We start from the raw sequence: 57,671 nt of genomic DNA on the forward strand, positions 1-57,671 counted from the left end.
GACGATGGCCCGACGGCGGGCTTGACCGAGAACGCGGCCAAGGTACTGCATGACGAGACGGCCGGCGTCGATGCCAGTTCCAATGACCAGGCCGGCGCCTTGCCCGCCGCCTTCGCGGCGCTCGGCACAGCGCTCGGCTGGGCGGCCAGCGCCTCGGCGGTGGTCACACCCAATTCGAGCTTCGGCACCGACGGCGGCACCCAGACGCTTTCGCTGGGCGTCAGCGGCGCGAATGTCGATTCCGGCTTCGATTCCCTCGCCGGGCACAATATCCTGCTCAATGTCGAGGGCGGCCTTGTGGTCGGCCGGGTTGACGTCGGCAACGACGGCAGCACGACTGGCGATCCCGTCGCCATCGCCATCTCCATCAGCCAGGCCGGCATTCTCAGCATCGCGCAATATGTCGCGATCGCCCATCCGGATACGACCAACCCCAACGACGTGAAGACGATGCTCGACGGCGCCTTGCTGGCGATCATCACTGCCACGGACGGCGACGGCGATACCAGCAGCACCAATATCGCCATCGGCGACAAGGTGCAGATCAGGGACGATGGACCGACGGCGGCCTTGACCGAGAACGCGGCCAAGGTACTGCATGACGAGACGGCCGGCGTCGATGCCAGTTCCAATGACCAGGCCGGCGCCTTGCCCGCCGCCTTCGCGGCGCTCGGCACAGCGCTCGGCTGGGCGGCCAGCGCCTCGGCGGTGGTCACACCCAATTCGAGCTTCGGCACCGACGGCGGCACCCAGACGCTTTCGCTGGGCGTCAGCGGCGCGAATGTCGATTCCGGCTTCGATTCCCTCGCCGGGCACAATATCCTGCTCAATGTCGAGGGCGGCCTTGTGGTCGGCCGGGTTGACGTCGGCAACGACGGCAGCACGACTGGCGATCCCGTCGCCATCGCCATCTCCATCAGCCAGGCCGGCATTCTCAGCATCGCGCAATATGTCGCGATCGCCCATCCGGATACGACCAACCCCGACGATGTGAAGACGATGCTCGACGGCGCCTTGCTGGCGATCATCACTGCCACGGACGGCGACGGCGATACCAGCAGCACCAATATCGCCATCGGCGACAAGGTGCAGATCAGGGACGATGGCCCGACGATCACGGTGCCGTTTGACGGCGACCAGAACACCGGCAACGGCACCGGGACCCACGAGGCTCTGGCCAACACGCTCAACGCGTCGGCTACCGGAGCCTTCGGGTACGACATCGGCACGGACAGCCACCCGGCCTCGTTCTACGACGCCACGCACTCTGACTTCGTCGATGCCAACGGAGCCCTTGATGGTATCCAGATCGGGCTTACAGGTAACCTCACCGGCCTTGTGCCGACGCCAGGGACGACCCCGTTCCTTAGCTCGTTCGCGACGCTTCAGTCGGAAAGCGACACCTCGGCGTCGTTCAACTGGCAAATCTCGTACGATAGTGACCCGAACACGGCCGGCAACCAGACTGCCACAGCGGGTGGCACCCTTGTCTTCAACAAGGTTGCCGACACCTACACCATCACATTGAACGACACGGTCGAGGGCTTCACCAAGGACATCCTGCACACCTCTGAGCTCTTGTCCAAGGAGCCGGTGAGCAACGTCGGTCACCCAAACATCGTGGTGGAGAAGCTTTTCGACGCTAGCACCACGAGCGATCAGACCGACCGGGACTTCTTCGTGCAGTTCACCGGTAACTCGAATCCCAACGGGAACCCCTTCGGGTTCAACGCGACGGGTGACGGCAATCCGGTTGTCGGCGGTGTTAACGACACCATCTTCAATGCCGGCCAACAGATCAGCAGCAACTTCGAGGATTGGGTTTCTGCAACCCAAGCCACGAACGGGGTTGCCGGTGACACGATCCAGAAGGGTGAGTTGCTGACGTTGCGGTTCTTCGACCACAGCCCCGGCATCATCACCGACGACGGCGCCAATAGCGTCCCGAACCAGACGGCCAACGATATGGCAATCAAGTTCGACGGTATCGGCAACAGCGAGGACTTGATGCTGATCCTCAACCTCGTCAATTTCGGTACCGACGGGGTCGCGGGTGGCACAGGCACCGCCGCCGACACGTTTACCACGAAGGCGATGTACGTCTCAAACGCCGACATCTTCAAGACAGGGCAGGTGCCTACCGCCTACGCTGCCGACTTCCCGCTCGACAACAACGACGGTCTCGTTATCGTCGAGAGGAATGACTACAACGGTGCAGGCGAGAACTGGGTACTTCAGGGTGTCCAGATCATGCAGTCTGGTAATGGTCTCACCGGCCCCGATAGCAACCCGAACTTAGCCGGCCTTCAGGAGACACCGACGGCGATCGACCTGCAGCGGGCGACCGGCTCCGGTGGTGGTAGCACAACCTTCGCCCTACAGAACTGGGACCCCACCGACAACGATGTGCTGAAGATCACGGACATCGGCTTCACCTCGACGCAGACCACGACGCCGGATGCCCATCTCGACTTCGCCTTCCAGGTGGCGGACGCGGACTTGGACCAGACGACGCCGCAGCACATCCTTGTTGATGTCGCCTGACGCGTAACCAACGGGGGCAGCCATGGCTGCCCCCGTTGCGCCTCCCGCAATCCGTTGCACGGAGATGTCATCCCGATGATGAAAAACAGACAACAGCCCCCTGCCTTGCAGGTGGTGATGAAAGAGGCCAGACGCGCCATCCGGCCGCTTATCTGGTTCAGCGGGGGCATCAACGTACTGATGCTGACCGGGGCGCTTTATATGCTCCAGGTCTACCATCGCGTGTTGTCCAGCCACAGCTTGGAGACGCTGGTGATGCTGTCGCTGATGGCGGCAGGCGCACTCGCGACAATGGCGGGGCTGGAGGTGGTGCGCGGGCGTCTGCTGGCCACCGTCGGATCGTGGATGAACGCGCGATTGGCACCGGTTCTCCTGACCGCATCGGTGGAATATGCCGCCTCGGCGCCCGGTCATGCCAACGCACGTCCCCTGCGCGACCTGGATCAAGTGCGGAATTTCTTCACCAGCCCAAGCATCTTCCCGATCCTTGACGCGCCCTGGGCGCCGCTGTTCTTCGCCGCCATATTCGTCATGCACCCTTGGCTGGGCTGGTTGGCGCTGTGTGGCGGGATCGTCCTGTTTGCCCTGGCGGTGCTCAACGAATACCTCACACGCAAGCCCTTGACCGAGGCTGCGAACGCACAGTCGCGGGCCTATGTGCAGGCCGAGGCGGCGATCCGCAACGCCGAGGTCGTGCAGGCGATGGGCATGCTGAAGCCACTGCTGGAGGGCTGGAAGGCGCAGCAGGACGAGGCAAACAAGGGACAGGTTCTAGCCGCCAACCGTGGCGGCGTCATCGCGGCCATCGCGCGTTGCCACCGGCTGGCCCTGCAAATGGCCATACTGGGCCTTGGCGCCTATCTGGTGCTTCGCAACGAGGCTTCGCCCGGCATCATGATCTCAGCCTCGATCCTGATGGGGCGCGCGCTCTCCCCGGTCGAGCAAGCGATTGGCACATGGAAGGCGACGGTCGGAGCGCGTGCTGCTTACCGGCGTCTCACCGCGGTTGCCGGAGAGCACCGGGAAGCCACACCGGTTCTGCCGCTGCCACGTCCGAAAGGCAGGTTCGAGGCCGAGAACCTCGTGCTGGCCCGGCCGGGTGGCGAGCACATACTAAAAGGGATCAGCTTCCGGCTCAATCCGGGCGAAGCCATGGCGTTGATCGGCCCGAGCGGGGCCGGCAAAACAAGCTTGGCGCGGATACTGGCCGGCGCCTGGCGCCCATCAGGCGGTCGCGCATTGCTGGACGGCATGAGCGTCGCCGAATGGGCATCGGAGGACCGTGGTCATTATGTCGGTTACTTGCCACAGGACATCGAACTCTTCGCCGGCACTATCTCCGAAAACATCTGCCGCTTCGCGACTACCACCCCAGCGGTCTTCAACAACGTGGTCAAGGCCGCGCAGCTGGCGGGTGTCCACGAACTGATCAAAGGACTGCCGAAGGGTTACGCCACCGAGATCGGCGAAGCCGGAGCGGTGCTGTCGGGTGGCCAGCGCCAACGCATCGGGCTTGCGCGGGCGCTCTATGGCGACCCGGCACTCATCATCCTGGACGAGCCCAATTCCAACCTCGACCGCGAGGGTGAGGACGCCTTGATCGCCGCCCTCGGCGCGGTCAAGGCGGCGGGCACGACCATTATCCTGATCGCGCACCGGGCGAACATGATGGACAAGGTCGACAAGATATTGGTTCTCAACCGGGGCCAACAAGACCTCTTCGGTTCACGCGACCATGTCTTCAACGAACTCGCCGCGCGCGTCCGCCAGGTAACTCAGATACCCTCAAATCCGGCGCCGGAAATCTCCACCGCCGTAGTCGGCGTCGACAACGGGCCACGGCCCTCTTCCAAGCGTACGTCGCGTCAGAACGCAATGAGCACGGCTGTCGTGGCGAACCAGGCATGAAATGAGAACAGCTATGAACGTCGTGCCGTTACCCGTTCCGCCTCCCTCCCTGCTTGAACCGGTCCCCCTGCGTCTTACGGGCGTGACGTACACCGGCTTCGCCATCCTGTTCCTGTTCTTCGGCGTGGCCGGGGGCTGGGCGGCCCTGGCGCCGTTGGACAGCGCCGCGGTGGCCCCGGGCGTCGTGAAGGTCGCCGGCGACCGCAAGCTCATCCAGCACCTTGAGGGCGGCATCATCGCGGAGCTCGATGCCGCCAACGGTGATATCGTCAAGGCGGGCAAGGTCCTCGTCCGGCTCGACGACACCCAGGCAAAGGCACAGCTCGACCTGATCCAGAACCGGATCGCCACGCGCGAGGCGCTGGCCGCGCGCCTCAGGGCCGAGCGCGACGGCAAAGACGAGATCGCGTTTGACCCGGCGTTGCTCGCAAACCCCGCCACCGCCGCGAAGGACGCGGTTGCCGCGCAGCGTGACGTGTTCGCGGCCAAGCATCACAACTTGACGGACGAGCAGGAAATTCTCAATCAGCGCCGTCGCCAGACCGCGGAAGAGATAACAGGACTGGAGCAGCTTATCGTCACCAAGGACAGGCAGATCGACGCGATCGAGGGTGAAACCAAAGATCTCGAGACCCTGCTCGCGAAGGGGCTGACCACGCGCGAACGGAACCTTTTGCTCAGGCGGCAACAACAGGAGATCGAGGGGGATCGCGCCACCAACATCGCCGCGATCGCCCGCGCCAGAAGTGCCATGGCCGAGATCGACATGCAAATCTTGAACCTCGGCACAGTGCGGCTGAACGAGGCCGTCGACGAGTTGAGCAAGGTCGAAGCGGAATTGTTCGATCTTAGACAGGAGGAACGTTCCGCCAGGGACGTGCTTGCCCGTACCGATGTCGTCGCCCCGGTCGACGGCATCGTCATGGACCTGAAGGTCCACACGGCTGGCGGCGTCGTGAAACCCGGTGAGACGTTGATGACGATCGTACCGCTCGGACAACAACTCGTGGTCGAGGCCATGGTCAAACCGGAGGATGTCGAGACGATCGCTCCCGGACAGCCCGCGCACGTCAGCTTCCCGGCCTTCGCCCGCTACAATCTGCCGCCGCTCGACGGCGTCGTGGAGATCGTGTCGGCCGACCGCATGGTGGAGGAGCGCAGCGGCGCACCCTATTTCGCCGCGACCGTGTTGATCGACAGAAACGAACTCGCCAAGCTGGAGGGTCGCAAGCTGCTGCCCGGCATGTCGAGTGAGGCGATGATCCGGACGGGCGCCCGCACAGTGCTTTCCTACCTTGCCGAGCCGATCACGCAGAACTTCCGCCGGGCGATGCGGGAAAAATAGTCATAGGCGGCCCAAGCTGCATCGCAGGTCCTTGTCCCTACCGTGCGCTCAACGCGACCATGCGGTCGAGCGCAGCGGTCAGGCCGTGCAGCGACACCGGGAATGTCAGTGGCGTGTCCGCATCTGTCGTGACATTGAGCTTCAGCACCTCGCCTACCCTCAGCTTTCCGAGCACGGATCGGTCAATGGAAAACACCGCGATGCAGCCTGTCGGCAGGCAGGTCCTGAAGCGCTGCGGGGACAATGGCGGCTGATCGTCGATCTGCGGCGTCACACCCGGATCGAGCAGGATGCCGAAGGGCAGAAGCAGGGTGGCCGTCGTCGACCCGTCCGCGCGCCTCTGTATCTCCATGGCAAGCAGCCTTTGGCCATTCTTCTGGACCTGGTCCTGCGAAAGCGAGCAGACCCTCGCATTCTCCTGGACAGAGCAAGCCACGCTCCAGTCCTGATAGACTTCGCGCAGCGATGACGGTCCATCTGGAGCAGCCGCGGCCTTTTGTTGAGCCGACGCTGGCGACATCAACGAGAATGCGATTGCCCCGTATGCGCAGGCGGCCTTGAGGCCACGCTTCATGTGCAGACCCATTCGCGAATCTTGCATTTGGCCCCTGACGCCTCGCAGGCCTGCAAGGCAAGGTCTTCGGCCTCCCGGCGGGTCTCGGCCGAGTTCACGCCCCAGGGCGTGAAACGGTTCTCGACCTTGTCGGCCATGGCGAGCGCGCCGCAGTGCTTGTAGGGAAAGCCGGTCTCGTCGTCATCAGTCCAATGGCGATGGTTGCGGAAGACGGAGACGACGTTGCAGGCCTTGCCGCCGGCGTTCTCGCAATATTTCTGCGCGATGTCCTTCGCCTCCTGCCGCTTGTCGGCGCCCCAGAAGAAGCCGTATTTGCTGTCGGACTGCGAATAGGCGATGGCCGCCCAGATGCCTTTTTCCTCCTGCTGCGGTTCCGAAGGTGCCACCAGGTCGGCCGAGACGACGTGTCCGCTCCACAACAAGGTCAAGCCCAAAACTGCCAAAGCCCGTAATCTCATGGTCGGCACCCCTTTCCTTGATCCGGTCGAATTGCCTACTTCGCCGCCGAGGCGACGGAGATCACCACGCAGCTTTTGCCTGTCGGCAAGAGAAGGGCCTCACCCGCATTGCCGCCGAGCTCGTACACCTCGACCTGCCCGAGATGGTCGGTGATCTTGCTGCCTTGCGGAAGAATGGACGGGAGATCGGCGCACGGGCTGGCGAACGGCGCCACCCGCACCATCGTCCCTTCGCAACCCGAAGCGGTGGGCGATGCGAAAACGACGCCCGCGGCAGGTCCGCTATAGCGTTCCGTCGCATAGTCCATGCCGACGAAGGCCTGGACCGCATGCTTGTCGGCGGCCTGATCGTTCCACAAGGATTTGACGCTGTATTTGGTGCCTGTCGTCAAGATCTGCCCGAGCACCGGATAGATAGTCGAACAGGCCTGCACCCCGGCCTGCTTGACATGCTCGAGGAAAGGCGTGTCCGGAAGCGCCGGGTTGGCTGTCTCAGCCTGTGCGGCCGTCGCGCTGCCGACCAGATTGGCGATCGCGGCATAGTTCCCGGCGGCGAAGCCAAGGCCGGCCACGGCAAGCCCCAACAATGAAAATCCGATGACGCGCGGCCATCGCCGCCGCGTCGGTTCGACGAGCCGCTGCCGATCCGCCTCGACGGCCGGGCTGCTGCGTTTTGCGGACATGAACTGGTCCTGCTGGCTCATTGTGCTGCCCCGGTCATTTGAGTGGCGAAAGGGCTGCCGTCAGCCCCTTGAGAGTTGCTGCGGTCACCGTGATCGTCTTGCCGTCGACGGTCGGATAGGAAATCGCCGGCGTCGCATTCTGCGAGATCTGCTGGCGCATGACGGGGCCGACCGGCAGCATGCCGACGCAGACCACTTCATTGCAGCCGTTCAGGTGGACGTCGATCGCCTGGTCCCGCCCGTCGAACTTCAGTGAGACCAGGCCGTCGCTCCTGGCGTTCGGCGCGGTGCGAACGATCATGTAGGGCTTGCCGTCCTGCGTGGCGGCAAGCGACCAGCTGAAGGCCATCTTGCCCGAGGTATCCTCGATCACCTGCGAGACATTGCAGACCTTCTTGCGGGCTTTGAGGTTCTCGTCGCAGATCAGCGTCCAGTTTTCGAAGGGACGGATCGTCCGCTGATAGGTTCCCAGTTTCACGTCGGGCGGCAGCACCACATCCGAAGGCTTGATCCTGTAGGGCGACGCCACCTGCCCCGCGGCCGGCGCGAGGCCGCCGCAGAGCACCAGGCAAGTCAGTACGGCAAGTCCTTTCATTCCTGCCTCAGTTCAAGGTGAAGCTGATGCCGGCGCCGACGCCGACATGACCGCCGGCGGCCGTGCCCGACACGTTGCCGCGGATGCGGCCGTCCTCGCTGGTGTAGCCCGCACCGAAGGCCAGGGCGCTCGAATCCCGCCAGAAGCCGCCGCCCGCCGCGACGCTCAGCTTGCCGGGCCGGTCATCGTAGCGCAGCGAGGCCGCGGCAAGGCCGATCGCCGCCGCCTGGCGGGCTTCGTCGCGTATGCCGTCGATGTCGGTATTGAGCTGGCTGAGCTTCTGATCGGTATAGTTGTTGGCCTGCTGCAAGGTCGTGGCGGCCACCTTGTCGGTGTAGCTGTTGGACGTGTTGATGGCGTAATCGACGCGGTTGTTCATCTGGGTGACGTTGACCGCATCGGTGCCGGCAACACCGGGGCCGACATTGGAGATGACCACGGGCGCGTTGACGTCGCCACCCTGCAGCGTGATGCTGTTCTTCTTGCTGCCGTCCGGATTGGTGTCATAGGTGACGGCATTCTGGGTGAGCGATCCGAGGCCCGATTTCAAATCCTCGACCGCCGTGTTGGTGGCGTAGAGCTGCGAGCCGTTTATCGCGTCGGTGCTGCCGGCGTTGACCCGTCCGGCGGCGACATTGGTGATCGTGCGCTCGGCGCCGGCGTCGCCGACGCTGACGGTCCCGGTCGGGGTGGTGCCGGCGAAGGCGTAGGTCTTGCCGTTGATGACGGTGCTGGAAGTGCCGACGGCGGCCTGCGTCACCGAGCCCGAACCCAGCGCCACGTCATTGGCGTTGTTGGCCTTGGCGCCCTGGCCGAGCGCCACCGAGCCCTGGCCCGTGGCTGTCGAGCCATTGCCGGCGGCAAGGCTGTTGGTGCCGCTGGCCACGCTGGCCGGCCCGATCGCCACGCTGTCGGTGCCGCTGGCGGTGGAGTCGGCCAGCGTCGAATTGGCATGGAAATACTTGATGCCGCCGCCATTGCTGATGTTGGTCAGCGCGTTGTTGACGGCCGTGAACCCGTCATAGACGGTCGAATAATTGTTGCCCTGGATCGTATAGGTCGGGCCGGTGATCGAACCGTCGGGATTGACCGTGGTGCCGCCGCCGAACAGGTTGCTGATGTTTTGCGACACGCCCTTAAGCTGCGAGACGTTGACGGCATCAGTGTTGGCCGAGCCCGCCGCGACATTGGTGAGCTTGCGTTCGGCCCCGGCGCCGCCGATCGACACTTCGCCGACCGAGGTCTGCGGGGCGGTGAGCGCAAAGGCCGTGTAGCCGGTCTGGGCGCCGACCGTGGTGACGGACTGAGCGCCCAGCGCGACGCTGTTGATGAACGTGCTTTGGGCGCCGGCGCCGAGCGCCACCGACTGGATGCCGGACGCCAGCGAATTGGTGCCGAGCGCCAGCCCGTCGGCCAGCATCACATGGGCATTCTGGCCGATGGCCATTCCGCCGGGCGCGGTCTGGTCGACGATGGCGCCGTTGCCGATGCCGATGCCGTTATCGCCGTTGACGACCGTCGTCGGGCCGACCGCGACCGACTCGGCGCCGACCGCGAGCGAGTCGCCCGCCGCCGAATTGGCGTGGAAGTACTTGGTCGAGGTGACCGATACGGAAGCGATTGCGCCCTGAAGCTGGCGCACGGTGACGGCATCCTGCGCCTGCGTGCCGTCGGCGACATTGGTGATCTGGCGGTAGGACGAGGCGGTGCCGACCGACACGGCGCCGAGCAGCGTCTTGTCGGTGGTGTTGTACTGGATGAAGTTGGATGGACCGGCCGCGATCTGGCCGGTGGCGGGCGCCACGGCCCGGTCGGACACGGAACCCGAACCAAGCGCCACGCTGCCGTCGATGCTGGCCAGTGAGTCGCGGCCGAGCGCCAGCCCGCTGACGCCGGTCGCGGTCGCCTGGTAGCCGACGGCGGTGGAGCCGACCCCTTGCGCGAAGGAATCGGTTTGCGCCAGTCCGGCCTCGTTGGTGCGGGCATAGCGGATGCCTATTCCGTTGGCGTCGGTATAGGCGGTCGAGGTGTCGCCGGCGATGTTGTTGATCGTGTTGCCGAGATTGGTGACGCCACTGCCGATATTGGCGATATCGGTCGTGTTCTGCGTGACCTGCTGGTTGGTGGCGAAGAGCTGCGAGCCGTTGACCGCATCGGTCGAGCCGCCATTCAACTGTCCGGCCGCGACGTTCTGGATCTGGCGCTCGGCGCCAGCCGACCCGACCGAGAAGGCGCCCGCCGGCGTGCCGCCGGCGAAGGTGTAGTTCACGCCGCCGATCGTTGCTCCGCCGACATTGGTCGTTGCTCCTGACGTGGAATTCAGGCCGATCGCGACGTCACCAGCATTGTTGGCTACGGCGTTGGGTCCGACTGCGACGGAATTCGTTCCAATGGCCTGGGAATCCGGCAGGGCTGAATTGGCGTGGAAATACTTGATGCCGCCGCCGACATTGATGTTGTTGAGCGTCGTGCCGATGGCATCAACCGCCTGGTTGGTGGCGAAGAGCTGCGAGCCGTTGACAGCGTCGGTCGACGTCAAGCTGATCCGCCCCGCCGCCAGATTGGTGAGCGTGCGCTCCGCGCCCGGCGCGCCGATGCTGACCGTCGAGGTCGGATTGGTGCCCTGGAAGGCATAGGTGGTGCCGTTGATCACGGCATTGGGCGTGCCGACCGCTGCGACCGTCACCGAGCCGGAGCCGAGCGCCACGTCGCCGGAGCTTGCCGCCGCGGTGGCACCGTCACCCAGCGCGACATTGCCGGCGAGGCCGGCGGCACCTGCTGTCGAGCCGTTGCCCAGCGCAACGGAGCCCTGCCCGATCGCCTTGTTGTTGTTGCCGATGGCGACGGCGCCCGCCGCCATATTGGCCGCGGAGGCACTCGCCGTGCCGTCGCTGTTGGCGATGTTGTTGGCGCCGCCGGTGAAGGCGCCGGTGCCGCTGGCGTAGCTCGGATCGCCGATGGCGACCGCACCGTCGCCATAGGCTTCGTTGCCGTAACCGATGGCGACCGCCTTGCCGCCGTCAGCCACCGCGCCCGTGCCGATGGCGACGGAGTCGGCGGAGAGCGCGCTGGCGGCGGTGCCCATGGCGACCGCGTTTACGTCCTGTGCCACCGCGCCCGCTCCAACTGCTGTCGAGCCTGCCCCTGTCGAGACGGCCGACGTGCCGATGGCGATGGAATCGTCACCGCCGGCAGTGGACGAACGGCCGCCTGCGAACGCACGGGCGCCGGTGGCTTTGGAGGTGGAACCAAGCGAAGTGGAGTACGTTCCGCTTGCCGTGGCGCCCAACCCCAGCGCGCTGGCATTTGCGGCGGTCGCCGCGGCGTTGTTACCGAGCGCCGTTGTCGAGACGTCCGTGGCCTGGGCTCCAGAACCAGCCGCGACGGAGCCGACCCCGCTCGAAACGGCCGAATTGCCCAAGGCCAGCGCGAAATTGCCCGAAGCCGTGGCGACGTTGCCGAAGGCTGCCGAGTTTGATGCCGATGCATTTGCCTGGGGACCGATGGCGGCGGCATTGGTGCCGGCGGCCTGGGCCTGGAAGCCGACGGCCGCCGAACTGGCGCCGCCGGCAGAGGTGCCGATACCAAGTGCGGTACTGCCAACTCCGCTGGCGTTGGCGCTGACGCCGGCAGCAAGAGAATTGTCGCCTATCGCATTCGATCCGGTCCCGAAGGAGGAGGCGTTTATGCCGCTGGCAGCGGCCTGGCGTCCTACGGCAGTGGAATTGGCGCCGCTGGCGACGGATCCCCAGCCTGCGGCTGTCGCATAATTGTTGCTGGCCGTGGAACTGGTGCCGAGGGCAGTGGAGTTCCCACCCGAAGCAACGGAGAAGGTGCCCAAGGCGTTGGCGCCAGCCCCGAGGGCTTGGGCCTGAACACCGAGCGCGACCGAGTTGACGCCGCTTGAGATCGTGCCCTGGCCCAGCGCCATCGCGCCGCCGGTGCCCGTGGCTTTCGCGTTTAGGCCGAGAGCCACCGAATATTGTGCCGACGCAAGGGATGACCGTCCGACCGCGATGGCATCGGCCTGCGAAGCGGTGACATCCGTACCGATGCCGATAGCGCTCTGGGCGGTGACACCTGTCCCGGGGGCGGTGCGCGAGCCAAGATAAATGGAATTTATCGCGGAGGCGATCGTTCCGAAGCCAATCGCCACGGCATTCTGGCTGCCGGCGCTGGCATTGGTGCCCTCGGCTATCGAGTCGGCTCCGTTTTGCACGGCTCCGGATCCAAACGCGATACCGCGTACCCCGTTCGCCGTGCCGCCGCCGCCGAAAACCTGTGCTGATGCCGGCGTGGCGATGCTGCCCAATGCGATGGCACCCAGCGCCGCCGCCAACATCTTGCCGATGCCGAGCATGCCGAGTCCAGATCCGTTGCGCCGCATGCCGAGCACGCGGTGCGCCATGCGCAGCACCGCCATCAGGCGGCGGCGAACCGAGCGGGAGCCGTGCTCGGCCCCCGCAATCCAATGCCTGGCGAAATGCGCCGTGCGACGCTGAACAAACGAGCCACTCGAAATGTGATTGTCGGTCATGGTCCCTCTCCGTTCGCCAGCCGTCATCAAATGTCTGACAAATTCCAGCACTCGCAGAAAGCCATGATTCTGGTTTGCCGTATTTCACGAAATTGCTGTTTTGTCAGAAAAAATCGCGGCAACTTGACGGGAGTTAACGGATAGTTACTTTAGTTAGAGCTTTAATAAGGCAAAGTAAAACAATTAAGCGGTCAATATATCACCTAAGCTTCGAATTAAGCTTGCCGAAGCGAGCCTGCAAAGGCGTCAATCGCCGGTATTTCTTCATCACGGTAGTAAAATGGCTCTGACTCGAAAAGCCGCTCAAATGGGCGATATCGGTGATCGTCATGCGGCTTTCGGCAAGCAGCCTCTCAGCGAAGTCCAACCGCAGATCAAGCACATATTGATGCGGCGGCACCCCGAACGTCCGCGAGAAAGCCCGCACGAAATGATAGGATGACAGCCCGCAAACCGCTGCCATTTCGGCAAGCGCTATCTTGCGTGTAAAATTCTGATCCAGGAAATCCTGCACCTTGCGCGCGCTGTGGGCGGAAAGGCCGCCTTTCACGTTCAGCGCCGGCTGTCGCGCGGGACCGGGTCCGGATGCCGATCCCGGAGGGCCATCATCAGACCGCATCTTTCGGTCCCTTGATATTTCGCAGATGGAATTCAACCCGAGACCGCCCTCCCCGTTCCCCCCAAAAACAATTCGTGATTGATCGAGCTGTGGCCGCATTGTCGCTCCGGTTCATTCGATCAGTCCGGCCAGATGGCGAATAATGCACAGGCTGCATGCTATTTCGAATGACTCCCGTAATGCCTGCGGCATTGTGGCGACGGACGTATTTTGGAAAACTCCGGAAGCTTAGTAGAAAATTCCGGTCTTGGATTATCGGACTGCAGGTGTTGCCACTTTGCCATCCCGGGCTTTCAGTTTCTGCCCGGCGCATATCCGGTCATGGTCGGTGTTCTGCCCCTGTACTTCTTCATGGTCGCGGCCAGATGACTCTGATCCGAAAACCCTGCGAGGTAGGCGACTTCGGCGATTGCGAGCTCGCCGTCAACGAGTAACTTTTCCGCGAAGTCCAGGCGCAGGTTGATCAGGTATCGGTGCGGCGGCATGCCGAACGTGCTGGCGAACCTTGCTATGAAATGATTGGGCGAAACCCCCGCGACCGAAGCCAGCTCGGCGACCATGACCTTTCGCGCGAAATTCTCGTCGAGATATTCGCGCACGCGTCGGGCGCCGGCGGCGGAGAGCCCGCCCTTGGGCGACGCGGTCCGCCGGCTGCGGCCGGTGTAGGTGCGCAGCAGATGCACGCCGAACACGGTGAGCAGCGAGTCCAGGTAGAGCTCGTTCGGCGGCAGCGTGCCGGTCAGCTCCGCGGTGATCATCTGGGCGATGTTGAGCGCCCTCAGGTCGACCTTGCCGAACGCAGGCGGCTCGAGCTCCAAGTCGGAGCGATCGAATTCGTGCGCGGCCAGCTCCGACAGCGCTTCGGGAGAGATGGAAACGACAGCGTTTTCCCTGGTCTGCGTCCAGGCGAAGGTGCTGTCGACTCCAGCGGGATTGATGATGAGGCATCCGACCGGCGCATCGTATTCTGTAACTCTGTCGCTGCCGAGCGAGGCTCTGAATTTGCGCCCGGGCCTCAGCACGATGCCCGCGGAATGTTCCCTGGCCAGGAACGTCTGCGAGCCGGGGCCGCGGACGGAATGGATGACGCTGCCACGTGCGGTGGCTCTTCTGGGACCGGCACTTTCTGGAATGATGTCCAGGACATATCGGGCCACCCGATCGACGCCTCGGGAAACGCCGCTTTCCCGAGCTTCGTCCGCATTTTTCATTTGCGTTGCCTCAGCCGCCTGCCGCCGCCTGAAATCCCCTTGCCCCACCCCTTAACCAACGTAACGCAGGCGTCTCGGCTAGGGAAGAACTCTCATGCGCAAAGAAAAATTCTTATTCGCGAAAAGAGAGAAAAAATGACCGATCGACGAAGTTGGCGAGCATTCTATTTCAGGGCGATGGCCGATCTTCGCCATCCCTGAGATCCGTTTATCACCCGTGGGCGCGGCTTCGGCGAATCCATCTTCATTTTTTTGGCGCCGAGATCGGCGGCCAGGCACGACGGGGCGCCGAGCCGACCGGCTACGGCCGGCTGCTACAGATCACCGCGACGTTTCTCGTACAGATCCCAGGTGAGTTCGACAAAGGCCAGAAGGACATCGTCGCGGTTCCAGCCTGCCGCGACCGCCGCCTGGACGATCTCACGGAGGGGAGGCAGCAACTGGCGCTGGCATTCGGCAGACAGGTCGCCATCCCCCACGGGAGGCCCCTCGAAGTTGAATTTCGTCATTCGGCGCTCCCCCCGCCTCGGATCAAGTTTTATACCGCTAATTTCGTTCCCGCTGATATACAACAGATGTGATACCAAAGTACAGGAAGCCTTGGGCCACAAGGGCAGCACAGGACGATGCAGGACCACGCCGTCTCTTTGCTTTCCCTCGTGTCAAGTTGGTTTTCGAAGGCGGGCGTTCAGGAGGAATTAATTGGTGCAAACCCTGACTGGGACTAGATATCCTCGGCCAGGCGGCAACCGCCATCCGCCGAATGCGAGGCATGAACCGGCCGCATTGCCTTCTGCAACCGCTCGCTGGATAGTCCCGGCAATGTTCGAGACCATTGCGACTCACTGGACCCAAATCCTGGCGATCATCTCGGTGGTGATGGCGACCGTCGGCATCGCCCACGCCGTCATGACCAAGGAGGACGTGCGCGCCGCCACCGGCTGGGTCGGCGTGATGGTGCTGTCACCGATTCTTGGCGTGCTGATCTATGCCGTGGCCGGCATCAACCGCATCCGCCGCGCCACGATCACGGCGCAGCGTCCGCTCACCGGCGACGCGGTATCCGCCAAGGACGAGCGCGACATCGCCGCCGAGGAGGCCCTGATCGTCGAGCGCTACGGTCAGCGCTTCACCGGCCTGCGGACGCTGGGCGACAGGGTGGCGCGGCGCGCCCTCAACCCGGGCAATGCCATCGACGTGCTGGAGACTGGCGACGAGGCCTATGCCGCCATGTGCGCGGCGATCGCCGGCGCCGAGCGCAGCGTCCTGCTCGAGACCTATATTTTCGACAATGACGCCGTCGGCCTGCTTTTCGTGGAATCGCTGGCCGGTGCCGTCCAGCGCGGCGTCACCGTTCGCGTGCTGATCGACGCCGTCGGTGCCCGTTACTCCGTTCCCAGCATCCTCGGCCATCTGCGCCGCGCCAACATCCCCGCCGATGTCTTCAACGGCAACATCGTCATAGGCCTGCGCCTGCCCTACGCCAATCTCCGGACCCACCGGAAGATCCTTGTGGTCGACGGCATCGTTGCCTTCACCGGCGGCATGAACATCCGCAAGGGCTTTTCGGCCGAGTTCGCAGGCTCCAACAGCGCCAGGGACACGCATTTCAAGGTCACCGGACCTGTCGTCGCCGACCTCTTCTCGGTCGCTGCCGAAGACTGGCGCTTCGCCACCAACGAAGCGCTGAAGGGCGATGCCTGGCGAATTGCCCCGCTGTCGCCGGCACCCGGCCAGCCGATGCTGGTGCGGGCGGTCGCATCCGGGCCGGATGCCAGCAATGAGACCAACCACAAGCTGCTGATCGGCGCCTTCTCGGTGGCGCGCAAGTCGATCCGCCTGATGTCGCCCTATTTCCTGCCCGACCGCGAACTGATCAGCGCCTTGATCACCGCCGCCCGGCGCGGCGTTGAGATCGATGTCGTGGTGCCGGCGGTCAACAATCTCTTCCTCGTCGACCGCGCCATGACCGCGCAATTCGACCAGATCCTGAAGAATTATTGCCGCATATGGCGCACGGAGGGCCCATTCGACCATTCCAAGCTGCTGTCGATCGACGGCGTGTGGGCCTATGTCGGCTCGTCCAACCTCGACGCCCGGTCGCTGCGGTTGAACTTCGAGATCGATCTGGAAGTCCTCGATGCAGGCTTTGCCCGCGAGATCGAAGCCCGGATCGGATCGGCAATCGAAACGGCCAGTCCCGTCACGCTGGACTCCTTGCGGGCCCGCCCCTTCATCATCCGGCTGTTCGACCGCATCCTGTGGCTGGGATCGCCCTATCTCTAGATGGGTTCTCACCCTATCTCTAGATGGGTTCTCACCCTATCTCTAGATGGGTTCTCACCCTATCTCTAGATGGGTGCTCACCCTATCTCTGGATAGGCTTTAACAAAACGACGTGTTTGACGGATAGTTTGGTGTCGGCCGTGGAACATAAGCGCAAAGACTCTATTTGAGGTGCATGGTGAGACCAGCAGGCATGGCAGGCACACGGTGCGGATGAACGGACGCAGCCTCCCGGCAACCATGCTTTTGTCCATTCGCGACAGGCGGATGCGCAAGGCAAACGCGGCTGCGCACAAGGCAACCGCCACCACAGGCACCTTGGTTGCCTCCTACAACGTCCACAAATGCATCGGCGTCGACCGCAAATTCGATCCCGAGCGCACCAGCCGCGTCATCCGCGAAATCGACCCCGACGTCATCGCGCTGCAGGAAGCGGACAACCGTTTCGGCGACCGTGACGGGCTTCTCGACCTGCCCCGCCTCGAGCGGGAAACCGGCCTGGTGCCGGTGCCGATTTCAGCGACCGGCAAGGGCCATGGCTGGCACGGCAATGTCCTCCTGTTCAAGAAGGGCGTCGTCCGTGACGTGCATCAGATCAGGCTTCCGGGCCTGGAACCGCGCGGCGCGGTGGTGGCGGAGATCGACCTCGACGGAAACCGCACCTTGCGCATCATCGCCGCCCATCTCGGCCTGCTGCGCCACTCGCGCTCGCAACAGGCCCGTGTCGTGCTGGACATCATGAGCAGCGCCGATGAAAAGCCGACCTTGCTGCTCGGCGACCTCAACGAATGGCGGCTCGGCAACCGCTCGGCGCTCAACACGCTGCACGCGACGTTCGGGCCTCAGCCACCGGCGGTGCCCACCTTCCCCTCGAACCTGCCGCTTTTGGCGCTCGACCGGATCATGACCAATCGGCACGGAATGATCGCGGCGGTCGAAGCCCATGACACGCCGCTTTCGCGCGTCGCCTCCGACCATCTGCCGCTCACGGCCTTCGTTCGCCTGGACCACATGGTTTCCGCCGATAACGCCATGATGTCCCCGGCGTCGCAAAGCGTGTAGATCTACGGTGGAACGCTCCGGGTCATCCGCGAGTTTATGTGTCAAGTTTATATGTGTTGAACGCGCAGGAGGACAAAATGAAAAAGTTGATTTTAGCGTCCCTTTTGGCATTGGCTGCAACTGCATCGGTCATTGCGCCGACGCAAGCTGCAAGTGTGATTATCCAGTCCGACGATGGCAACCAATATTCACCAGACGATTCCGACAATGGCGGGATTGTTATTCGCCGGCACCATGACCGGCGCTATGACAACCAATATGAGGACGACCAGAGCGTTCAGTACGATAATTATGGCCAATATCGGCGTTACCACCGGCACCATCGCTGCCATTTGGAAACAGTCGTGCATTGGCGCCACCACCATAGGGTGGTCGAAGACGTTCGCGTTTGCGGCTAACCCACGCCTTACCCCGTTCTGACAGGACGTAGTCCTCGGCGGCGGCATGGCCACATTCCTTTCAAGGACGTGGCTATGCCGCATTGCACAATTTCGCGGCCTTCCCCACAATGCAGGCATGGTCCGATCCTCCCTAGCCGTCCTGGTGATCGATGAAAATCGCATCCGTGCCTCGATCATCGAGGCCGGCCTGCGCGAGGCCGGCCATCAGCTTGTGACAGTCATCCATGACGTGACCGGCATTGCGCGGCGGATCGCTGAGATCGAACCCGACGTCATCGTCATCGACCTCGAAAACCCTAACCGCGACATGCTCGAAAACATGTTCCAGCTGTCGCGCGCCGTGAAGCGCCCGATCGCCATGTTCGTCGACCGGTCCGACCAGGCCTCGATCGAGGCCGCGGTCGATGCCGGCGTGTCGGCCTATGTCGTCGATGGCCTGCGGCAAGAGCGTGTCAAGCCGATCCTCGACATGGCGGTGAGCCGCTTCAATGCCTTCTCGCGCATGGCGCGCGAACTGGAAGAGGCGCGCAGCGAACTCGAGAGCCGCAAGGTCATCGATCGCGCCAAGGGCATACTGATGAAGTCGCGCGGCCTCTCCGAAGAGGCCGCCTACACGCTGCTGCGCAAGACGGCGATGAACCAGAACCGCAAGATCAGCGACATCGCCCAGAGCCTGGTGACCGCTGCCGGGCTGCTGGGGCCGGCGGAGGACGAATGAGCATGAGCCATCAGATCACCGCCGGCTTCATGCCGCTTTTCGACAGCGCCGTGCTGGTGGCCGCGAGCGAGCTTGGGTTCGCCGCCCGCGAAGACATTGAGCTGACGCTGCACCGCGAGACGTCCTGGGCCAACATTCGCGACCGCATCGCTATCGGCCATTTCGATCTCGCGCATATGCTGGGGCCCATGCCGCTCGCCTGCAATCTCGGGCTGACGCCGCTCGCTTCCGAGACCATCGTGCCGTTCTCGCTCGGGCTCGGCGGCAATTGCGTCACCATCTCCAACGCTGTCTGGGCCGGCATGGCGGCGCATGGCGCCCAACCCGATCTCGATCCCGCGCGCGCCGGCGCGGCCCTGCGCGCATTCATTCGCGATCGGGCGGCCGCGCGCCGCGAACCGCTGCGCTTTGCCGTGGTGCACCCGCATTCCGGGCACAATTACGAACTGCGCTACTGGCTCGCCGCTTGCGGCATCGATCCCGACCGCGCAATCGAGATCGTCATCGTGCCGCCGCCCTTCATGGCCGACGCGCTCGCCACTGGACGCATCGACGGCTACTGCGTCGGCGAACCCTGGAACAGCGCTGCGGTCGCCGCCGGCACCGGCCATATCGTCACCGTCAAGGCGCAGATATGGCGCAACAGCCCGGAGAAGGTGATCGGCGTGCGCAAGGCCTGGGCCGACGAGAAACCGGAGGCTCTGGCGGCGCTGCTGCGCGCGCTGCATCATTCGGCGCGCTGGTGCCAGGATCCGGCCAACCACGCCGAATTGGCCGCGGTGATGGCGCAGGCCCGCTTCCTCGGCTTGCCGCCGGCCGTGCAGATGCCGATCCTGACCGGCCATCTGCGATTGGGCGGCGGAGCGGAGCTGGATGTCGACGACTTCTTCCTGCCCTTCGACAAGGCCGCGAACTTTCCGTGGAAGAGCCATGCGCTGTGGTTCTACACGCAGATGGTGCGCTGGGGGCATGTCGCGCACACGCCTGACAATCTCGCCATCGCCCGGGATTGCTACCGGCCCGACCTCTACCGCTCGGCGCTGAAGCCGCTCGGTGTCGCGCTTCCCGGGGCCAATGCGAAGGTCGAGGGCGCGCTCAAGGTCGCCACCGCGGTCGGCGCGACCGGCGCCGGCCTGGTGCTCGGCCCGGACGGTTTCTTCGACGGCCAGATCTTCGATCCCGATGAGATCGACACCTACATAGCGCGCCAGAAATCGGCCCGCACGGAAGCCTGATCATTTCCGCGCCACTATTGTGCATTGCACAAAAATTGTGCGTGCATTTGCACCCATGAACAATCTTTGGCTTGTCCACCCTGCGGGTTCTTGCGCCGATAGCTGTACTATATAGTTGATTTTATTTGTGTTTGTCATCTGCTCCGAAACTGGCACGGTTCCTGCATTGCAATAGGCAGACCCTTCTCGGGTCACGTAACAGGCGTCCAATGGCGGGCGCTACAGGCAAAGCTGCCGCTCAGGTCAACACGCGATCCCGGATGGACGGACGCGCGCGGCCTGGCCGGTGGCTTTTTTGTTTTGACCGAACACGCAATCGACGGCGCTGATCCGAGCAGTGCCCAACGGGAGATGACGATGACGAAACGCATCAAGACTGAAACCTCTCTTGAGGGCATGACCCGTCGCGGTTTTCTGATGGCAGGTGCTGCCACCGCGGCAACCCTGGCGGCCGCGCGTGCGCTGCTCCCCTCGGGCGCCTATGCCGCGACCGCCGCGCCGGAAGTCACCGGCGCCAAGCTCGGCTTCATCGCGCTGACCGATGCCGCGCCCCTGATGGTCGCCAAGGAGAAAGGTCTGTTCGCCAAATTCGGCATGCCCGATGTCGAGGTGCTGAAGCAGGCCTCCTGGGGTGCGACGCGCGACAATTTGATGCTTGGCGGTGCCGCCAACGGCATCGACGGCGCCCACATACTGACGCCGCTGCCTTACCTCATGCACACCGGCAAGGTGACGCAGAACAACCAGCCCATGCCGATGGCGATCGTGGCGCGGCTCAACTACGACTGCCAGGGCATCTCGGTCGCGCAGGAATATGCCGGCACCGGTGTCGGCCTCGACGCCTCAAAGTTGAAGGAGACCTTCGCCGCCAAGAAGGCCGCCGGCAAGGAAGTGAAGGCCGCCATGACCTTCCCGGGCGGCACGCATGACCTCTGGCTGCGCTACTGGCTGGCCGCCGGCGGCATCGATCCCGACAAGGACGTCTCGACCATCGTCGTGCCGCCGCCGCAAATGGTGGCCAACATGAAGGTCGGCAACATGGACGTCTTCTGCGTCGGCGAGCCGTGGAACGAGCAGCTCGTCCACCAGGGCGTCGGCTTCACCGCCGCCACCACGGGCGAATTGTGGAAAGGCCATCCGGAAAAGGCGCTCGGCCTGCGCGCCGAATTCATCGAGAAGAACCCGAACGCCACCAAGGCGATCCTGATGGCCGTCATGGAAGCCCAGCAATGGTGCGAGGCCAAGGAGAACAAGGACGAGATGGCCGCCATCATCGGCAAGCGGCAATGGATGAACGTGCCGGTCGCCGACATCATCGGCCGCCTCAAGGGCGACATCAACTATGGCAATGGCCGCGTCGCCAACGGTACCGATCTCTACATGAAGTTCTGGAAGGGCGGCGTTTCCTACCCCTTCAAGAGCCATGATTCGTGGTTCCTCGCCGAGAACATCCGCTGGGGCAAATTCGCACCGACCACCGACGTCAAGGCGTTGGTCGATCAGGTCAACCGCGAGGATCTCTGGCGCGAGGCAGCCAAGGACCTCGGCGTGGCGGCGGCCGACATTCCGGCCTCCTCGTCGCGTGGCGTCGAGACGTTCTTCGACGGCAAGGTCTTCGATCCGGCCAACCCGTCCGCCTATCTCGACAGCCTGAAGATCAAGGCATCGGCTTAGGCTCAACGGCACTCGCGCCGTTGTCGCCCAGCGCCCAGGAGTGTTTCCAAGACATGTCCATCCAAACCATCGAGGACACCAAGGTGAAGGCGTTTCCGGCAAAGCCCGCCGCCGAACTGGTTGCGTTCACAGCCAAGAGCCGACGCCGCATCGACCCGCTCGCCATTGCCGGCAAGGTCGCGACGGCGCTGGTGCCGCCTGCCGTCGTCATCGCCCTCCTGCTCGTCGTCTGGCAGGTCGCCTGCTCGTCACCGACCGCCAGCCTGCCGCCGCCGAGTCAGGTGTGGAACGAGGCCTATGACCTGATCGCGCATCCGTTCTTCGACAATGGCCCGCAGGATATCGGACTGGCCTGGCGGGTGCTGATCTCGCTGCAGCGCGTCGCCATCGGCTTCGGCCTGGCGGCGGTGGTCGGCGTGGCGTTCGGCGCGCTGGTCGGCCAGTCGATCTGGGCGATGCGCGGCCTCGATCCGGTGTTCCAGATCCTGCGCACCGTGCCGCCGCTGGCCTGGCTGCCGCTGTCGCTGGCGGCGTTCCGCGATTCCAGCCCGTCGGCGCTGTTCGTCATCTTCATCACGTCGATCTGGCCGATCATCATCAACACCGCCGTCGGCGTGCGCAACATCCCGCAGGACTACCGCAACGTCGCCCTTATCCTGCGGCTCAACCCGTTCGAGTTCTTCGTCAAGATCATGGTGCCGGCCGCAGCACCCTATATCTTCACCGGCTTGAGGATCGGCATCGGCCTGTCCTGGCTCGCCATCGTCGCCGCCGAAATGCTGACCGGCGGCGTGGGCATCGGCTTCTTCATCTGGGACGCATGGAATTCGTCGCGGCTGCCCGACATCATCGTCGCGCTCGCCTATATCGGCGTCACCGGCTTCTGCCTCGACCGCCTGGTCGCTGGCGTCGGTGCCTTCGTCACCCGCGGCACTACGGCAAAGTGAGGACAGCGCGATGACCGCCTATCTGAAACTCGACCATATCGACAAAACCTTCGCCCGCGGCGGCCAGGTCACCGAGGTGCTGAAAGACATCCGGCTGACCATCGACAAGGGCGAATTCGTCTCCATCATCGGCCATTCCGGCTGCGGCAAGTCGACCTTGCTCAACCTGATCGCCGGCCTGACCAAGGTGTCCGCCGGTGCCGTGCTGCTCGAGAACAAGGAAGTCGACAGCCCCGGCCCCGAGCGTGCCGTGGTATTCCAGAACCACTCGCTGCTGCCCTGGCTGACCGTCTACGAGAACATCAACCTGGCGGTGTCGAAAGTCTTTGGCCGCAGCAAAAGCAAGGCCGAGCGGCATGACTGGATCATGCGCAATCTCGACCTCGTGCAGATGGCGCACGCCAGGGACAAGCGCCCGGCGGAAATCTCGGGCGGCATGAAGCAGCGCGTCGGCATCGCCCGGGCGCTCGCCATGGAGCCGAAGATCCTGCTGCTCGACGAGCCGTTCGGCGCGCTCGATGCGCTGACGCGCGCCCATCTGCAGGATGCCGTGATGGACATTCATTCCAGGCTGGGCTCGACGACGATCATGATCACCCACGATGTCGACGAGGCGGTGCTGCTCTCCGACCGCATCGTCATGATGACCAATGGTCCGGCAGCGACCATCGGCGAGGTGCTTGCGGTGCCGCTGGCGCGCCCACGCCGGCGCGTCGAACTTTCTTCAGACCGGACCTTCCTGCGCTGCCGTGAGGCGGTGCTGAAGTTCCTCTACGAACGCCACCGCTTCGTCGCAGCCGCCGAATAAGGCCATGACCGAAAAGCGCAATCATCGGCAATTGGCAATGTGCATCGGCAATAGGCAGCCTACCGCACTGCACAAATATTACGCTGCCGCGCAAGGCATTCTGACTAATCTTTGATCCGCTGCCGCGCTTGGCCAAAAGTCGTTCGGCTGCGGTTCACATTGATTTCATTCGATAATCCAGGGAGCTCTAGAATTGGCACGCTTCCTGCATTTCGGAATGTAGGCCCGCAAGGGCCAAGTGATACGGCGTCCAATGGCGGGCGCCACAGGCAAAGCTGCCGCTCAGGTCAATGCGCAATCCCGGATGGACGGACGCGCGAAGACCTGGCCGGCGGCTTTTTTGTTTTTGCGAGATCGACGGCGCTGGCCCAAGCGGCGCCCAAACGGAGACGACGATGACGAAACGGATCGGAACTGGCGCGTCCCTCGCGGACTTCACGCGGCGCGATTTTCTGGCCAGCAGCGCGCTGACGGCGGCACTGTTCACCGCCGCGCTCCTGCTGTTTCCGACAGGCGCCAAGATTCAAGGCAAGGACCTGACCGTCGCGAACTCGGTCTCGTTGCATCCATCGATGCCGCGTCGCTGATCATTCACCCACAAAATATCCGCGGTGCCTCCCACGCCGCAGACCGGAGCCAGACATTGACCGCAAATCTCCCAGCCCCGCCCAGCCAGGACAATGCCCCCCGGCAGGCGCTTGTGATGTCCACCATCGCCTTCACCGTATGCTTCGCGGTGTGGACGATCTTTTCAATCATCGGCGTGCGCATAAAGCAGGATCTCGGGCTGAACGAGACGCAGTTCGGCCTGCTCGTCGGCACGCCGATCCTCACCGGTTCGCTCGTGCGCATGGTGCTCGGCGTCTGGACCGACCGCTTTGGCGGACGGCTGGTGTACACCGCGACCATGCTTGCGGCGGCGGCGGCGACCTTCCTGCTGGCTTTCGCGCACACCTACGGGCAGATGCTGGTCGCCGCGCTTGGCGTCGGGCTCGCCGGCGGCTCCTTCGCCGTCGGCGTGTCCTATGTCTCGCGCTTCTTCCCCGCAGACAGGCAGGGCACGGCCCTCGGCATCTTCGGTGCCGGCAATGTCGGGGCCGCGGTCACCAAGTTCCTGGCGCCCTTCGTGCTTCTCTCCTGGGGCTGGCAGTCGGTGGCGCTGATCTGGGCCGCAGCGCTCGTCGTCATGGCCGCCATCTTCTGGTTCACCACCGGCGATGATCCCGTCATCCGCGAGCGCCGCGCCGGCAAGGCAACACCCACGAGAAGCTTCTGGCAGGAATTCGCGCCGCTCAAGAATGTGCAGGTCTGGCGCTTCGCCTTCTACTATTTCTTCGCCTTTGGCGCGTTCGTGGCGCTGTCGCTCTGGCTGCCGCGCTACCTGATCGGCGTCTACGGCTTCGGGCTTGCGACCGCCGGCATGATCGGTGCGGCCTATTCAATTCCCGCAAGCGTCTTCCGCGCCTATGGCGGCGTGCTTTCCGACCGGATCGGTGCCCGCACCGTGCTCTATTCGACGTTCGCCGTCAGTGCCGTCGCGACTCTCGTTCTGTCTCTCCCCTCGGCAGACTACGTCGTGCGCGGCATTAGCGGGCCGATCGCCTTCCATTTCGAGATCGGCCCGCTCGCCTTCATCGCCGTCGCCTGCGTGCTCGGCTTCTTCATGAGCCTCGGCAAGGCCGCGGTGTACAAGCACATCCCGGCCTACTATCCGCAGAATGTCGGCGCGGTCGGTGGTGTGGTGGGCATGATCGGCGGGCTCGGCGGCTTCATCCTGCCAATCGCCTTCGGCGCGCTCAACGACCTCACAGGCGTGTGGTCGAGCTGCTTCATGCTGCTGTTCGTCATCGTCGCCACCTGCCTTGCCTGGATGCATGTCTCCATCCGGCGCATGGAGCGCGCGGCATCCGCCGAAGTTTCACCCCTTTCCTACGCGGCTGAGTGAGAGAGCGGACATGACAGAAAAACTCGTCATCATCGGCAACGGCATGGCCCCCGGGCGCATGCTGGAGCACCTCCTCGAGCAGGCGCCGGGCCGCTACGCCGTCACCATCTTCAACGCCGAGCCCCGCGTCAATTATGACCGCATCATGCTGTCGCCGGTGCTGTCGGGCGAAAAGGATTATGAGGAGATCATCATCCATGGTGACGGCTGGTACATCAAGCATGGCATCACCCTCTACAAGGGTCACAAGATCGTTGCCATCGACCGGCAGGCGAAAACCGTCACCTCCGACCATGGCGTAACCGAGCCCTACGACAAGCTCGTCATCGCCACCGGCTCGGTGCCGTTCATCATTCCGGTGCCGGGCCACAACCTGCCCGGCGTGCTGACCTACCGCGATCTCGACGACGTGCGAGCCATGATGCTGGCCGCCCAGTCGCGGGCCAAGGCGGTCGTCATAGGCGGCGGGCTGCTCGGCTTGGAGGCGGCGGCGGGCCTCAACGCGCAAGGCATGGACGTCACCGTGCTGCATGTCATGCCGACGCTGATGGAGCGCCAGCTCGATCCGGCCGCCGGCTACCTGCTGCAGCGCGCGGTGGAACAACGCGGCATCAAGGTCATCACCAAGGCCAACACCCAGGCGATCACCGGCAACGGCAAGGTCGAGCGGGTCGAGCTCGCCGACGGCACCGTCATTCCGGCGACGCTGGTGGTGATGGCCGTCGGCATCAGGCCGAACGCGACGCTGGCGAAGGAGGCTGGCATCGCCGTCAACAGAGGCATCGTCGTCGATGCCGGCATGCGCAGCAACGACCCCGACATCTACGCGCTCGGCGAATGCGCCGAGGTCAACGGCATGGTCTATGGGCTGGTCGCGCCGCTCTACGAGATGGCGCGCGTCGCCGCCCACCAGCTTGCCGGCAACGAGGCCGCCGCCTTCGTCCATTCGGACACGCCGACCAAGCTCAAGGTCACCGGCATCGAGCTCTTCTCGCTCGGCGACTTTGCCGAGGGCGAGGACCGCCAGGAAATCGTGCTGCGCGACGCCGCCGCCGGCGTCTACAAGCGGCTCGTTCTGAAGGACGACCGCATCATCGGCACGGTGCTCTATGGCGAGACGGCGGATGGTGCCTGGTTCAACGATCTCAAGAAGAAGCAGACCGACATTTCGCAAATGCGCGAAACGTTGATCTTCGGCCAGTCCTATCAGGGGGGTACCCCGCTGGACCCTATGGCGGCCGTTGCAGCCTTGCCGGATGATGCGGAAATCTGCGGCTGCAACGGCGTCTGCAAGGGCAAGATCACAGGCGCTATCACGGCCAAGGGCCTGACCTCGCTCGACGACGTCAGGGCGCACACCAAGGCGTCCGCCTCCTGCGGTTCCTGCACCGGGCTGGTCGAGAAACTGATGGTGCTGACGCTCGGCGACACATACAACCCTGCGGCCGTGCAGCCCATGTGCTCCTGCACCACGCTCGGCCACGACGAGGTGCGCCGGCTGATCAAGGCAAAGCACCTCAAGACCATTCCCGCCGTCATGCAGGAACTGGAGTGGAAGACCTCCTGCGGCTGCGCCAAATGCCGGCCGGCGCTCAACTACTACCTCGTCTGCGACTGGCCGGACGACTACGCCGACGACTACCAGTCGCGCTTCATCAACGAGCGGGTGCATGCCAACATCCAGAAGGACGGCACCTATTCGGTGGTGCCGCGCATGTGGGGCGGCGTCACCAACGCCGCAGAATTGCGTGCTATCGCCGACGTCGTAGACAAGTTCGAGATCCCGATGGTCAAGGTCACCGGCGGCCAGCGCATCGACATGCTCGGCATTCGCAAGGAGGACCTGCCGGCGGTGTGGGCCGATCTCGGCCAGGCCGGCTTCGTCTCCGGCCACGCCTACGCCAAGGGCCTGCGCACGGTGAAGACCTGCGTCGGCTCCGACTGGTGCCGCTTCGGCACGCAGGATTCGACGGGGCTTGGCATCCGTATCGAGAAATTCATGTGGGGCTCGTGGACCCCGGCCAAGGTCAAGATGGCGGTGTCGGGCTGCCCGCGCAACTGCGCCGAGGCGACCTGCAAGGATGTCGGCGTCATCTGCGTCGATTCTGGCTACGAGATCCATTTCGCCGGAGCGGCAGGGCTCGACATCAAGGGCACCGAAGTGCTCGGCCTTGTGAAGACCGAGGACGAGGCGCTGGAGCATATCGTGGCGCTGACGCAGATGTATCGCGAGCAGGGCCGCTATCTCGAACGCATCTACAAATGGGCCAAGCGTATCGGCATCCCCGAGATCAAGCGCCAGATCATGGACGACGATGCCAAGCGCAAGGCCTATTACGACCGCTTCGTCTTCTCCCAGAAATTCGCCCAGGTCGACCCGTGGTCGGAACGCGTCTCCGGCAAGGACAAGCACGAGTTTCGGCCGATGGCTTCGGTCGGGTTTGCGCAGGCGGCGGAGTGATGGAGATGTTTGCGCGAAGCACCCCCCTCTGGCCTGCCGGCCATCTCCCCCTCAAGGGGGGAGATCGAATGTCGTTTCGGCTTTCGCCAATCTCCAACGTCGCAGGACGGTCGCCGTCATCGAGGCTGCCAATCTCCCCCCTTGAGGGGGAGATGTCCGGCAGGACAGAGGGGGGTGCCTTGGCGCAATCCTATCAAGCAAAGGCAGCCCAATGAACTGGATCGCCATCGGCACCATCTCCGACATCCCCCGCCGTGGTGCGCGCTGTGTCGCCACCCCGCAAGGCAAGGTCGCCGTCTTCCGCACCCAGGACGATCAGGTCTATGCCATCGACGACCATTGCCCGCACAAGGGCGGGCCGCTGAGCCAAGGCATCGTCCATGGCGCGGCGGTGACCTGCCCCCTGCACAATTGGGTGATCTCGCTGGAGACAGGCAAGGCGCTCGGCGCCGACGAGGGCGCGGTACGCACCATCCCGGTCAAGGTCGAGGGCGAGCGCCTGTTCCTGGCGCTGGAAGCGCTGGCCAGCCGCGCCGCCTGACCATGGAGATCGACGCAGCACGCGAGGTGAGGACCACTTGCCCCTATTGCGGGGTGGGCTGCGGCGTGCTGGCGAAAGTCGCCGCGGACGGGCAGGTGTCCGTCCGCGGCGACCCCGATCATCCCGCGAATTTCGGCCGGCTTTGCTCCAAGGGTTCCGCCCTGGCCGAGACTATCGGTCTCGACGGCAGGCTGCTTCATCCCGAAATCCACGGCCGCCGGACAGGCTGGAACGAGGCGCTCGACATCGTCGCTTCGACTTTCTCGCGGACCATTGCCGAGCACGGACCGGATGCGGTCGCCTTCTATGTCTCGGGGCAACTGCTGACCGAGGATTACTACCTCGCCAACAAGCTGATGAAGGGCTTCATCGGCTCGGCCAACATCGACACCAATTCGCGCCTGTGCATGGCCTCGTCCGTCGCCGGCCACCGCCGCGCCTTCGGCTCCGACACGGTGCCGGGAACCTATGAGGATCTGGAACGCGCCGACCTGATCGTGCTGGTCGGCTCCAACCTCGCCTGGTGTCATCCCGTGCTCTACCAGCGCATCGCGGCGGCCCGGGAAAAGCGGCCGGAGATGAAGATCGTGCTGGTCGATCCGCGCCGCACCATGACATCTGATATCGCCGACATGCATCTGGCGATCGCGCCCGATGGCGACGTCGCCCTGTTCACCGGCCTGCTCGCCTGGCTCGGCCAGCACAATGCGCTCGACCGCGCCTATATCACGGAGCATACGACCGGCTTCGGACAAGCTCTTTTTGCAGCATCGGCGCTCGATCTCACCAGTGTTGCCACCGCAACAGGCCTGAGCGAAGACGAGCTTGCCCGCTTCTACAGCCTGTTCGCAGCGACCGCGAAGACGGTGACCGTTTACAGCCAGGGTGTGAACCAGTCGTCGTCCGGCACCGACAAGGTCAACGCCATCATCAACTGCCATCTCGCCACCGGCCGCATTGGCAAACCGGGAACCGGGCCGTTCTCGGTGACCGGCCAACCCAACGCCATGGGCGGTCGCGAGGTCGGCGGCATGGCCAACATGCTCGCCGCCCATATGGAGATCGAAAATCCCGAACACCGCGATCGCGTCCAGCGCTTCTGGAATGCGCCCGACATCGCGCAAAAACCCGGGCTGAAGGCCGTCGAGATGTTTCAAGCCGTGGCCGACGGGCGCATCAAGGCGCTGTGGATCATGGCCACCAACCCGGTCGATTCGATGCCGGACGCAGACGCCGTCGAAGCGGCAATCAAGGCTTGCCCGTTCGTTGTGGTTTCGGACGTGCTGGCCAGCACGGACACGGTGCATCATGCCCATGTCAGGCTGCCCGCCGCCGCCTGGGGCGAAAAGGACGGCACCGTCACCAATTCGGAGCGCCGCATCTCGCGCCAGCGGTCGTTTCTGGCGGCGCCCGGCGAGGCGAGGCCCGACTGGTGGATCATCGCGGAGGTGGCGCGGCGGATGGGTCTTGCCGAGGCGTTCGGGCATGAGACGCCGGCGGAAATTTTTGGCGAGCATGCCGCCCTCTCTGGATTCGAGAATGACGGTGCGCGGGATTTCGATATTGGCGCTTATGCAAGTGTCGATGATGAGACCTATGCAGCGCTTGAGCCTTTCCAATGGCCAGCGCCGAGCCAAGACACCCCCCTCTGGCCGGCCGGCCATCTCCCCCTCAAGGGGGGAAATCAGCTGTTTTATCGGCTTTCGCCAATCTCCAGCGTTGCAACCGGAGACCCGGCGTCGGAGCTGCCGATCTCCCCCCTTGAGGGGGAGATGTCCGGCAGGACAGAGGGGGGCGATCAAGCTCGACATTCGCAACAAGCGAACAGCACGACGGAGCAGCAACCCGCGCGTTTTTTCGCCAACGGCCACTTCTACACACCCGACCGTAAAGCCCGCTTCATCGCCATCCGCGCCACCACGGAAACCCGCACCGCCGCCGACTTCCCGCTCATCCTCAACACCGGCCGCATCCGCGACCACTGGCACACCATGACGCGCACCGGCAAAAGCCCGCGTCTGTCCCAGCACATCGCCGAGCCCTTTGTCGAAATCCATCCCGTGGACGCGCAGCACCACGGCATCGGCGACGCCGACATCGTGCGGATCTCCAGCCCGCGTGGCGACGTACTGGTCCGCGCCTTGATCACGTCACGCCAGCGCCAAGGCAGCGTCTTCGCGCCGATGCACTGGACCGATCAGTTCGCGGCAAAAGGCCGGCTCGACGCATTGACCGCACCGCTCATCGATCCGGTTTCAGGTCAGCCGGCGTTGAAACATGTCGCGGCCCGTATCGAGAAATTTGCCGCAAAGGCCTTTGGTTTCGCCGTGATGCGCCGCCGTCCCGAGGCGATTGCTGCTGACTATTGGGCGGTCGCTCGTTGCAGGGGCGGATGGCGGGTCGAGCTTGCCTTTGCCGACGACGACGCGGACTGGACAGCCTTCGCCGGCTCGCTTTTCGAGGCTCCTTCGGCCGAAATGCTTGCCTATCACGACCGCGACGCCGGCCAGCACCGCATCGCTGCCTTCGACGGTGAGCACCTCACGGGTGCTTTGTTCGTCGCCCGGGGCCCGGTCGCGGTGTCGCGCGGCTGGGCGGCCGAACAGCTCGAAGAGGTCCACGCCAGCCAGCGCGAGCGCTTCAGGATCGTCGCCGGCCGCGCCGGTGCCGAACGGCCGGATGCCGGCGCCACCGTCTGTTCCTGCTTCAACGTCGGGGCCAACCAGATCGTGGCCGCGGTGGTGGCCGGCTGCACCACTGTCGAAGCCATCGGCGGCGCGCTGAAGGCCGGCACCAATTGCGGCTCCTGCCGGTCCGAGATCCGCGCCCTCATCCAGGCTGGCCACGTTCAAGCGGCCGAGTGAGCCGCAATCCTGTATGATTTGAGCTGTCCGCGAGGCCACGCCAAACCTGACCAACTGTTAATTCGACTTCAGGCTTCGACCATATTGGTGGATGGGGTGATACCGCCGTGGACCAGCAATTGGAAATGGTCACCTGCCCGCTCATCCAGGTGAATTTCAAGGAGGGCCAGGACGCACAGGTCGCCCTTCAAGGGGCAGCCGTTCGGCTGGCTATCGTTGCGAGAGGTTTTCCAAGCCATAGCAATCAGTTAGCGGACTGAACCACGAACCCGCCACTCTCGATCCATGCCTCGGCTGGCCCTGTTGTCCGCAAATGGTACGTCTGGACACAAGTGTTGAAGGCTGAAAAATAGGGAACGCAACTTCGCTATCCGAGTTGATTCAAGAGATCGGGAGATCCGCGCTGAATCTGGAAGACATAGCCGCCCATCCGGCCTTGCACCGCTACGTACAGGAACAGTCGCAGTCCCTGATCCGAATCTATGAGGAAACCCCGCGACTGGCTTCCATCTTTGCCACGCAGCAACGTTGGCTGATGGCTCATGTCGGCCTTTCCATGCATTTCCGGCGGGACCCGAACGACCGCCGCAAGGAGTTGACCGTCTCGCGTTTCACCGAGGTCGTGCACAAGAACGCCGTGGCCAGCCGCAATACGGCGGATGCTTTCATCAAGGAGATGCTGCACTACAACATCGCCGAGTATGTGGCGGGTGGGGACGGCCGCACGCATCCCCTGCAACCGACGGCCGCCACCATCGAGAGGTTCACCGGCTGGGTGACCGCCCATCTGCGCACGCTTGACCATATCGATGGCGGCGACCGGCTGGGCAGATATCTGGAACGGCCCGACATGCTTGCCACGCTGCAGCCACTGATCGCTGACGGCCTGCTGGCCTCAAAGCCGGTGCGCGAACCCAACCAGACCTTTTCCCTTTTCATCTGGCTCAACAATGGCGGTATCGTCATGGACTGGCTGATGTCCGGCATCGATCCGGATCATGCCGGCCTGGAGCGGATCCCGACCAGCGTCGTTTCGATCGGCGATTTCGCCAAATGGCTCAAGCTGTCGCGGACCCATCTCGGCCGCAAACTGCGCACCGCCGAGGAGCTCGGCAGCATTGGCTGGCTTGGCCAACGCGGCCATTCGGTGATGTGGGTGTCGCACGGGTTCTACGAGGAATACATGACCGTGCAGGCCGCCAAGCTGGCTGTCGTCGACAACGCCTTCAAGGCTTGTTTCCCGCCACCGCAAGGCGGTGACTGAGCAGCGCCCTGCACAGGGGCCGATTTTGGGGAACGCGTGAGGCGGATCGCCCTGTGTCGAATGACGCTCGCCGAGCATCACCGACACTGATCTTGGGCAGACCTCGGCGTTCTCAGTCGATGTCGAACGAAACACCCTGGGCAAGCGGCAGCGCCTTGGAATAGTTCACCGTGTTGGTGGCGCGCCGCATGTAGGCCTTCCACGCATCCGAGCCGCTCTCGCGGCCGCCGCCGGTCTCCTTTTCGCCGCCGAAGGCACCGCCGATCTCGGCGCCCGACGTGCCGATATTGACATTGGCGATGCCGCAGTCCGAACCGTCGACACCGAGGAAACGCTCCGATTCCTGCAGATCACGGGTGAAGATCGACGACGACAGGCCCGCACCCACCGCATTGTGTTCGTCGAGCACGGCGTCGAAATCCGAATATTTCATCACATAGAGGATCGGCGCGAAGGTCTCTTCTGTCACCGGCGACACCTGCTTCGGCATTTCGACCAGCGCCGGGTGCACGTAGTAGGCGTCCGGGTGGCCGTTCTCGACGCGCCCGCCGCCGGTCACCTTGCCGCCATGGGCGGTGGCTTCCTTCAGCGCCTTCTGCATGGCATCGAAAGCCGCCTTGTCGATCAGCGGCCCGACCAGCGAAGAGGTCTCCAGCGGATTGCCGACCGAGACGCTCTGATAGGCCTTCTTCAGGCGCGGCACCAAGGCATCGTAGACGCTCTCATGCACGAACAGGCGCCGCAGCGTCGTGCAGCGCTGGCCGGCCGTGCCCATGGCACCGAACGCGATGGCACGCAGTGCCATGTCGAGATCGGCGGTGGGCGCCACGATGCCGGCATTGTTGCCGCCGAGTTCCAGCACGGCACGCGCAAAGCGCTTGGCCAGGCGCGGACCGACGTCGCGGCCCATGCGGGTCGAGCCGGTCGCCGAAACCAGCGGCACCTTGGGATGGTCGACCAGGATTTCGCCGACGGCGCGGTCGCCGATCAGCACCGGCGCCAGCCCCTGCGGCGCGTCGGCGCCGAAACGCTTGACCGCGCGCTTGAAGATCGCTTCGCAGGCAAGTGCGGTCAGCGGCGTCTTCTCCGATGGCTTCCACACCACCGCGTCACCGCAGACCAGTGCCAGTGCCGCATTCCACGACCACACCGCGACCGGGAAGTTGAAGGCGGAAATGACGCCGACGACGCCGAGCGGATGCCAGGTTTCCATCATGCGATGGCCCGGACGCTCGGTAGCGATGGTCAGACCGTACAATTGCCGGGACAGACCGACGGCGAAATCGCAGATGTCGATCATCTCCTGCACTTCGCCGAGCCCCTCGGATGGGATCTTGCCGACCTCGATCGACACCAGCCGGCCAAGTTCGGCCTTGTGCGCACGCAATTCCTCGCCGAGCAGCCTTACCAGTTCGCCGCGCTTCGGACCGGGCACCAGCCGCCAGGACTGGAACGCCTTGTGCGCGGCATCGATGGTCTTTGCCGCGTCGGCCGGCGAGATGGTCTTCAGCGCCGCGATCTGTTCGCCCGTCACCGGGCTGCGCACGATGAGGTCGCCGCCGGCAAGCGCGTCCTTGGCTACACCCAGTTTCGCCAGAAGCTCGGCCGTTTCCTTCGCAATGGTCATTTTTGTCCCTTTCAGATCCCGTCGTCATCATCTGGCGTCGGATCAAAGCCTCGCACCATTCGCCCGCGTGCCGAAAAGGCACTTCGGGCACAGTCATGGCGTGGCCTTACTCGTTTCAAGGGAAAATCGCCACCCCGGCATGGTCTAAGCCCGGGCGACACGATTGAGCCAGATGGGCAAACGCGGCTCAGTTGGCCTTTTTCGCCGGCACGCGCACGGCGCCGTCTTTCATCAAACGGTCGATATGCATGCGGATATGGGCCGCTTCCGCCGCCGTGTTGGCCAGCGCGATGGCGCGGTCGAAGGCAACCCGCGCCTCCTCACCCCGGTCGAGTTGCATCAGCAGTCCGCCCTTGAGGCCGAAGAAGTGGAAATAGCCGGAAAGCCTTTCTTCCAGCGGCTCGATCATCGCGAGGGCGGCTTCCGGGCCGCGTATTTTCGAGACCGCCACCGCGCGGTTGAGCGTGATGACGGGCGACGGCTGCATTTGTTCGAGCAGGCCGTAGAGCAGGTCGATCTCCACCCAGTCGGTGTCCTCGGCCTTTTCTGCCCGGGCATGCAAAGCGGCGATTGCCGCCTGCACCTGATAGGGACCGGGCTTGCGATGGCGCAACGCCTTGTCGACCAGCGCCAGCCCCTCGTCGATCATCTTGCGGCTCCACAGGCCGCGATCCTGGTCCTCCAGCAGCACGATCTCGCCGTCTTCGTCGAAGCGGGCCGGCGCGCGCGCATGCTGCAGCAAAAGCAGCGCCGTCAGCCCCATGATCTCCGGCTCGGTCTGGAACAGCCGCAGCAACAGCCGGGCAAGCCGGATCGCCTCCTCGCACAGCGGCGCGCGGGCCGGCGCCTCGCCGCTGTTGGTCGAATAGCCTTCGTTGAAGATCAGGTAGACCATCGCCGCCACCGCGGCGAGCCGCTCGGAGCGCTCGACCGCGCCCGGCGTCTCGAACGGCACACCGGCGTCGGCGATGCGCGCCTTGGCGCGGGTGATGCGCTGCTCCATGGCGCTCTCGCCGACCAGGAAGGCGCGAGCGATCTGCTTGACGGTGAGACCGGAGACGATGCGCAGCGCGACTGCGATCTGCTGCGTTGCCGGAAGGTCCGGATGGCAGCAGATGAACAGCAGCCGCAAGATGTCGTCGCGATAGTGCGCGCCGTCCAGCCGCTCGGCGATGTCGCTCTCGGCATCCTCCAGATCGGAGATCTGGTCCTCTTCCGGCATCGGCGCCTGCTTGGCGCGCTTGCGCACCGCGTCGATGCCGCTGTTGCGGCCGACGAAGATCAGCCACGCCGCCGGGTCGCGCGGCGGCCCATTCTGCGGCCAGTTCTTCAACGCCCTGAGACAGGCATCCTGGAAAGCTTCCTCCGCCGTATCGAGATCGCGGAAATAGCGCAGCAGCGCGCCCATTGCCTGCGGGCGGGCGGCGCTGATCGCGGAGCTGATCCAGGCAAGTTCGGTCATACGGCAACACCGGTGGGATTGAACACCGAGACCGGCCGGATCTCATAGGAGCCGCCGCTCGGGTTGACCTCGGAGAGCTCACGGGCGAATTCGACGGCCTCATCGAGATCGGCACAGTCGAGGGTGTAGAAACCTAGGAACTGCTCCTTGGTCTCGGCGAAGGGCCCGTCGATGACGACCGATTCGCCTTTCACTTTCCGCAGCGTCGTCGCCGCCGTCGTCGGCAAAAGCCGCGCCACCGGGCCAAGTCGGCCAGCCTTGGCGTACTTGTCCTGAACGTTGAGGAGATTGGCCATGACTTCGTCGTCCTGCGCCTTGCTCCAGGAGCTGACGACGTCTTCGGAGGCATAGCAGAGTATGGCGTAGAGCATGGCTGGTCCTTTTCTGTATCAAAGGACGAAACAGTATGACCGATCCCGACACGACGTCGACAAAAAAGACGGATTGAGCGACCGTCAATCGCCGCCAGTCAGCGTTGATGCGACTTCAACCATCTCAGCACGATCGCTTCCTCGTCATCGAGACCCTCGATCGGCCGCTTGCGCTTGTTGGCTTCCGCCATTTCTGCCAGCAGCCGTCCCTGCGACCAGGCCTCGAAAACCAGCGGATGAATATAGCATTTGCGGCAGACGGCGCGCGTGTTCCCCAGCCGCTCGGCCACCTTGTCGATGACGCTGTTCATCACCCGCTTTTGCTGGGCCTGGGTTTCGGGCAGCTCCGTCTGCGCAAACAGCGACGCGGCATGGATGGTGCCGCCCCAGGTGCGAAAATGCTTGGAGCTGAACGCATCGCCGGCGGCATCCCTGATGTAGCGGTTGACGTCGTCGGAGTGGATCGGGCGTCTGTTGCCTTCCTCGTCGAGATACTGGAACAGTTTCTGGCCCGGCAGGTCCTGCGCACCCCGCACGATGCCGGCGATACGGCGATCGACCAGCTTCAGTTTCCATTCCTTGCCGGACTTGCCCTCGAAGGCGAAGCGCAGCCTCGATCCCTTGATATCGACATGACGGTCGCGCAACGTCGTCAGGCCGAAGCTCTTGTTGTCTCGCGCATAGGCGGCATTGCCGACGCGGATCATCGTGTTGTCGAGCAGCCAGACGACCGCGGCGACGACGCGCTCGAACGGCAGGCCGTGGCGGCGCAAATCGCTGTCTATCGTGCGCCTCAGGCTGGCCAAGCTCTCGGCGAAGGCAACGAGGCTCGAATATTTGGCACCGTCGCGTTCTTCGGCCCATTGCGGATGATAACGATACTGCTTGCGCCCCCGCTGGTCCCTGCCAGTCGCCTGGATGTGCCCGTCGGCATCAGGCGAGATCCAGACATCCGTCCAGGCCGGCGGGATGACGATCGCCTCGATACGCGCCCTGGCGGCAGGGGAGACCGCTTTCCCGTCCGGCCCCTTGTAGGAAAATCCCTTGCCTGTCTTTAGCCGGCGTATACCGGGCTCGGCATCGCTGACATAGGTCAGTGCGGCGTGCCCGGCCGCGCTTTGCGCCCCGTTCTTCGGCGCGGCGTCGCCGTCGGTTGACCGGCAGGGCGGCAATCCGGATCTCTGCAGCATGCAAGCTCCACGCAAATATGAGTAGATAAGCTACTGGCCGACAGCTGGTTCCACGCCCTGCCGCGAAAGTCGGCTGGCGCGGCAAGCGAATGACGGAACCTTACGAGGCGCCCTGCAGTTCCACCCGCGGCGCCGACAGCCGCCGTCGCACCGCGAGCTTGAGCCTGTAGCGCAGGCAGCGCCAGGCTTCCGACCGCCGCTTTGGCGCGGCAGCGGCCACTGCCAGGAAGCGCGCGGCAATGTCCAGGTCGCCGCGCGCATAGTGGACGCGGGCGATCTTGAGGGCGACAAGCCCCTCCCTGGTCTTGAGCGCCGAGACCGGGATGCCGCAATCGGTGAGCGTGCGCAATTCCCGGCGCCACTCCAGGAAGCGCCGCACCGGGTTGATTGCAAAGCGGTCGTCGGAACGGGCCGGCGAAACCTCATAGACCATGACGGGTTGCGGCGTCATGGCCAGCGAAGCCTTGCTCATCAGCCGCGCCCAGAACAGCGTGTCCTCGTCATAGGCAAGGCCCACCGGAAACCGTGTATCGCGGATCAGTTGCCGGGACGCCAGAACGCTGCCCACGGCGACGGAGCGTATGTCGCCTTTTACGTAGGCCGAAGCATTTGCCAGGCACGCAGCCTGATAGCCGTTCGGAATCTTGATCTGCCGATCCTGGCCGTTCACCCGCCGCCGGTAGGCGCCGACGATCATGCCGGCTTTCGGCTGGTTCTCCGCCTGCCGCAGCAGCGCGCGCAATCCGCCCTGAAGATGCAAATCGTCGGCGTCGATCAGATACACCCAGGGATGGAGCGCCTGGGCCAGCGCCACGTTGCGGGCGCCGCCGGCGTCGCGGCATTCGGCAGGCAGCACGCGCAGCGGCAAGGCCAATTGCGCCGCTGCCTGCCTTGCGACATCAGCCGTGTTGTCGGTCGATGCATCGTCGACCAGCAGGACCTCGCCGATGACGTCGGCCTCACTGCTAAGCGACGCCAGCGTTGTCGCGATCGTGGCCGCCGCATTGTAGGCCGGGATGACGACGCTGACCGCTTTCAATTAAAAGACCCCGCGCCCGCGCCCATTGGCAGCAAAAAATGGCTGTCCCTCGAAACAAATAGAGATTAGCGACCCCTTCGATGTTTGAGAAGTCGCTTCCTCCACCCACAATTGCAGTGGCGGAACGCTTCGCGCTTTTCAGCTCGCTCTCATACCTTCTCGAGCGCAGCCGGAATGACGTCGACGGCCTGCTCGCCGACCTGCCCGCCAGTGGTCTTCAGCACCCCGACGATCGGCGCGACGTCGGAATAGTCGCGGCCGTAGCCGACGGTGATATGATCGTTGCTGGCTCGCATGCCGTTGGTCGGGTCGAACTCCTGCCAGCCGGCGTCACGTCCGCACCAGACCTTGACCCAGGCATGCATGGCGTCGGCGCCTTCCAGCCGCGGCTTGCCCTTGGGCGGGATGGTGCGCAGGAAGCCGCTGACATAACCGGCCGGAATGCCGAGCCCGCGCAAGCCCGCGATCATGATGTGCGAAAAATCCTGGCAGACGCCGCGCTTCAGCCTGAAGGCATCGCTGGCCCGGGTCCGCACCGTGGTCGCCTCGCCGTCATAAGTGAAATCTCGATGGATGCGGTTGCACAGATCCATTGCCGTGCCGGCGGCCGAGGTGCCGATGCTGTCCTGCGCATAAGAGGTGATCGCCGCGTCGATACCGGAGTGAGCGCTTCCCGCCAGAAAATGGTGCGGCGAGTCAGACGCCAACGACCGCACCGCGGCCAGTTCCTGCCGCAGCCGCCCTATATCGGGCGACACGTCGAGCCCGGGCTCGGGCCGCGACACCGAAACGCGGGCGCTCATCCTGATGTCGAGCGCGTCATGGGCATCGCGAAAAGCAATCGAAGTGACGTTGTTGCCGAAGAAATCCGAGAAATCCGATCGTTCATTGGGCGCCGGGGCAAAGGACAGCGATGCGGCAATGACGCGCTGCACGCCCGATATCGTCGATGGCAGCACGCGGATCTGATGGCGACCGCCGCCTGCCGCGGCTGCATAGTCGTAATGGAGATGAAGCCTGATGTCGTAGAGCATGAACTAGCCGAAATAGGCTTTGGCGAGGCTGTTGTAGAGACCGCCGATTTCATAGGCGAGTTCGTCCAGCGCCTTTGCCGTCATATCCGAAGGCTCCTTGATGGCTATGGCCGTGTTGAGCTGCAGGATCTCCTTCGCCGCCGTCGACATGTGCCCCTCGCCGCCGACCGACGGCAACAGGCCGATCTCGGCCTTCAGCCTTTCCAACTGGAACAGGATCGAGCGAGGATTGAGCGGGTCGAGCGCCAGAAGATCGATCACCGTGCGCCGGCCGGCCTGCACCGGATATTGCCGGCGATGGGTCATGACGCTGTCGCCGATCTCCAGCATCATGTCGAGCGCGCCGTCCGGCGCCTTGGGGTCGGTCAGCCGGGACAGCGTCCGGGCAATCTGGATGCCGCGTTCCAGCCGCCGGCCGATCTCAAGGAACCGCCAGCCGGCGAAACGGTACATGTTCTCATGCAGCAGGCCGGAAAAACCGGCGAGCTTGCGCAGGATCACCGTCATGGCCCGCGTCGCGTCATCGCCCGGCGCCACCGTCGTCGCGAACTGGTGGATGGTCTTCGACAGGTCCTTGAGCGCCAGCCAGCCGTCGGGTGAGAAGCGGTCGCGGATCTGGCCCGCGCTGTAGACCGCGCTGTCGAGCGTGCCGATCAGCCCCGACGGGATCGCCGTCTCGACGTCGATGCCGAACGGTTCGAGATAGTCCCTGATGTCGGCCAGCAGCGGCATGTCCGGATCGGATGTCTCGGCCAGCCGCACATGGTAGGCGCGCAGGATGCGCACCGTGTCTTCCGAGCGCTCGATATAACGGCCGAGCCAGGTCAGGTTTTCCGCAGCGCGGCTCGGCAGGCTGCCCGGCCTGGTGCGCGTGAAGCTGTCACCCTCCTGCGGCAGCAGCGTCTCGCGCTCGACGGGCCTGTCGCTGACCACCCAGACGTCGGCCGCCTGGCCGCCGCGCTGCATGGCGATCGCCGTCGGGTCGAGCGACAGGCCGACACGGGCGAACCCGCCCGGCATCACCGTCCAGCCATCGGGCGTGCGCGCCAGGTAGACGCGCAGGCTCGCCGGCCGCGGCTCCAGCCAGCCGCCGACAAAGACCGGTGTCGTCGACAGCGTCACGGCTTCCTGGCCGACGAAGGCGCCGCCATCGCGTTCGATGCGCGCCACCAGCTCGGCCCGTTCGCCTGCCGACAGCGCCGAACCGAGCGTGGTCTGGCCATCATCCTCGAAGGCAAGTCTCGTCGACAGCGCCGGGCCGACCACCATGCGGTCGATATTTGCAAGCACATGGGCGCGTTCGGTCGCCTGCCCGCACCACCATGTCGCGACGCTCGGCAAGAGCAGCTCCTCGCCACGCAATTCGCGCGCGATCTTGGGCAGGAAGGCGAGCAGCGCCCGCGTTTCCATCAGGCCTGAACCCAGCGCATTGACTGTGGCTACCGCCCCCTGGCGGATCGCCTCGACCAGCCCCGGCGTGCCGATCTGCGAATCCGACCGCAATTCGAGCGGATCGGCAAAAGCCGCGTCGAGACGCCGCCACAACACGCTGATCGGCATCAGGCCGGAAACGGTGCGCACCATCAGCCTGCCGCCGGAAACGGTCAGGTCCTCGCCTTCGAGCAGCATGATGCCGAGATAGCGGGCGATATAGGCGTGTTCATAGTAGGTTTCGTTGAGTGGCCCCGGCGTCAAAATGGCGACGCGGCCATCGCTTTCCCTGGCCATGCCGATCAGCGCATCGCGGAAACGACGAAAGAAGCCGGCGAGCCGATGCACATGCATCTCGCCATAGATGTCGGACAGCGCGCGCGTCGTGGCGACGCGGTTCTCCAGGGCGAAGCCTGCGCCCGACGGCGCCTGCGTACGGTCGCCCAGCACCCACCACTGGCCGTCAGGCCCACGGCCAAGCTCGAAGGCACAGATATGCAGGTAATGGCCGCCGGCCGGCGTGGTACCCACGACAGGCCGCAAATATTCGGGGCTGGCCGCGATCAATCCCGCTGGCAGGATGCCTTTTTCGATCAGCCGGTTGCGCCCATAGATATCGGCGATGGTTTCCTCGAACAGTTCGGCCCGCTGCACGAGACCGGCGCTGATCGCGGCCCATTCGCTGTCTTCGATGAGCAGCGGTACATGCGCCAGCGGCCATTCGCGCTCATTGGCGCCGGCCTTGTCATACACGCGGTAGTAGACGCCGGCATCGCGCAGATACTGGTCGGCGCGGGCAAAACGCTGGCCGAGCTTCTCGGCGCCGAGATCGTCGAGCGCCTCGATGAAATGCTTCCAGACCGGACGGGGATTGCCTGCGGCGTCGACCATCTCGTCGACGACGCCGTCGATGGGCTGGTAGTGCTCCAGCAGGCTATGGATCTGCGGCTTGCCGCGTATCCTTTTGTGATTCCCCTTTGCCATCGCTGATCAGAGTCTTGCCGGTCGCCTGAGGTCAAGGGTCATCGGGAAATCTTCCGCCGGTTGTTCCTCGCGCAGCACATAGGCCGATGGTGTATGGCCGCGCGGTTCGAAGCGGGCGAGCCGCCGCGCTTCCGCCTCGTTGCCGTTGACCGGGAAGGTGTCGTAATTGCGGCCGCCGGGATGCGCGACATGGTAGACGCAGCCGCCGACCGCCCTTCCTGACCAGCGGTCATAGATGTCGAACACCAGCGGCGTATTGACCGGCAGCGCCGGATGCAGGCCCGAAGCCGGCTGCCAGGCCTTGAAGCGCACGCCGGCCACCGCGACCTCGCGGTTATCGGTCACCTTCATCGGCACGATGCGGCCGTTGCAGACGATGGCATGGCGTTCCGGATTGAGGCCTTCGGTCTTGACCTGCAACCGCTCGACCGAGGAATCGACGAAGCGCACGGTGCCTCCGATCGCGCCCTGTTCGCCCATGACATGCCATGGCTCCAGCGCCTGCCGCAGCTCCAGCTTGATGCCGGCATGCTGAACCTCGCCGCAGAACGGGAAGCGGAATTCGAGCTGCGCATCGAACCATTCGGGACGGAACTCGAAGCCATTGAGCTTGAGGTCGTCCAGCACGTCGAGGAAATCCGCCCAGACCTGATGCGGCAGCATGAAACGGTCGTGCAGGGAAGTGCCCCAGCGTACGAAGCGGCCGTCGAGCGGGTTCTTCCACGCACGGGCAATGATCGCCCTGACAAGCAGTTGCTGCGCTAGGCTCATGCGCGCATTGGGCGGCATCTCGAAGCCGCGGAATTCGACCAGTCCCAGCCGTCCTGTCGGGCCATCCGGCGAGAACAGCTTGTCGATGCAGATTTCAGAGCGGTGCGTGTTGCCGGTGACGTCGGTCAACAAATTGCGGAACAGCCGGTCGACCAGCCACGGCAAGGGTGCCGCGCCCTGGTCCGGATGCGGTACCTGCGCCATGGCGATTTCGAGTTCGTAAAGCGAATCGTGACGCGCCTCGTCGAAGCGCGGCGCCTGGCTGGTCGGGCCGATGAACAGGCCGGAGAACAGATAGGACAGCGACGGATGCCGCTGCCATTGCAGCACCAGGCTCTTCAACAGATCGGGCCGGCGCAGGAACGGGCTGTCATTGGGCGTCGCACCGCCGACCACGACATGGTTGCCGCCGCCTGTGCCGGTGTGGCGGCCGTCAATCATGAACTTGTCGGCGCCAAGCCGCGTCAGTCGCGCTTCCTCATAGATCGCCGTGGTCGTCGCCACGCAGTCCTGCCAGTTGGAAGCCGGATGGATGTTGACCTCGATGACGCCGGGGTCCGGCGCCACACGGATGACGTTGAGACGCGGGTCATGCGGCGGCCCGTAACCCTCGATATGCACGGGAAGACCGATGGCACGCGCCGCATTCTCGGCGGCGGCGACCAGTTCGAGATAGTCTTCCAGCGCCTCGACCGGCGGCATGAATACGCACAGCCTTCCGTCGCGGGGCTCGACGGAGAGTGCGGTGCGCACCGCGCCGCCGATCTCGGTGATCTCCTGTTCGACCCGGTCCTGCTGACCGGTCGCGGCGGTGAACGACGCCGCCTGCTGGCGGCGCGCCATCTCGTCGGCGCCTTCAAGCTCGGCCGGCGCCGCGGTGGGCAGGATCGCTTCGCGGGCCGGCAGCGGGCCGCGCGGCAGCGACGGATCGACCGGCACGATGTAGGGGAATTGTGCCGGCGGCACGTAGGGCAGCGTTCCCAAGGGCAAGCGGTAGCCGACCGGCGAGTCGCCCGGCACCAGGAACAGCCGGCCGCGCCGTGTCTTCCATTTTTCCGAACGCCAGCGCGGTCCCGAAGCCTGGCTGTTCCAGCGCTGCACGGGCAACACATAGCCCGACGGTTTGGTCAGCCCGCGCTCGAACACTCTTGCCATGCGGCTGCGCTCTTCCGGATCCTCGAGCTTCGAATTGGACGGATCGACATTTTCCGGCAGCTTGCCTTCCTTGAGCAGCCATTCGGCCGGATCCTCATAGGCTTCGCTGACCATGGCCTTGTCGATGCCGAGCTCGCCGGCGATCGCCGTCAGCAGGCTTTCGGCCTGCTGCGGGCCAACCTTGGCTTCGCTTTTCTCCCGCGCGATCAGCGACGGATCGCTCCACACCGGCTGGCCGTCGGCACGCCAGTAGAGCGAGAAGGTCCAGCGCGGCAGGCTCTCGCCCGGATACCATTTGCCCTGGCCGTAGTGGAGGAAGCCGCCCGGTGCGAAGCGCTCGCGCAGCCTGCGGATCAGCGCATCGGCCTTTTCGCGCTTGGTCGGACCGACGGCGGCGGTGTTCCATTCGGCGGACTCGAAATCGTCGATCGACACGAAGGTCGGCTCGCCGCCCATCGTCAGCCGCACGTCGCCGGCCGCAAGTGTCGCATCGACCTTGTTGCCGAGCGCATCGAGCGCCTGCCAGCTTTCGTCGGAGAACGGCTTGGTGATGCGCGGATGCTCGGCGATGCGGTCGACCCGCATGTCGAAGCCGAACTCGACATTGGCAAAGCTCGCCATGCCGGAAATCGGCGCGGCATTGCGGAAATGCGGCGTGGCGGCAAGCGGCACATGGCTCTCGCCGGTGAGGAGACCCGAGGTCGGGTCGAAGCCGATCCAGCCGGCGCCGGGAAGATAGACCTCGCACCAGGCATGCAGATCGGTGAAATCGACCGATGTGCCGGCCGGCCCGTCCAGCGCGACGAGATCAGGCTTCAGCTGGATCAGATAGCCCGAGACGAAACGCGCGGCGATGCCGAGATTGCGCAGGATCTGCACCAAGAGCCAGCTCGAATCCCGGCACGAGCCCTTGCCGGCGGCCAGCGTCTCCTCCGGCGAGAACACGCCGGTCTCCATGCGCACGATATAGGCGATCTCGCGCTGCAGCCGCGCATTCAGGTCGACGAGGAAATTGACGGTGTTTTTCGCGCTGGTGTCGATGGTTCTCAGGAAGGCCGACAGCAGCGGTCCGGCCGGCTCAGGTGTCCGGTAGATGGCGAGATCGTCCCTGATCTCTTCTGGATATTCGAACGGGAATGTCTCGGCCGACGGCTCGACGAAGAAATCGAACGGATTGTAGACCGTCATGTCGGCGACGAGGTCGACCTCGATCTTCAGTTCCGTCACCGGCTCGGGAAAGACGAAGCGGGCAAGGAAGTTGCCGTAGGGATCCTGCTGCAAATTGACGAAATGGTTCGCCGGCTCGACCTTGAGCGAATGGCTCAACACCTTTGTCCGGGAATGCGGCGCCGGCTGCAGCCTGACGATTTGAGGCCCGAGAACCACCGGCCGGTCGTATTTGTAATGGGTCAGATGGTAGACGGCTGCCAGAATTGCCATGGGGCCCCGGAGATCGGCGTTTCAAACGAATTCGCCGAACCCTGACACATCTGCTGGCCATTCTCCAAGCACAGATGTTGCGGTGCACCTAATTTAAGCAGCGAAGTCGGCTTAAGGCACGGCTTAGAAGAAAGCCTGGATCCCGGTCTGCGCCCGTCCCAGGATCAGCGCGTGCACGTCATGCGTGCCCTCATAGGTGTTGACCGTCTCCAAATTCTGCGCGTGGCGCATGACGTGGTAGCCGATCTGGATGCCGTTGCCGCCATGCATGTCGCGGGCCTGGCGGGCGATGTCGAGCGCCTTGCCGCAGTTGTTGCGCTTGACGATCGAGATCATCTCCGGCGCCATCTTGCCTGCATCGAGCAGCCGCCCGACGCGCAAGGATGCCTGCAGCCCAAGCGCGATCTCGGTCTGCATGTCGGCGAGCTTCTTCTGGTAAAGCTGCGTGCCGGCCAGCGGCTTGCCGAACTGCTTGCGGTCGAGACCGTACTGGCGTGCGCGGTGCCAGCAATCTTCCGCCGCTCCCATCGAGCCCCAGGAGATGCCGTAGCGAGCCCGATTGAGACAGCCGAACGGGCCGCCAAGGCCCTTGGCGTTGGGCAGCAGCGCGTCCTCGCCGACCTCGACGCCTTCCATCACCACTTCACCGGTGATCGACGCGCGCAGCGACAGCTTGCCACCGATCTTAGGCGCCGACAGCCCCTTCATGCCCTTTTCCAGCACGAAGCCGCGGATCTCGTCCTTGCCGGTCTCGCCCTTCAGCTTGGCCCAGACGACGAAGACGTCTGCGATCGGTGCATTGGAGATCCACATTTTGGAACCGGAGAGCTTGTAGCCGTTCGCGGTCTTCTCGGCGCGCGTCTTCATGCCGCCCGGGTCCGAGCCGGCATCCGGCTCGGTCAGGCCGAAGCAGCCGATCCACTCACCGCTGGCAAGCTTGGGCAAGTACTTCTTGCGCTGCCCTTCCGAGCCATAGGCGTGGATCGGATACATCACCAGCGACGACTGCACCGACATCATCGAGCGGTAGCCGGAATCGACGCGTTCGACCTCCCGCGCGACCAGCCCGTAGGTCACATAATTGGCGCCGAGGCCGCCATACTCTTCCGGGATGGTAATGCCGAGCAGCCCGGCCTCGCCCATCTCGCGAAAGATGCCGGCATCCGTCTTTTCATTGAGATAGGCATCCTCGATGCGCGGCGCGAGCTTGTCGGCGGCGAAGGCCGCCGCGCCGTCGCGCACCATGCGCTCTTCTTCCGAAAGCTGGTCCTCGATCAGGAACGGGTCTTCCCAGACGAATGCATTCTTGTCGGCGGCCATGGCTTGTCGATCCTCAAACAGGTGAAGCCCGGCTTATCGGCCCGTGGTCTTAAAAAATCAAACGAAATTGCTTCACGGATCAATGAGCGTTAGGAATGGATCATGAGTGTCCAGCGCCGCCTTCTGCCCAACATCAGCGCCCTCGCCGCCTTCGAGGCAGTGGCCCGGCTTGGGTCGTTTACCGCCGCTGCCCAGGAGCTGGACCTGACCCAGGGGGCGGTCAGCCGGCAGATCAGGCTGCTCGAAGACCAGTTCGGGCGCCGCTTGTTCGAGCGCGACAGCCGCAATGTCCGGCTGTCGACGGCAGGGGAAATCTACGCTGAAGCGGTGCGTTCAGCACTCGGCCAGTTGCGCGACGCGGCCCTTGGACTGATGAGCAATCGGCATAGCGGCATCCTGAACCTCGCCATTTTGCCGACCTTCGGCACGCGTTGGCTGATGCCGATGATCCCCGATTTCGTCGCGAACAATCCCGACATCACCATCAACTTCGTCACCCGCGTCGGCCGCTTCGACTTCGCCAGGGAGAGGCTGGACGCCGCCATCCATTACGGCCTGCCGGATTGGCCGGAGGCCGATTCGACGCTGCTGGTGCGCGAAACCGTGGCGCCGGTGGCGTCGCCGGAATTCCTCGCCGGCCGCGCCATCGCCACGCCGGCCGATATCGGCCGCCTGCCGCTGCTGCACATGGCGACGCGCCCCGACGCCTGGACCGAATGGTTCGAGCATCAGGGCCTGAGCGCGCCGGCCGGACCCGGCATGCAGTTCGAGCAGTTCGGCACGGCCGCCCAGGCGTGCATGGCGGGACTTGGCGTCGCGCTGTTGCCGCTGCTCCTCATCGCGGGCGAATTGCAGCGCGGCCAGTTGGTGCCGGCGCCCGGCCAGCCCATGCAAAGCCGCAGCGCCTATTACCTCGTCGTCCCGCACGACAAGCGCGACCATCCCCCCGTCGCCAGCTTTCGCGACTGGCTGCTCGGCCAACTCGAAAAGGAGCCGGCTGTTCTGGCGTGGTAGCTACTTCCGCTTCAGCGCATCCGCCAGTGCCGCACCGAAGGCCCCTTGCTGGGCCGGCCGTTCCGGCTGGCGTTGCGGCGCCGGCGAGCGCGGCGCCGGCCTGCCGCCGCCATTGTCGCGCGGCCCACCACGCGGCGCACCACCCTCGCCGCCATCCTTGCGCATGGAGAGCGCAATGCGCTTGCGCTTGATATCGACGTCGACGACGCGCACCTTCACCACATCGCCGGCCTTGACCACTTCATGCGCGTCCTTGATGAAGCGGTCGGCCAGTTGCGAGACGTGCACCAGCCCGTCCTGATGGACACCGATATCGACGAAGGCGCCGAAGGCCGCGACATTGGTCACGGTGCCTTCCAGCAGCATGCCGGGTTTGAGGTCCTTGATGTCATCGACGCCGTCGGCGAAGGTCGCCGTCTTGAAGCCGGGGCGCGGGTCGCGGCCGGGCTTTTCCAGCTCCGCCAGGATGTCGCGCACCGTCGGCAGGCCGAAACGCTCGTCGACGAAGACGCGTGGATCGAGCGCCTTGAGCGCGGCACTGTCGCCCATCAGCGAGCGGACATCGCGGCCGCAGGCGGCGACGATCTTCTTGGCCACGCCATAGGCTTCCGGATGCACCGACGAGGCGTCGAGCGGCTCGCTGCCATTGGCGATGCGCAGGAAGCCCGCGGATTGTTCGAACGCGCGAGGTCCAAGCCGTGGCACCTTGAGGAGATCTTTCCGGCTGGCGAAGGGGCCGGTCGCATCGCGATGCGCGACGATGGCGTCGGCGAGCGATGCGCCGAGGCCCGAAACCCGCGCCAGCAATGGCGCCGAGGCGGTGTTGAGATCGACGCCGACGGCGTTGACCGCGTCCTCGACCACCGCCTCCAGCGAGCGGCCGAGCCGGTACTGGTCGACATCGTGCTGGTATTGGCCGACGCCGATCGACTTGGGTTCGATCTTGACCAGTTCGGCCAGCGGATCCTGCAGGCGCCGCGCGATCGACACCGCGCCGCGCAACGACACGTCGAGGCCGGGAAATTCGGCCGCCGCCGTCGCCGACGCCGAATAGACCGAAGCGCCCGCTTCGCTGACGATCACCTTGAGCGGCTTCGGCCCGCCGTCTGAAGGCATGTCGGACAGCATGTCCGCCACCAGCTTTTCCGTCTCGCGGCTGCCGGTGCCGTTGCCGATCGAAATCAGCTCGACCTTGTGCAGGCGGATGAGCTTGGCGAGTTCGGCCTGCGTCCCGCGCACATCGTTCTTGGGCGGAAAGGGATAGACCGTCGTCGTCGCCACCAGCTTGCCGGTGCCGTCGACCACGGCCACCTTGACGCCGGTGCGGATGCCGGGATCGAGCCCCATCGTCGGCCGAGATCCGGCCGGCGCGGCCAGCAGCAGATCCTTCAGGTTGCGGGCGAAGACATGGATCGCCTCTTCCTCGGCCCGCTCGCGCAGGTCGCGCATCAGATCGAGCGTCAGGTGCAGCGAAAGCTTGATGCGCCAGGTCCAGCCGGCGACCTCCATCAGCCAGCGGTCGCCGGGCAGGCTGGCGCCGATCGCATAGGCGTTGGCAATCATCCGTTCGACCGGTTTCACCGGAGACGCGTCGTCGGCATCGACCTCGATGTCGAGCGACAGCACCTCTTCGTTGCGGCCGCGCAGCATGGCCAGCGCGCGATGGCTCGGCACGGTTGCCCAGCGCTCGACATGGTCGAAATAGTCGGAGAACTTGGCGCCGGCCTCCTGCTTGCCGTCGACCACCCGGGCGCGCATGAAGGCGCGGTCCTGCATGTAGGTGCGCAGTTTGCCGACCAGGTCGGCATTCTCGGCGAACTGTTCCGACAGGATGTCGCGCGCGCCTTCAAGGGCTGCCTTGGCGTCGGCCACTTCCTCGGTGACATAGGCGAGCGCCAGTTCGGCGGGCACAAGCGAACGGTTGGCAAGGATGGCCTCGGCCAGCGGTCCCAGCCCACGTTCGCGGGCGATCTCGGCCTTGGTCCGGCGCTTCGGCTTGTAGGGCAGATAGATGTCTTCGAGTTCTGCCTTTGTGGCCGCCGCCGCGATCTTGGTTTCCAGCTCCTCGGTCAGCTTGCCCTGCTCGCGGATCGAACCGAGGATGGTGTCGCGGCGGGCGTCGAGCTCGCGCAGATAGGCGAGCCGCTCGGCAAGGTCGCGCAGCTGCGTGTCGTCCAGCCCGCCGGTCACCTCCTTGCGATACCGTGCCACGAACGGCACGGTCGCACCCTCGTCGAGCAATTCGATGGCCGCCGCCGCCTGTTCGGGCCGCGCCTTGATCTCGGCCGCGATGATGGCTGCGATGCGCTTGATGTCGGATGCCATGTCGTTCCTGCTCTCATCGAAAAGAGCGGCGACCATAGGCGCAGACACCTGCCTCGCCAACCGCGACGTTTTCAACGGTCGCGGGCGGTCCACAGGAAAGCACGCGGCAACGAGGCCGCGACGGACGGTCAGACCAGTTGGGTCAGCGCCTCGAAGAAGGCGACGATTTCGAGGTCAAGCGGATCGTCGACCGGCTCCGGCTGCGACGACATCTTGGCGATGACCACTTCCGCCTTCGGGTCGACATAGAGCCATTGGCCATGAATGCCGATGCCGCAATAGGCGCCGTTTGGCTTGCCTGACTGGTACCATTTGTTGCGGTAGCGGCCTTGCGGGAACAGCGGCAGCATGGTGCCACGCTGCCAGGCTTCTGCACTACCGCCGGTGCTGACGGTGTCACGCACCCAGGCCTCCGGCGCGATGCGGCGGCCATTGGCGGTGCCGCCTTGCCGCATCATCTCGCCAATGCGCGCCAGGTCGCGCGGCGTCACCGAAATGCCGCCGGCGGTGCGGGCCGTGCCTTCCATGTCGACGCCGATCGAGGCTTCGCTGACGGCGCCAAGCGGGAGCCACAATTTTTCGCGCATCAGGTCGCTGAAGCGCTGGCCGGACGCGCGCTCCAGCAGCAGGCCGAGCAGGTCGGAATTGGGTGAACGGTAGCGAAAAACCTGGCCATGCGGCTCGGCAAGCCGCTGCAGGGTCAGGATGAATTCGCGCAGGCTTTCCGTGCCGCCACCCGGATTCCACAGCGTGGCGCGGCGATAGCGGGCAAAGGCGCTTTCCGGATCGAGATAGGCCTCTTCGAAATCGAGGCTGACGCTCATGTCGAGCACATGCCGCGTGCTCGCATCGCCATAGGCCGAGCCGGCGGCTTCCGGAATGTAGGTCGTCACCGGCGCTTCCGGATCGAACACCCCCTCGCCTTCCAATATGCCGGCTATGATCGCGGTCACCGACTTGCTGATCGAGAAGACGATGTGGCGGGCGCCGAATTCCATGTACGGCGCGAACCAGTCGCCGATCACCTTGCCCCCTTTCATCACCGTCAGCGCGTCGGTGCTGGAGCGTATGAGGAATTCGGCGACCGTCTCCGGCGCGCTGGCCACCGAAACCTTTTCGCCGAGCAAACCACCGAAATCCTTCGCGGGTGCCTCGGCACCGGCCCATGCCGCGGCCACGCGCGCCGTGGGCACCAGTTCGCCAAGGTTCTGGAACGACCATCGGTTGAACGGGCTTTCGCGCCAGTTGGAAAGCAGCACCTCGTTGCGGCGGAAGCCGTGGCAGATCTCGAACGCGGTCTTGCCGGTCATGGCGTTTCCTTCCAGGTCGTTTCTTGTGGGGGGCTAGAGCAGTGCGGTGGCGATGGCGTGCACGGCCTTCAGCGTCGCTGTGGAGTAGGCGAGATTGCTGAAATCCGGCCAGGTCGAAAGCTTCACCACGACCGTTCCTGTGTTCCAGTCGATATGGATCATCTGCCCGAACACGCCCCGGCACATCAGCGCGCGCGAACTGGGGTTCTCGATCCAGAACTGGTTGCGGTAGCTGCCCTGCGGCAGACTGGGGGAGAAATCAGGGCCATGCCTGCCATTGCGTGTCGCCTCGATCCAGGCGGCCGGCACGATGCCGCCGCCATTGTTGAGGATCATCTGGCCGAAGCGGCCATAGTCGCGCAGTGTCGCGTTGAAGCCGCCGTCGGCCAGCGCATAGCCGGCGCCGTCGACGGTGAAGCAGGCGCTTTCGTCGGCGCCGAGCTTTTGCCAGAGTTCCTCCGACACCAGCTGCGCCAGCCGCTTGCCCGTCACCCGCTCCATGATGAAGGCAAGCACGTCGGTCTCGATCGAGCGGTATTCGAACGCCGCGCCGTGCGGCCGGACCGTGTCCTTCAAGCCCAGGATCAGCTCGAACATATGCGAGGGCCAGCGGAAGTCCGGATCGCTGCCCGGCGGCGCCGGCTTCCAGCCGGTGGCGACATCGACCTGGCCGATATCGGAATAGCGGTCGGTATATTCTTCGGAAAAACGCACGCCCGTCGTCATGTCGAGCACATGCTGAACGCTGGCGCCGGCCCAGCCGGTGGCGCCGAGTTCAGGCAGGTAATCCGTGACCGGCCTGGCCGGATCGATCAGGCCGCGCCCAGCCAATATGCCGAACACCGAGCCGGTGATGGACTTGGCCATCGACTGCGACAGATGCAGCGTGCGCACGTCCATGCCGTTGAAATAGCGCTCATAGGCGAGCCTGCCGTGCTTGAGCACCAGGAAGCCGTCCGTATAGGTCTCGTCGAGCAACCCGGCGAGCGTCGAGGGCCTGCCCTGGCTGTCCTCGACCGCAAGTCCGTCGAGATCGACCTCGGCGCGTTCGAGACGATGGCGGTGGCCGTTGCCGCGCCAGACTTCGGCGGTCGGCAGGATTTCCCGGATGTGCTGGAACGCCCAGCGGTTCCATGGCGGCCGGTCCCAGTCGAGCTTCGGCGGCACCATGGCGGGCGGCGAGCCCCGCATGATCGGCGGCCGCGGATCGCTGTTGCGATAGGAGTCCATGAAAGGCATTCCCGGAAAAGAAAAGACCCGGCGGTGTGTGCCGCCGGGTCTGGCATGCAGCGATTACTTCTGCAGTTCGGTCCAGATCTTGGTGTAGAGTTCCTGCGTTTCCGGCGCGCACATCTTCTGGAATTCGCCTTTCGGCTTGGCGTCGGCCGGAATGACGACTTCCGGCGCGTCCTTCATGTCGGCCGGCATGTATTTGTCCGAGCCGGTGATGGCGTTGGCGTAACGGTGGAAGGCCGAGAGGCCGGCCGCGTTTTCCGGATCCATGATGAAGTTCTGGAACAGCTTGGCGTTCTCGACGTTCTTGGCTTCCTTCAGGACGACGACATTGTCGCTCCACAGGCCAAAGCCTTCCTTCGGATAGTTGTAATGGATGGCCGCATTGGCCAGACGCTGGCGCAGCGCCGAGCCGTTCCAGTCGCTGGTTGCCTTGAAGTCGCCGGCACCCATCTTCTCGATGGTGTTGTACTCCATCGCGATCCAGTTCGGCTTGGCCGCTACCAGCAGGTCGCGCACCTTCTTCAGCACCGCCTTGTCGTCGGTGCATTGCTGGCCGCCGACATATTTGATCGCCGCGAAGATGACGTCGCCCATCTCGGGAACGACGTTGACCTTACCCTTCAGCTCGTCGGGCGTGTTGAAGACGATGCCCCACGTATCGGCCGGACCCTTGTAGGCATCGGTGTTGACGACGACCCCAATCGTGCCCCAGGCCCACGGCACGGAATATTTGCGGCCCGGATCGAATTCGGGATTGGCCCATTCCGGGGCGACGTTCTTGAAATTCTCCATCTTGCCCGGATCGGTCTCGAGCAGGAGCCCTTCCTTGATCCAGATCGGCACGTAGGTCTGCGACGGCACGGCGATGTCGAAACCGGTGCCGCCCTGCCGGACCTTGGCGAGCGCAGTGTCGTTGGAATCGTAGTCGGTGATAGTCACCTTGATCTTGTATTTGTCTTCGAACTTCTTGATCACGTCGGGGCTGGTGTAGTTGCCCCAATTGTAGATGTTGAGCACGCCCTCGGCGCGGGCCAGGCCCGTCGAAGCGAGCAGCGCCAACCCCATGGCGGTCGCCGTTGTCTTCCAGTTCATCGTTCTAACTCCCATTTTCAGGTTCAGTCTCGTTTCCTGCTGACGAAGAAAAACAACGTGACGATCGCGACCGAAAGCAGCAGGAAAGCGGTCGATATCGCGTTGATCTCGGGTGTGACGCCACGGCGGATCTGGCCGAGCATGTAAGTGGGCAGCGTGTCCTGGCCTCCCGATTTGACAAACTCGGTGATGACGACGTCATCGAGTGAGATGACGAAGGCCAGCATCAGGCCGGCCAGGATACCGGGCCACAAAAGCGGCAGCGTGATGCGGCGGAAGGTCTTCCACGGGGTCGCGTAGAGATCGGCCGCGGCGCGCTCGAGGGTCAGATCCATATTCTCCAGCCGCGCCCGGATCGGCAGATAGGCGAACGGGATGCAGAATGCCGTATGCGCGGCGATCAGGTAGCCGAGGCCGGAATAGCCGGTGAAGATCTTGATGCGCGAGAAGAAGATCAGCAGCGCCACGCCGGTGACGATCTCGGGCACCATCAGCGGCTGGTTGATTGCCGCATATTTGAAGGTGAGTCCGGGATAGGGGGCGGTGCGCGTGGTGGCGAGTGCCGCCATCGTGGCGAAGATGGTCGACAGCACCGCCGCGATGGCACCGATCTGGAACGAGCGCAGCGTTGCGTCGATGACCTGCGTGTTCTGGTACGCCGACTGGAACCATCGCAGCGAAAAGCCACCCCATTCGGATGTCGAGCTCGCCGCGTTGAAGGCGTAGAGGACCAGCACGATGATCGGCAAATAGAGCACGACGAAACAGGTCGCCGCGATCGTCGTGAAGCCCGGCTGGTGCTTGATGGAGAAGTTGCTAGCCATGACGCACCCCTGACTTGCCGGCGTTGCGCACATAGGCAAGCAACGCCAGCATGACGATGACCATCACCGTGATCGACAGCGCCGAGCCAAGCGGCCAGTTGCGGCCTTGTCCGAACTGCAATTCGATCAGGTTGGACAGCATCATGTTCTTGCCGCCGCCCAGCACGACCGGCGTCACATAGGCGCCGAGTGCCGGAATGAAGACCAGGATCGAGCCGGCAATGACGCCGGGTTTGACGAGCGGGAAAATGATCTTCCGCAGCACCTTGAAGCGCGTCGCGTAGAGATCATAGCCGGCCTCGACCAGGCGGAAATCGAGCTTCTCCATGCTGGCGTAGATCGGCAGCACCATCAGCGGCAGGTAGACATAGGCCATGCCGATCAGGATCGCGGTGTCGGTATAGAGGATCTGGATCGGCGCCGAGATGATGCCGAGCTTGAGCAGGATCGTGTTGATGATGCCTTCGTTGCGGATGATCTGCAGCACCGCGAAGGTGCGGATCAGGAGGTTGGTCCAGAACGGGATGGTGATCAGGAACAGCCAGAGATCCCTGGTCTTCTCGCTGCGCGTCGCCATGAAATAGGCGGTCGGGAAACCGAGCGCCAAAGTGGCCAGCGTCGTCACCACCGCAAGCTTGATCGAGCGCCAGAAGATGGTGACATGCGCCGCCGCGAGCGAAAGCGTGTCGTCGAAAATGTCACGTTCCATGAACACCGATATCCAGGCGTCGGGCGAAAACTGCCATTTCACGTCGCCATAGGCGCCGGGCGTCAGGAACGAGTAGATGAGCACGATCAGCAACGGGCCGGTCGCGGCGAGCAGGATGACCAGCAGCGCCGGCGCTGACAAAAGCCAGCGGTCACGGACATCACGCCGTTCCGCTGCCTTGGCGACTTCTTCCGCGGCGGCCATCAGTCCCTCAGCACTTGCGCGGCCTCGTTGCCGATCAGGATGCCGACCTTGTCGCCGCGCTCGAAACCGCAGCCTGCGCTGCGCGTGTTCTGCTGGCGCACGGTGAAGGCCTCGCCGCCGTCGAGCTGGACGTGGATATGCGTGTCGGTGCCGAAATAGACGATGTTTTCGACCGTGCCCGACAGGTCTCCCTTGTCCTTGGTCAGCTTGGCATGCTCGGGCCGCACCACCACGGTGGCGTTGTCCTTCGGCTGGAACCCTTCGGCGACGGTCGCCTCGATGGTCGTGCCGGATTTGAGCGTCGCGCGGGCCTTGCCGTTGCCGGTGCCCGATATGGCGGCGGTGAGGAAGTTGGTCTCGCCGATGAAGTCGGCGACGAAGCGTTCCGCCGGCTTGTCGTAGATATCCCAGGGCGAGCCGACCTGGAGGATCTTGCCCGACGACATCACCGCGATGCGGTCCGACATGGTCAACGCTTCTTCCTGGTCGTGGGTGACGAAGATGAAGGTGATGCCGGTCTCGTGCTGCAGCCGCTTCAACTCGATCTGCATCTCCTTGCGCAGCTTGTAGTCGAGTGCCGAGAGCGGTTCGTCGAGCAACAGCACTTTCGGCTGTGGCGCCAGCGCCCTGGCCAGCGCCACGCGCTGCTGCTGGCCACCGGAAATCTGGGCCGTGCGGCGACCGGCAAGCGCCTCCATCTTGACCAGTTTGAGCATTTCGGCGACGCGCGCCTTGATCTCGCCCTTGGGCTTGCCGAGCATCTCCAGGCCGAAGCCGATATTGTCGGCAACCGTCATGTGCGGGAACAGCGCGTAGGACTGGAAGACGGTGTTGACCGGCCGCTTGAAGGGCGGCAGCGGCGCGATGTCCTGGCCGTAGAGCAGGATTTCTCCGGCGGTTGGAAAGTCGAAGCCGGCGATCAGCCGCAAAAGGGTGGTCTTGCCGCAGCCGGACGGTCCCAGCAGCGTGAAGAACTCGTTCTCGCGAATGGATACCGACACCTTGTCGAGGGCAGCGACCTGCCCCTCACCCGATCCGAAAATTTTACTGACGTTTACTACTTCAATCGCATTTCGATCCGGTTTGTCCGGCACGATTACGCCTCACTGTTGACCCCGCTCTTGCTGGCGGAGCTGTTCCCCTGTTCGATGTGACCACACGCCCGGTAGGTTGGCAAGCCCGGCATTGAATCACAGTTCAGTCCGTCTTTAGCCAGCAAGCCTCATGCCATTGTCAGGCCTGATAGGTGATCTTGCCGCCGCAAATTGTCGTCACCGGGCGCAGCTTGTGCAGATCGGCCGGCGCCGTCTTCTCGATATCCGCCGACAGAACCACCAGGTCGGCCATATAGCCTGATTTCAGCGTGCCTTTGCGGTGTTCGGCGAATTCGGCATAGGCGCCCTCGACCGTGTAGGCGGCGATCGATTCCTGCAGCGAGAAACTCTGGTCCGGGTCGCTGTCTGCCCATGGTTTGCGCATCACTGCCGCCTGAATGCCCAGGATCGGGTCGATTGGCGACACCGGCCAATCCGAGGCGAAGACGACGTGCGCGCCGGCATTCTTCAGCGTCCGCCAGGCATAGCTCAGCGGCCAGCGGGCCGGGCCGATGCGCGACACGGTCGGTTCGAGCGGGAAATCCATGGCGCCGGGCGGATGCGGCGGCTGCATCGAGGCGATGGCGCCGAGTTCGGCGAAGCGCGGCACATCCGACGTGGTGGTGACCTCGATGTGTTCGACACGGTGACGGCTGTCGCGCTTGCCATTGGCCTTTTGCGCCGCCTCGTAGCCGTCGAGCACCGCACGCACCGCGCCATCACCGATCGAGTGCACCGCGATCTGCAGTCCGCGCCTGTCGACGGCAACGGCGAGATCGATGAACTGCTGCGGTGTGAACAGCGGCTCGCCCACCCAGTCCGGACGGTCGGCATAGGGCTCGATCATCACAGCCGTCCAGGAATCGAGCACGCCGTCATAGAACACCTTGACCATGCCCGATGACAGCCACTCGCTGTTGTAGCGCTCGGCCATGACGGATGCCTTGTCGAGCATGTCGAGCGTCATGAAATTCTTGTAGTGGAAGGGTATCTGCACACGGCAGGGCAAGCCTTCCTCGGCGTCGATCTCGGCCAGCAGTTCGAGCTGGTAGAGATTGCCATCCATGTTCTGGATGGAGGTGATACCGTGACGCGCACACCAGGCGAGGCCGCGCCGCATGATGTCGCGGTCGGCGGCGCGTTCGGCGGCGGACGGCATCGGATCCGGCTCGCCGCCGGTCGCCAGCCCCAGCCGCACCCGGCCCTCGCCGGCAAGATCGAGCACCGGGCCGAAGGCCTCGCCCTCGCGCAATTCGCCGGCTGCCAGGCCATCCTCGCCCATGACGATTTCATTGCCTGGACCAAGCGCGCGGCCATGCAGGATGCCGGCCATCTCCAGCGCCTTGGTGTTGGCCCACA

Annotated in this window: 43 protein-coding genes (1 of these 43 running past the window's edge); 18 read left to right on the forward strand and 25 right to left on the reverse strand. The window is 64.3% G+C overall.

Going from position 1 to position 57,671, the window contains the following annotated elements; translation table 11 throughout:
• From CK228_RS03335 to CK228_RS03345, 3 genes are all read left to right on the forward strand, one after another.
• Positions 1–2,544: DUF5801 repeats-in-toxin domain-containing protein (locus tag CK228_RS03335; protein ID WP_095786916.1), on the forward strand; the 2,544-nt coding region annotated here is incomplete at its 5' end.
• A gap of 78 nt (positions 2,545–2,622) precedes the next feature.
• Positions 2,623–4,452: a type I secretion system permease/ATPase gene (locus tag CK228_RS03340; RefSeq protein WP_245318113.1), complete on the forward strand. Its 1,830-nt coding sequence runs from the start codon at positions 2,623–2,625 to the stop codon at positions 4,450–4,452.
• A gap of 13 nt (positions 4,453–4,465) precedes the next feature.
• The gene (locus tag CK228_RS03345) at positions 4,466–5,797 is read left to right on the forward strand and encodes an HlyD family type I secretion periplasmic adaptor subunit (protein WP_179295798.1); all 1,332 of its coding nucleotides are present in this window, start codon (positions 4,466–4,468) and stop codon (positions 5,795–5,797) included.
• A gap of 37 nt (positions 5,798–5,834) precedes the next feature.
• Here the strand turns inward: CK228_RS03345 and CK228_RS03350 are convergent, their stop codons facing one another.
• The 8 genes from CK228_RS03350 to CK228_RS03385 all read right to left on the reverse strand — a co-directional run bounded on the left by CK228_RS03350 (position 5,835) and on the right by CK228_RS03385 (position 14,983).
• Positions 5,835–6,383, reverse strand: coding sequence for an invasion associated locus B family protein (locus tag CK228_RS03350; RefSeq protein WP_095786918.1), 549 nt, complete (start codon positions 6,381–6,383; stop codon positions 5,835–5,837).
• Positions 6,368–6,829, reverse strand: a complete 462-nt coding sequence (locus CK228_RS03355; protein WP_044548288.1) for a DUF4189 domain-containing protein — start codon at positions 6,827–6,829, stop codon at positions 6,368–6,370. The genes CK228_RS03350 and CK228_RS03355 overlap by 16 nt, the downstream gene beginning before the upstream one ends.
• Positions 6,830–6,864: 35 nt before the next feature.
• Positions 6,865–7,533 (reverse strand): hypothetical protein, encoded by a 669-nt coding sequence (locus CK228_RS03360; protein ID WP_095786919.1) that lies wholly within the window; start codon positions 7,531–7,533, stop codon positions 6,865–6,867.
• Between the two features lie 13 nt (positions 7,534–7,546).
• Complete coding sequence (locus CK228_RS03365; RefSeq protein ID WP_095786920.1) at positions 7,547–8,107, reverse strand: invasion associated locus B family protein; 561 nt, start codon at positions 8,105–8,107, stop codon at positions 7,547–7,549.
• 7 nt (positions 8,108–8,114) lie between these two features.
• On the reverse strand, positions 8,115–12,644 hold the full coding sequence (locus CK228_RS03370) for a YadA-like family protein (RefSeq protein ID WP_095786921.1): 4,530 nt from the start codon (positions 12,642–12,644) through the stop codon (positions 8,115–8,117).
• Between the two features lie 199 nt (positions 12,645–12,843).
• Positions 12,844–13,194: an AraC family transcriptional regulator gene (locus CK228_RS03375; protein WP_245437781.1), complete on the reverse strand. Its 351-nt coding sequence runs from the start codon at positions 13,192–13,194 to the stop codon at positions 12,844–12,846.
• A 362-nt stretch (positions 13,195–13,556) separates the two neighbouring features.
• Positions 13,557–14,474 carry an AraC family transcriptional regulator gene (locus CK228_RS03380; protein WP_095786923.1) on the reverse strand — a complete coding sequence of 306 codons (918 nt, stop codon included), beginning with the start codon at positions 14,472–14,474 and terminating at the stop codon, positions 13,557–13,559.
• A gap of 314 nt (positions 14,475–14,788) precedes the next feature.
• On the reverse strand, positions 14,789–14,983 hold the full coding sequence (locus tag CK228_RS03385; protein ID WP_095772704.1) for a hypothetical protein: 195 nt from the start codon (positions 14,981–14,983) through the stop codon (positions 14,789–14,791).
• Positions 14,984–15,296: 313 nt separating this feature from the next.
• Between CK228_RS03385 and CK228_RS03390 the strand changes: the two genes are divergently transcribed.
• The 14 genes from CK228_RS03390 to CK228_RS03455 all read left to right on the forward strand — a co-directional run bounded on the left by CK228_RS03390 (position 15,297) and on the right by CK228_RS03455 (position 32,680).
• Complete coding sequence (locus CK228_RS03390) at positions 15,297–16,760, forward strand: phosphatidylserine/phosphatidylglycerophosphate/cardiolipin synthase family protein (RefSeq protein ID WP_095786924.1); 1,464 nt, start codon at positions 15,297–15,299, stop codon at positions 16,758–16,760.
• 267 nt (positions 16,761–17,027) lie between these two features.
• Positions 17,028–17,822: an endonuclease/exonuclease/phosphatase family protein gene (locus CK228_RS03395; RefSeq protein ID WP_140891360.1), complete on the forward strand. Its 795-nt coding sequence runs from the start codon at positions 17,028–17,030 to the stop codon at positions 17,820–17,822.
• A 77-nt stretch (positions 17,823–17,899) separates the two neighbouring features.
• On the forward strand, positions 17,900–18,220 hold the full coding sequence (locus CK228_RS03400) for a hypothetical protein (RefSeq protein WP_095772750.1): 321 nt from the start codon (positions 17,900–17,902) through the stop codon (positions 18,218–18,220).
• A gap of 118 nt (positions 18,221–18,338) precedes the next feature.
• Entirely contained in the window at positions 18,339–18,941 is a 603-nt protein-coding gene (locus tag CK228_RS03405) for an ANTAR domain-containing response regulator (protein WP_032931485.1), read from the forward strand.
• Positions 18,938–20,176, forward strand: a complete 1,239-nt coding sequence (locus CK228_RS03410) for a CmpA/NrtA family ABC transporter substrate-binding protein (RefSeq protein ID WP_095786925.1) — start codon at positions 18,938–18,940, stop codon at positions 20,174–20,176. Before CK228_RS03405 ends, CK228_RS03410 begins: the two co-directional genes overlap by 4 nt.
• Positions 20,177–20,533: 357 nt before the next feature.
• Positions 20,534–21,850 carry a CmpA/NrtA family ABC transporter substrate-binding protein gene (locus tag CK228_RS03415; RefSeq protein ID WP_095772749.1) on the forward strand — a complete coding sequence of 439 codons (1,317 nt, stop codon included), beginning with the start codon at positions 20,534–20,536 and terminating at the stop codon, positions 21,848–21,850.
• A 53-nt stretch (positions 21,851–21,903) separates the two neighbouring features.
• Positions 21,904–22,797, forward strand: a complete 894-nt coding sequence (ntrB, locus tag CK228_RS03420) for a nitrate ABC transporter permease (protein WP_095786926.1) — start codon at positions 21,904–21,906, stop codon at positions 22,795–22,797.
• A 10-nt stretch (positions 22,798–22,807) separates the two neighbouring features.
• A complete protein-coding gene (locus CK228_RS03425; protein WP_095772700.1) occupies positions 22,808–23,605 on the forward strand; it encodes an ABC transporter ATP-binding protein in 798 nt (265 codons plus the stop codon).
• Between the two features lie 395 nt (positions 23,606–24,000).
• Positions 24,001–24,192, forward strand: a complete 192-nt coding sequence (locus CK228_RS03430; protein ID WP_095772748.1) for a twin-arginine translocation signal domain-containing protein — start codon at positions 24,001–24,003, stop codon at positions 24,190–24,192.
• A gap of 116 nt (positions 24,193–24,308) precedes the next feature.
• Positions 24,309–25,550 (forward strand): nitrate/nitrite transporter, encoded by a 1,242-nt coding sequence (locus tag CK228_RS03435; RefSeq protein WP_179295813.1) that lies wholly within the window; start codon positions 24,309–24,311, stop codon positions 25,548–25,550.
• 10 nt (positions 25,551–25,560) lie between these two features.
• On the forward strand, positions 25,561–28,011 hold the full coding sequence (gene nirB, locus CK228_RS03440) for a nitrite reductase large subunit NirB (RefSeq protein ID WP_095786927.1): 2,451 nt from the start codon (positions 25,561–25,563) through the stop codon (positions 28,009–28,011).
• 211 nt (positions 28,012–28,222) lie between these two features.
• On the forward strand, positions 28,223–28,552 hold the full coding sequence (gene nirD / locus CK228_RS03445; RefSeq protein WP_095772697.1) for a nitrite reductase small subunit NirD: 330 nt from the start codon (positions 28,223–28,225) through the stop codon (positions 28,550–28,552).
• 2 nt (positions 28,553–28,554) lie between these two features.
• Positions 28,555–31,416 (forward strand): nitrate reductase, encoded by a 2,862-nt coding sequence (locus CK228_RS03450; RefSeq protein ID WP_095786928.1) that lies wholly within the window; start codon positions 28,555–28,557, stop codon positions 31,414–31,416.
• A 535-nt stretch (positions 31,417–31,951) separates the two neighbouring features.
• Positions 31,952–32,680, forward strand: coding sequence for a hypothetical protein (locus CK228_RS03455; RefSeq protein ID WP_245437960.1), 729 nt, complete (start codon positions 31,952–31,954; stop codon positions 32,678–32,680).
• Between the two features lie 112 nt (positions 32,681–32,792).
• On the opposite strand, the gene CK228_RS03460 is transcribed toward CK228_RS03455, so the two are convergent.
• The 9 genes from CK228_RS03460 to CK228_RS03500 all read right to left on the reverse strand — a co-directional run bounded on the left by CK228_RS03460 (position 32,793) and on the right by CK228_RS03500 (position 46,504).
• A complete protein-coding gene (locus CK228_RS03460; protein ID WP_095786929.1) occupies positions 32,793–34,307 on the reverse strand; it encodes an aldehyde dehydrogenase family protein in 1,515 nt (504 codons plus the stop codon).
• A gap of 187 nt (positions 34,308–34,494) precedes the next feature.
• On the reverse strand, positions 34,495–35,769 hold the full coding sequence (locus CK228_RS03465) for an RNA polymerase sigma factor (RefSeq protein ID WP_095772693.1): 1,275 nt from the start codon (positions 35,767–35,769) through the stop codon (positions 34,495–34,497).
• Positions 35,766–36,140, reverse strand: coding sequence for a YciI family protein (locus CK228_RS03470; protein WP_095772692.1), 375 nt, complete (start codon positions 36,138–36,140; stop codon positions 35,766–35,768). The genes CK228_RS03465 and CK228_RS03470 overlap by 4 nt, the downstream gene beginning before the upstream one ends.
• Positions 36,141–36,238: 98 nt before the next feature.
• Complete coding sequence (locus CK228_RS03475) at positions 36,239–37,330, reverse strand: DNA topoisomerase IB (RefSeq protein WP_095786930.1); 1,092 nt, start codon at positions 37,328–37,330, stop codon at positions 36,239–36,241.
• 100 nt (positions 37,331–37,430) lie between these two features.
• Entirely contained in the window at positions 37,431–38,369 is a 939-nt protein-coding gene (locus tag CK228_RS03480; protein WP_095786931.1) for a glycosyltransferase family A protein, read from the reverse strand.
• Positions 38,370–38,518: 149 nt separating this feature from the next.
• Complete coding sequence (locus CK228_RS03485) at positions 38,519–39,403, reverse strand: transglutaminase family protein (protein ID WP_095772689.1); 885 nt, start codon at positions 39,401–39,403, stop codon at positions 38,519–38,521.
• Between the two features lie 3 nt (positions 39,404–39,406).
• The gene (locus CK228_RS03490; RefSeq protein ID WP_095772688.1) at positions 39,407–41,818 is read right to left on the reverse strand and encodes a circularly permuted type 2 ATP-grasp protein; all 2,412 of its coding nucleotides are present in this window, start codon (positions 41,816–41,818) and stop codon (positions 39,407–39,409) included.
• Positions 41,819–41,824: 6 nt separating this feature from the next.
• The gene (locus CK228_RS03495) at positions 41,825–45,184 is read right to left on the reverse strand and encodes a transglutaminase family protein (protein ID WP_095786932.1); all 3,360 of its coding nucleotides are present in this window, start codon (positions 45,182–45,184) and stop codon (positions 41,825–41,827) included.
• A 123-nt stretch (positions 45,185–45,307) separates the two neighbouring features.
• Positions 45,308–46,504 carry an acyl-CoA dehydrogenase gene (locus CK228_RS03500; protein ID WP_095786933.1) on the reverse strand — a complete coding sequence of 399 codons (1,197 nt, stop codon included), beginning with the start codon at positions 46,502–46,504 and terminating at the stop codon, positions 45,308–45,310.
• Between the two features lie 102 nt (positions 46,505–46,606).
• Between CK228_RS03500 and CK228_RS03505 the strand changes: the two genes are divergently transcribed.
• Positions 46,607–47,518: a LysR family transcriptional regulator gene (locus CK228_RS03505; RefSeq protein WP_095772685.1), complete on the forward strand. Its 912-nt coding sequence runs from the start codon at positions 46,607–46,609 to the stop codon at positions 47,516–47,518.
• On the opposite strand, the gene CK228_RS03510 is transcribed toward CK228_RS03505, so the two are convergent.
• The 8 genes from CK228_RS03510 to CK228_RS03545 form a co-directional block, all read right to left on the reverse strand.
• Complete coding sequence (locus CK228_RS03510; protein WP_095787123.1) at positions 47,519–49,843, reverse strand: Tex family protein; 2,325 nt, start codon at positions 49,841–49,843, stop codon at positions 47,519–47,521.
• 128 nt (positions 49,844–49,971) lie between these two features.
• Entirely contained in the window at positions 49,972–51,153 is a 1,182-nt protein-coding gene (locus tag CK228_RS03515; RefSeq protein WP_095786934.1) for a serine hydrolase, read from the reverse strand.
• A gap of 33 nt (positions 51,154–51,186) precedes the next feature.
• Positions 51,187–52,383 (reverse strand): serine hydrolase, encoded by a 1,197-nt coding sequence (locus CK228_RS03520; protein WP_095786935.1) that lies wholly within the window; start codon positions 52,381–52,383, stop codon positions 51,187–51,189.
• A gap of 63 nt (positions 52,384–52,446) precedes the next feature.
• Positions 52,447–53,481 (reverse strand): extracellular solute-binding protein, encoded by a 1,035-nt coding sequence (locus tag CK228_RS03525; RefSeq protein WP_095772683.1) that lies wholly within the window; start codon positions 53,479–53,481, stop codon positions 52,447–52,449.
• A gap of 23 nt (positions 53,482–53,504) precedes the next feature.
• Positions 53,505–54,305 carry an ABC transporter permease gene (locus tag CK228_RS03530; protein ID WP_095772682.1) on the reverse strand — a complete coding sequence of 267 codons (801 nt, stop codon included), beginning with the start codon at positions 54,303–54,305 and terminating at the stop codon, positions 53,505–53,507.
• Complete coding sequence (locus tag CK228_RS03535; protein ID WP_095786936.1) at positions 54,298–55,218, reverse strand: ABC transporter permease; 921 nt, start codon at positions 55,216–55,218, stop codon at positions 54,298–54,300. Before CK228_RS03535 ends, CK228_RS03530 begins: the two co-directional genes overlap by 8 nt.
• Entirely contained in the window at positions 55,218–56,312 is a 1,095-nt protein-coding gene (locus CK228_RS03540; RefSeq protein ID WP_095786937.1) for an ABC transporter ATP-binding protein, read from the reverse strand. The genes CK228_RS03535 and CK228_RS03540 overlap by 1 nt, the downstream gene beginning before the upstream one ends.
• A 139-nt stretch (positions 56,313–56,451) precedes the next feature.
• Positions 56,452–57,671: the 3' portion of an amidohydrolase gene (locus tag CK228_RS03545; RefSeq protein ID WP_095786938.1), read on the reverse strand. Its footprint extends 460 nt past the window's final position; 1,220 of the gene's 1,680 nt are visible here — the last part of the coding sequence; the start codon falls outside the window, past its right edge; its stop codon occupies positions 56,452–56,454.

The organism is Mesorhizobium sp. WSM4312, assembly GCF_002294875.1.
Lineage (GTDB): Bacteria > Pseudomonadota > Alphaproteobacteria > Rhizobiales > Rhizobiaceae > Mesorhizobium.

Excerpts from the sequence above, each read along its gene's own strand:
- CK228_RS03500 (WP_095786933.1), bottom strand. The coding sequence starts at position 46,504 with ATGGCCGCCGACAAGAATGCATTCGTCTGGGAAGACCCGTTCCTGATC.
- nirB (WP_095786927.1), top strand. The coding sequence starts at position 25,561 with ATGACAGAAAAACTCGTCATCATCGGCAACGGCATGGCCCCCGGGCGC.
- CK228_RS03390 (WP_095786924.1), top strand. The coding sequence starts at position 15,297 with ATGTTCGAGACCATTGCGACTCACTGGACCCAAATCCTGGCGATCATC.
- CK228_RS03430 (WP_095772748.1), top strand. The coding sequence starts at position 24,001 with ATGACGAAACGGATCGGAACTGGCGCGTCCCTCGCGGACTTCACGCGG.
- CK228_RS03490 (WP_095772688.1), bottom strand. The coding sequence starts at position 41,818 with ATGGCAAAGGGGAATCACAAAAGGATACGCGGCAAGCCGCAGATCCAT.
- CK228_RS03415 (WP_095772749.1), top strand. The coding sequence starts at position 20,534 with ATGACGAAACGCATCAAGACTGAAACCTCTCTTGAGGGCATGACCCGT.
- CK228_RS03340 (WP_245318113.1), top strand. The coding sequence starts at position 2,623 with ATGAAAAACAGACAACAGCCCCCTGCCTTGCAGGTGGTGATGAAAGAG.
- CK228_RS03450 (WP_095786928.1), top strand. The coding sequence starts at position 28,555 with ATGGAGATCGACGCAGCACGCGAGGTGAGGACCACTTGCCCCTATTGC.
- CK228_RS03505 (WP_095772685.1), top strand. The coding sequence starts at position 46,607 with ATGAGTGTCCAGCGCCGCCTTCTGCCCAACATCAGCGCCCTCGCCGCC.
- CK228_RS03455 (WP_245437960.1), top strand. The coding sequence starts at position 31,952 with ATGGCTCATGTCGGCCTTTCCATGCATTTCCGGCGGGACCCGAACGAC.
- CK228_RS03535 (WP_095786936.1), bottom strand. The coding sequence starts at position 55,218 with ATGGCCGCCGCGGAAGAAGTCGCCAAGGCAGCGGAACGGCGTGATGTC.
- CK228_RS03470 (WP_095772692.1), bottom strand. The coding sequence starts at position 36,140 with ATGCTCTACGCCATACTCTGCTATGCCTCCGAAGACGTCGTCAGCTCC.
- CK228_RS03410 (WP_095786925.1), top strand. The coding sequence starts at position 18,938 with ATGAGCATGAGCCATCAGATCACCGCCGGCTTCATGCCGCTTTTCGAC.
- nirD (WP_095772697.1), top strand. The coding sequence starts at position 28,223 with ATGAACTGGATCGCCATCGGCACCATCTCCGACATCCCCCGCCGTGGT.
- CK228_RS03405 (WP_032931485.1), top strand. The coding sequence starts at position 18,339 with ATGGTCCGATCCTCCCTAGCCGTCCTGGTGATCGATGAAAATCGCATC.
- ntrB (WP_095786926.1), top strand. The coding sequence starts at position 21,904 with ATGTCCATCCAAACCATCGAGGACACCAAGGTGAAGGCGTTTCCGGCA.
- CK228_RS03350 (WP_095786918.1), bottom strand. The coding sequence starts at position 6,383 with ATGGGTCTGCACATGAAGCGTGGCCTCAAGGCCGCCTGCGCATACGGG.
- CK228_RS03435 (WP_179295813.1), top strand. The coding sequence starts at position 24,309 with ATGTCCACCATCGCCTTCACCGTATGCTTCGCGGTGTGGACGATCTTT.
- CK228_RS03365 (WP_095786920.1), bottom strand. The coding sequence starts at position 8,107 with ATGAAAGGACTTGCCGTACTGACTTGCCTGGTGCTCTGCGGCGGCCTC.
- CK228_RS03370 (WP_095786921.1), bottom strand. The coding sequence starts at position 12,644 with ATGACCGACAATCACATTTCGAGTGGCTCGTTTGTTCAGCGTCGCACG.
- CK228_RS03385 (WP_095772704.1), bottom strand. The coding sequence starts at position 14,983 with ATGACGAAATTCAACTTCGAGGGGCCTCCCGTGGGGGATGGCGACCTG.
- CK228_RS03345 (WP_179295798.1), top strand. The coding sequence starts at position 4,466 with ATGAACGTCGTGCCGTTACCCGTTCCGCCTCCCTCCCTGCTTGAACCG.
- CK228_RS03510 (WP_095787123.1), bottom strand. The coding sequence starts at position 49,843 with ATGGCATCCGACATCAAGCGCATCGCAGCCATCATCGCGGCCGAGATC.
- CK228_RS03525 (WP_095772683.1), bottom strand. The coding sequence starts at position 53,481 with ATGAACTGGAAGACAACGGCGACCGCCATGGGGTTGGCGCTGCTCGCT.
- CK228_RS03355 (WP_044548288.1), bottom strand. The coding sequence starts at position 6,829 with ATGAGATTACGGGCTTTGGCAGTTTTGGGCTTGACCTTGTTGTGGAGC.
- CK228_RS03465 (WP_095772693.1), bottom strand. The coding sequence starts at position 35,769 with ATGACCGAACTTGCCTGGATCAGCTCCGCGATCAGCGCCGCCCGCCCG.
- CK228_RS03360 (WP_095786919.1), bottom strand. The coding sequence starts at position 7,533 with ATGAGCCAGCAGGACCAGTTCATGTCCGCAAAACGCAGCAGCCCGGCC.
- CK228_RS03515 (WP_095786934.1), bottom strand. The coding sequence starts at position 51,153 with ATGACCGGCAAGACCGCGTTCGAGATCTGCCACGGCTTCCGCCGCAAC.
- CK228_RS03530 (WP_095772682.1), bottom strand. The coding sequence starts at position 54,305 with ATGGCTAGCAACTTCTCCATCAAGCACCAGCCGGGCTTCACGACGATC.
- CK228_RS03475 (WP_095786930.1), bottom strand. The coding sequence starts at position 37,330 with ATGCTGCAGAGATCCGGATTGCCGCCCTGCCGGTCAACCGACGGCGAC.
- CK228_RS03520 (WP_095786935.1), bottom strand. The coding sequence starts at position 52,383 with ATGGACTCCTATCGCAACAGCGATCCGCGGCCGCCGATCATGCGGGGC.
- CK228_RS03425 (WP_095772700.1), top strand. The coding sequence starts at position 22,808 with ATGACCGCCTATCTGAAACTCGACCATATCGACAAAACCTTCGCCCGC.
- CK228_RS03485 (WP_095772689.1), bottom strand. The coding sequence starts at position 39,403 with ATGCTCTACGACATCAGGCTTCATCTCCATTACGACTATGCAGCCGCG.
- CK228_RS03460 (WP_095786929.1), bottom strand. The coding sequence starts at position 34,307 with ATGACCATTGCGAAGGAAACGGCCGAGCTTCTGGCGAAACTGGGTGTA.
- CK228_RS03395 (WP_140891360.1), top strand. The coding sequence starts at position 17,028 with ATGCGCAAGGCAAACGCGGCTGCGCACAAGGCAACCGCCACCACAGGC.
- CK228_RS03400 (WP_095772750.1), top strand. The coding sequence starts at position 17,900 with ATGAAAAAGTTGATTTTAGCGTCCCTTTTGGCATTGGCTGCAACTGCA.
- CK228_RS03495 (WP_095786932.1), bottom strand. The coding sequence starts at position 45,184 with ATGGCAATTCTGGCAGCCGTCTACCATCTGACCCATTACAAATACGAC.
- CK228_RS03380 (WP_095786923.1), bottom strand. The coding sequence starts at position 14,474 with ATGAAAAATGCGGACGAAGCTCGGGAAAGCGGCGTTTCCCGAGGCGTC.